Raw genomic sequence first — 55,517 nt, 5'->3', positions numbered from 1 at the left:
GGCTACCGAGCCTTGGAAGGGACATTCCTCGGCGGCTGTCTGTTCTCCGGTCGGCAGGCCGGACGCGCCGCCGCACGCTGATTCTGCTGGTCAGCCGGCTGAGGCACCCGTCGATCGCACTGCCGTCAGTCCGCTTGCGACCGGCCCACGCGACAGCACATGTCCACGGCGGAAGGCAAGGCGCGTCCAGCGCCCCGAGACCGTCACCGGCACCTGCTCCTCGCCCGAGATGAATCCGAAAGCGTGCGCGGCGAAGGCGATGCCCCGAGGAAGCTCGTCGAGCTCTTCGTCGGGCTCGCCCCAGATCGCTGCCCGCAGCACACGGACGGCTTCTTCGCCGGCTCCCGGTGTTGCGCCGCGCGCCACGGCAGAGATGCCCCATTGCGCGCGGTTGGCCACCGCAGCGGCTTCCAGGTCACTCTTCTGCGCCCAGCCGCCGCGCGGGGGCGCGACTCCTGCCCACGCCGGAGACCTCCCGGTCTCGGGAAGAATCAGCCGGCGATCATCGTCATGGTCGGCTGTGAGCTCATCGACGACGATGTCGCACTCCAGCTCGGGATCGGCATGGACGATGCGCATCGCCAAGATGGACGGCGTCTGATCGAAGAGCCCCTGCGGTGCGAGGGCGGCAGCGGTCATCGCCAGCACGCCTCCGAACGCTTGGATGCGGATGCCGTCATCCGAGATCTGGTTCGCACGACCGAGAAAGGTCAGTACGTCCTTCGCGGTGTCGGAGTCGGAGAGAACGAGGCGTGGCTGCACACGTTCTAAACTACCAAGGACGCAATCGGCGTCATGAAGGGAGCGCCATGAGCGCCGATGCGCGGGCTCGAGCAGCCGTCGACCACCTCCTCGACGTTCTCGATCTTGATGAGAGTCAGGCCAGGACCACGGAAGACATCTTCACTGGTCGCTCTCACGCCATGCCGACGGGACGGATCTACGGCGGACAGGTTCTCGGACAGTCGCTCCTGGCCGCGGAGCGCACTATGCCTGCCGATCGCGCCGCGCATTCGATGCACGGCTACTTTCTGCGTCCTGGGGACTCAGCTCAGGGCGTCACCATCGCGGTCGATCGCATTCACGACGGCCGGTCATTCTCCACGCGTCGCGCGCAGGCCTACCAGAACGGTGTGCCGATCTTCTCGATGATCGCGTCGTTCCAAGATGACGCACCTGGCCTCGAGCACGCCGCGCCCATGCCCACTGATATTCCTGCGCCGGAGGATCTCGTCTCAGACGACGAGCTCGTCCGCGGCGAAGCGCAATGGCTCAAAAGTCGTCCCGCGGACATTCGGCATGTCCAGTCGCCGATCTATCTCGCCGCCGATGGCGAGCTCAGCCCCCACCAGGCCATCTGGATGCGGCTGCGATCGCCCATGCCTGATGATGCACGGATGCACCGGGCGGCGTTGGCCTATCTCAGCGACATGACGATTCAGGAGTCGATCTTGCGCGCTCATGGCATCGCCTGGTCGACGCCGGGGCTGAAGGTCGCGAGCCTTGACCACGCGATGTGGTGGCACCGTCCCGCACGGGTCGACGAGTGGATGCTGTACGTGCAGAAATCAGCGAACGCGCGTGGTGGGCGAGGCCTGGCGACCGGCCGCATCTACACGCGTGAGGGTGTTCTCGCTGCGAGCGTGTCGCAGGAGATCATGATCCGTGTGCCTGACGCGCCGGGAGCTGCCGACTAACGTCGATGCGCGTAGGTGATGGGATCTCCGAGATACGGCGCCCATACCTGTCGCATCTCGTCTGCCACGCGGGTCGGCCGCCCCGTCTGCGCATCGACGAGCACGATGATGGCGGTTGAGCGCGCGTAGAGCACTCGCTCGGCGTTCGTGGGGTCGTTGAACACTTCATAGCAGACTTCGACGCTTGATCCACCGATCTTCGCGAACCACATCTGCACGTCGAGCGGACGACGCTGGTACGGCACGGGGGCGAGATACTCGATCTCCTGACGGGCGATGAGAGTGAGGGTTCCCTGGTCGATCCCGGAGTCCAGTACTGCGGTTGGGGGCGCTTCCTCCCCCGGTGCTGCTCTCCAGAAGGCGCGCACGCGAGCCTCTTCGAGAAGCTTGAGCATTGAGGTGTTGTTGACATGGTTGAACGCGTCCAGATCTCCCCATCGCAAATGGATGGGGAGATGCAGACGCATTCCCGTGCCTGCCGAGTCGTCAGTCACGCGTGAGCTTGCGGTGCGTGGAGCGGTGCGGGTTCGCAGCATCCGGTCCAAGACGCTCGATCTTGTTCTGCTCGTAGGACTCGAAGTTACCCTCGAACCAGTGCCACTTGGCAGGGTTCTCGTCCGTGCCCTCGTACGCGAGGATGTGAGTGGCGATGCGGTCGAGGAACCACCGGTCGTGCGTGATGACCACAGCGCAACCGGGGAACTCGAGCAGTGCATTCTCGAGCGAGCTCAAGGTCTCGATGTCGAGGTCGTTGGTGGGTTCGTCGAGAAGCAGAAGGTTGCCACCTTCTTTAAGCGTCAACGCGAGGTTCAGTCGGTTGCGCTCGCCACCGGAGAGGACACCGGCCTTCTTCTGCTGGTCCGGCCCCTTGAATCCGAACTTGGAGACGTACGCCCGAGAGGGGATCTCGGTCTTGCCGACCGTGATGAAGTCGAGCCCGTCGGAGACGACCTCCCACAGGTTCTTGTTCGGGTCGATGTTCGCACGCGACTGGTCGACGTAGCTGATCTTGACCGTCTCACCGATCTTGAGATCGCCGCTATCGAGCGGCTCAAGGCCGACGATGGTCTTGAACAGCGTGGTCTTTCCCACACCGTTGGCGCCGATGATTCCGACGATGCCGTTCGGCGGAAGGCTGAAGCTGAGGCCGTCGATCAGCACACGGTCGCCGAAGCCCTTCTTCAGGTTCTTGGCCTCGATCACGACGCTGCCCAGGCGGGGGCCGGCAGGAATCTGAATCTCTTCGAAGTCCAGCTTCCTGGTGCGCTCGGCCTCAGTGGCCATCTCTTCGTAACGGGCCAGACGAGCCTTCGACTTAGTCTGGCGTCCCTTGGCGCTGGAGCGAACCCACTCGAGCTCATCCTTCAGTCGCTTGGCGAGCTTGGCGTCCTTCTTGCCCTGGATGGCGAGACGCTCGCCCTTCTTCTCGAGGTAAGTGGAGTAGTTGCCCTCGTAACCGATCAGACGGCCACGGTCGACCTCGGCGATCCACTCTGCGACGTTGTCGAGGAAGTACCGGTCGTGCGTGATGGCGATGACGGCACCCTTGTACGCCTGCAGGTGCTGCTCGAGCCAGAGAACGCTCTCGGCATCGAGGTGGTTAGTGGGCTCATCGAGCAGAAGAAGATCCGGCTTCTGCAGCAGGAGCTTCGCCAGTGCGACACGGCGCTTCTCTCCACCGGAGAGCGGAGCGATCGCGGCATCGGCCGGCGGGGTGCGCAGTGCGTCCATCGCCTGCTCGAGCTGGGAGTCGAGGTCCCAACCGTCTGCGGCGTCGATCTCTTCCTGCAGCACGCCCATCTCGGCGAGCAGGGTGTCGAAGTCGGCATCCGGATCTGCCATCAGCGCAGAGATCTCGTTGAAGCGGTCGAGCTTCGCCTTGATCGCAACACCCTCCTGGATGTTCTCCAGCACATTCTTGGACTCGTCGAGCTCGGGCTCCTGCATGAGGATTCCGACGGTGAAGCCGGGCGTGAGCTTCGCCTCGCCGTTGGAAGGCTGATCAAGCCCGGCCATGATCTTGAGGATCGTCGACTTACCGGCACCGTTCGGGCCGACCATACCGATCTTCGCTCCGGGAAGGAACGACATGGTCACGTCGTCGAGGATGAGCTTCTCGCCCACCGCCTTGCGCGCACGAACCATCGAGTAGATATACTCAGCCACCGAAAAACGCTCCTTAGCTAGCCGTCGAGGATCGACACTCCAGCCTACCGGCTCGGGGTCACCAGTCGATCGGTCGGGTGTTTCCTACGAGGCATCGTCCTTCGGCGAGCTGATCCATCACCATCGTCACCGGATTGCCGGTCGACGGCCCGACCTGTCCGACCAGACATTGCGTGTCACCCCAGCGCACCGAGAACTGCATGCTCTCTGCCGCGTGCCCCACTGTCGTGAGGTCTTGAGTGACCTGCATCGCAGACTCATCGAATCCGGCGGCGACGAGCGCGTCGATGTACGCACGCCCAGAAGAGCTTCCTGATGCCGCCCACACCTGCGCGGTGACCGCCTCGAAAATGGGCAGGTTGTCTTCGGCGGTGCCATCCGGATGGAACACCGGCCCCTCCGGCGCAGGTTCCGCCGTCACGGGCGACACCGCTGTCACTGTCGGGGTCGGCGTCGGAGCCGGTTCAGGCGCACACGCTGTGAGTGCGAGCCCCAGAGAGATCAAGACTCCGGCGACGACGGCATAGGGACGTGAGTGAGCAGGTCGACGGGGCACGCTCCGATCCTACGGGCGCGCCCCATCGAACGCTGCCAGCTGCCTTTCATCTCCGCGTCGATGCAAGGCACACCTGCGGCCTCACGCCCGCACCGCCCAATCCTCTTGGGCTGCGAAGCTCTCCGTGTCCGCACCCTCGTCCGCACCCGCTGCGTCGTCACCAGGGGCCTCATCTTCAGGAGGTGTGGCATCGGCTTCTCGCCCCTCCGTTGGCGCGACGTAGACTGCGCCAGCCGGGCGGGCCTTGGCGAAAGCGCTCGCACCCCAGCGCAGATCGTGGCCGATCGTCTCGGCATCGATATCAGCGCTCATCCCCTTCTTTCCGCCGCTCTCCCATTCACGGAGCCGCAGCTTGCCGGTGATGATCACACCATCGCCCGTGCGCAGCGACGCTTTCGCGTGCTCGGCGAGCTGACGGAATGCCGAGACGTTGTACCAGTTGGTGCCGGTTTCGATCCAGCTCTGCGTTTTGGCGTCGTAGCGGCTCTGCGGACTTGCGACGCGAAAGTTCACCACGGGAACGCCGCCCGGGGTCTGGCTGCGATTCGGGTCGCCTCCTACACGGCCGAGAATCGTCACAGTGTCGTTCATCTTGTCTCCTTTTGATGCCGGGGCTCGCCCGGGTCCTCTCAGAGTGCACCTGGGGCACCAGGCGAAAGCGGCCCAGAACCACGTTCGGTGGAGAACTCGCACGAATGGCCGATCAGTGGAGAAAAGGAGACTCCTGCTGCCCTGCGTGCAATGTCAGTGGCCGGTCGTACTGTCGAGGCGAAAGGAGAATCTGATGTCACAGACCCAGCTCGCACAACTATCCGCACTCCCCTATGCCACGCCACGCCTCACCTCGAGTCGTGAACGGCTGATCCGGGCATCCGCCCATCTGTGGCGAGTGCAGAACGATGACGACCGCGTGCTCGGCCACCTGCGGATCGTCTCCGACCCGCTGGGGCTCAGATACCGTGCAGAGCGACTTCACCTCGCAACGGGCACGTTTCGCCTGGTGGGTGATTTCTGGTGCGCAGATGATGCGGTCTGCGCACTGCGCAATGGATGAAGTGCCCCCGGCAGGATTCGAACCTGCGACCGACGGATTAGAAGGCCGTTGCTCTTCCGCTGAGCTACGAAGGCGTATACCTCCACGATATCAGGGCGATGTCGGCACGCTCATTAGAATGAGGACATGGTATCTGCGTCTGAGAACGACCGACTCGTCTGGATCGACTGCGAGATGACGGGACTCGATCTTTCGATCGATGAGCTCGTAGAGATCGCCGTCGTGATAACCGACTTCGAGTTGCGACCGGTCGATCCCGGTTTCCAGATCGTCATCAAACCAAGCAACGAGGCACTCGCGAACATGGGCGAGTTCGTCACCGAGATGCACAAGACCTCCGGCCTGATCGAAGAGATTCCCGAGGGCGTTTCACTCGCGGATGCTGAGGCGCAGACGCTCGCGTACATCAAGCGCTTCGTTCCTCAAGAGCGCAAGGCGCCTCTCGCCGGCAACACGATCGGCACCGATCGCATGTTCCTCGCAAAGTACATGCCGCAGATCGACCAGTGGCTGCACTACCGAAACGTCGACGTCTCCAGCGTCAAAGAGCTCTCGCGCCGGTGGTACCCGCGCGTGTTCTTCCAGTCGCCCGAGAAGAACGGCGGTCACCGCGCTCTGGCAGACATCCTCGAGTCCATTCGAGAGATGCAGTATTACCGCGAGGCGGTCTTCGTCGACGCACCTGGGCCGTCGAGTGATGAGGCGCGTGCAATCTCCGAGCGCACGGTGTCATCGTTCGCTTCAGAGGTGTAATAGACTAGACGGGTTGTCTGCTCCGGCTGACACATGGTGGCTATAGCTCAGCTGGTAGAGCACCGCGTTGTGGTCGCGGGGGTCGCGGGTTCAAGCCCCGTTAGCCACCCCAAATACACGAGGTGTGAACCTTCGACTGTGTAACCAGTCAGGGTTCACACCTCGTTCTCGTTTCGGCGCTTCGCACTCATTCACCTCGCTCACCGTGAGACGATCCCACCCCTAGAATTGCCTGATGTCGCTGACTGTCTGGCTCTCCCTCCTCGCGGCATCCGTCGTCATCAGCTTCACCCCCGGCGCAGGCGCCATCAACACGATGTCCAATGCGATCGCGCAGGGATGGCGCCGCTCGGTATGGGGCGTGATCGGTCAGCAGCTCGCGCTGATCGTGCACGTCATCATCATTGCGGCGGGCGTGGGCCTACTGGTCTCCCGCTCACCGCTCCTGTTCGACATCGTCAGGTACACCGGTGCCGCATACCTCGCGTATCTCGGCATCCGCATGATCTTCGCCCGTGTGCCTGAGCCCGCAGCATCCGATGGCACCGCGCCCGATCGAGAGGGCCGCTTGTCGATGATGCGACGCGGCTTCTGGGTGAACGTGCTGAACCCGAAGGCGATCGTGTTCTTCCTCGCCTTCGTGCCGCAGTTCATCCGCCTCGACGAACCAGCACTCCCGCAGTACCTCATCTTGATCGGAACGGTCGTCACGGTCGATGTGATCGTCATGTGGGGCTTCTTCGCGACCGCCGCGAGACCCTTCCGAACCCTGACTCGATCGCGCCGCGGCATCCGGATTCTCAACATCATCTTCGGTGCGCTCTTCCTGCTCGTCGCAGCGCTCCTGCTGTTCATCCACTGACTGCGTGCGAGCCGTAGGCTTGTGAGCAATGGACATGGACGCTGCGGCCTTCGAAGAACTCGTCATCGACGAGCTCGACCGGCTGCCCGACGAGATGGTCGATGGTCTCGACAATGTCATCTTCGTCGTCGAAGATCGCCCAGAGGACGGCAGCCTGGATCTGCTCGGCCTTTATGACGGGCTGGCTCTGACCGAGCGCGGTCAGTACGGGATGGGCGAGCTTCCTGACCGGATCGCGGTCTACCGTGAGCCGCACCTCGCCCAGTGCGACAACGAGGATGAGCTCCGCGACGAAGTGCACACCACACTCGTTCACGAGATCGCGCACTTCTACGGGATCGACGACAGACAGTTACACGAGTTGGGGTGGGCATGAGCACGCCGATTGCAACCCCAGATCTTGACGAGCTGGTCGGTCTGAGCGCGGCGCCACTCGAACCATGGCAGGTCGTCGTGTGGAACGACCCCGTGAACCTCATGAGCTATGTCACCCGTGTCTTCCGCACCTACTTCGGGTACACGCACGAGCACGCCACCACCCTCATGCTGGCCGTCCACCACGAAGGGCACGCCATCGTCTCCACCGGTCCCCGCGAGACCATGGAGGTGCACGCTCAGGCCATGCACGACTATGGGCTGTGGGCGACGGTCCGGAAGGCTCCGCAATGACACCGGTCGAGATCCGGATGCCTCTGGCGATGATCGAGATCGTGAACCTCGCCGATCTCGTCGATCAGCTCACTGAGGTGATCACCGCGACACACAGCGACCGTGATCCGGCCGTCGCACGCTTGACCCCGAATCCGTACCCTGAGGATGCCGAGGCATCCGTCGAGTTCACGATGGCGACGCGCGATGACCTGCTCAACCGCCGCACCGCCGATGCTGCGCTCGTGCGCGGTGCCCTCGATCCTTTCCTCGACCCCGCTGATGAGCGAGACGAACGCTCCGAGGTCGAGCTTGTCGTCAGCGCTCACGAGATCGACGCCTGGTTGCGCACGCTGACGGCTCTGCGACTGATCATCGCGAGTCGCTTGCGCATCACCGATGATTCCGACCTCGAAGACGCAGACGACCCTCGATTCAACGTCTTCCACTGGCTCGGGTTCCGGCTGGACACCATGATCGCGCTCGCCGACGAACACGAAGAGTCGCCAGACGGCAGAGCCGCTACGGAAGAGTGACCGTCACGGTCGCCAGTTTCTGCGGCGCATCCCTCGTGATGTGCCGCTCTTCCTGCTTCGCCCACCGCTCCCAGTGCGGTCGGAAACCATCTCCGTCACGCTCGAGAGCTCTGTGCTTACGTGATGCCATCGGAGATTCGACCCACACGCGCACGTCGGCCAAGCGCGCGGATGCCGGAGTAAGTGCTCCGCAGCCCTCGAGGATGACACCGAGCGCAGGGGTGACGGCATGCGCCTCTGCCTCGACTTCGAGCTCCCAGTCCCACCGCCGCCAGGTGCTCAGCAGGCCTCGAGCATGAGGGCGCAGAATATCGTGCAGTGCCCGCTCTGCACCGGCGTCAAGGCCGTCCCAGCCTGGGTACAGCGAGTCGAGTGCGATCAGCTGAGGCCGTCCGGCCACAGGCCAGTTCGCGGCAATCATCCGCGACAGGGTCGTCTTTCCCGCACCCGCACGCCCGTCGATCACCACAACCGGGTTGGATGCCTCCACCGCCACCACCGCGTCGATGACGGATGCCGCACCGCGCTGCAGAGCCTGTGCGAGCGGATCGTTACTTCTTGAGTGCACGGATCACGCGCGAGAGCGCACGCCCGGCAACGCACACGAATGGGATCGCGACGGCGAGCAGAGCAACGATGTTGGGCTCGAACCTGAGGCCCTCTTCCCGCCGGACGTATACGCCGAGCGGAATAGACACCCCGCCGCCACCGCCGCCGCCGTTGTCGTCCTGGTCAGCACCGCCGCCGAAGCCGGCCCAGGTCAGCGCGACAGGAGTGATGCTCACACCGTCGACATCCTGTGGCTCGCCATAGGCGCTCTTCACGCCGAAGGAGGTGACTTGCTTTCCGATGTCCAGTGCAATGTTCGGCATGACTACACGCTAGCCGACGAAGGCTCTGCGTGGGCATTCAGTCGACTCCGTGATCCTTCGGGTGCCGTGCAGTCCCGCCCTCCCCACGGCCGACATGTCGGGCGCGAGTGATGGTGGCGCTGCCGAACCGGGCTCGCGCACTGTCTAGAGCGCCTTCGACCTTGCGCCAGTGCTCATCGTCGTCCCAGAGCGCGAACGCCGCTCCACCGGCCGGACGCAGCTTCTCGGCGCGCACCCCGACGAGCCGGACGGGATCGCGGCGATCGATCGACTCGTACAGCGTCTGCGCCGCCTCGCCGATTCGCTGACCGACGGAGGTGGGCTCGGCGAGGGTCTGGGACCTGCTCAACGTGGCGAAGTCGTCGAAGCGGATCTTGATGGCGACGGTCGCGCACTCCCACGACGCCTTCCGCAGCCGCACAGCGACGCGGTCGGCCAACCGGAGCAGCTCCGCTCGGAGGAACTCGCGGTCGGTCACATCGACGTCGAACGTCTCTTCATGTCCGACGCTCTTCTCGACCCGATCCGTTTCGACGGTCCTCGGGTCCTCTCCGCGCGCGAGCTGCGCGATGCGCGCCCCGAGCGCGGGCCCGACAGCACGGTCGAGCATGTCCTGCGGCGAGTCGCGGATGTCGCCGATCGTGCGGATGCCGCGTGCTTCCAAAGCATCCGAGGCCTTCGGCCCCACACCCCACATCGTGCGGACGGACCGCGGCGCCAGGAAGTCGAGCGTGTCGGATGCTGCCACGATCAGCATTCCGTCTGGCTTCGAGATGGTCGATGCCATCTTCGCCACGTGCTTGGTCGCAGCGACGCCGACGCTGCAGCTGATGCCCACCTCTGCCTGCACCCGCTCTCTGACCAGGCGTGCGATCTGCCCAGGACTCCCCCACAATCGCCGCACACCCTGAACATCGAGGAAGGCCTCGTCGACAGACAGCGGCTCCACCAGGGGCGTGATCGATTCGAACACCGCCATCACCTGACGTGAGACCGCCTGGTAACGGTCGAAGTGCGGCATGACGATCTTCGCTGTGGGACACAGCCTCATGGCCTGGCTCACGGGCATCGCGGCGCGCACGCCGTATCTGCGGGCCTCGTAGGAAGCGCTGGAGACGACCGATCGCCCATCCGGTGCGCCGATGATCAGCGGCAGTCCGCGCAGCGACGGATCGTCCATCACCTCGACGGCCGCGTAGAACGCGTCCATGTCGACGTGCAGGATGCGCGTGCCGGTGTCGTCCGCTCCGTCAGCAGAGACGAGCCTGCCTCGTCCGTCACCGCGCCCCATGATTCCATTCTCGCTGAAACCACCGACAAAAGCGGCTCCAGCGAGAACGCGAAACCTACTGGGCGGCGCGCTCCAGGATCAGCTCACGAACGCGAGCGGCATCCGCCTGGCCCTTCATCGCCTTCATGACCGCACCGATGACCGCGCCGGCTGCCTGCACCTTGCCGTCCTTGATCTTGGCCATCACGTCAGGCTGAGCGGAGAGAGCCTCATCGATCGCGGCGATCAGCGCTCCATCGTCGGAGACGACAGCCAGACCACGACCATCGACGACTTCCTGGGGCGTGCCCTCTCCGGCGATGACGCCTTCGAGCACCTGACGTGCGAGCTTGTCGGTCAGCGTGCCCTCATCGACGAGCTTCTGCAGCGCAGCGACGTTCTCGGGCGTGATGAGACCAGCGACGTCCTTATCCTGCGCGTTCGCGAGGCGGGAGATCTCACCCGTCCACCACTTGCGCGCGGCAGCCGGAGTGGCGCCCGCGGCGATCGTCGCCTCGACCTCGTCGATCAGATTGCCGTTGCGGACATCCTGGAACTCCAGGTCCGTGAAGTTCCACTCCGCCTTCAGACGGCGACGGCGCGCGACCGGCTGCTCCGGCAGCTGCGCTCGCAGTTCCTCGATCAGCGCGCTGGTCGGCTGCACCGGCAGCAGGTCCGGCTCGGGGAAGTAGCGGTAATCGTCAGCATCCGACTTCGGTCGACCGGGTGAGGTCGTGCCGGTGTCCTCATGCCAGTGACGCGTCTCCTGTGTGATGGTGCCGCCATCAGCGAGAATCTGCGCCTGACGCTGAATCTCGTGACGAACCGCGCGCTCGACAGAGCGCATCGAGTTGACGTTCTTGGTCTCGGTGCGGGTCCCGAGCGGCGCAGGCTCTTCGCCCTCGGCGACGCGAGGTCGCAGTGACACGTTCGCGTCGCAGCGCAGGTTGCCGCGTTCGAGGCGAGCCTCTGAGATACCGAGGCTGCGCACGATGTCGCGGATCGTGGAGACGTACGCCTTCGCGACCTCCGGGGCGCGGTGCTCCGCACCGAAGATGATGTCGGTGACGATCTCGACGAGCGGAACGCCCGCACGGTTGTAGTCGACCAGCGAGTACTCCGCACCCTGGATGCGGCCGGTCGCGCCGCCCATGTGGGTGAGCTTGCCGGCGTCTTCTTCCATGTGCGCGCGCTCGATCGGCACGGTCACGAGTGTGCCGTCTTCGAGCTCGACGACGACAGAGCCCTCGTACGCGATCGGCTCGTCGTACTGCGAGATCTGATAGTTCTTGCCGAGGTCGGGGTAGAAGTAGTTCTTCCGCGCGAAGCGGCTCGATTCTGCGATCGAGCAGTTCAGTGCGAGACCGAGGCTGATCGATGATCGGATCGCTGTCTCGTTCACCACCGGCATCGCGCCAGGAAGGCCCAGGTCAACCGGAGCGATGAGTGTGTTCGGCTCTGCCGCGTGGTACTTCTCGTTAGCGGGGTTCGGCGCCGCCGAGAACATCTTCGTGTTCGTGTTGAGCTCGACGTGCACTTCGAACCCGAGCACCGGCTCGAACAGTTCGAGGGCCTTGTCGTAGTCCATCAGCTTGGCTGCGGCGGCCATCAGCGGTTCCCTCCTGCGAGCTGCGGGGCGCGGGTGAGCAGCGGGGCTCCCCACGAGTCGACCAGTAGCGTCTCGAGAGCCGCGCCGACACGGTACAGACGAGCGTCCTCGCGTGCGGGGGCGAGGAACTGGATGCCGACGGGCAGTCCGTCGTCGTCCGCGAGCCCGGACGGGATCGAGATGCCGGGAACACCCGCAAGGTTCGCGGGAATCGTCGTGAGGTCGTTCAGGTACATCTGCAGCGGATCGTCGATCTTCTCGCCGATCTTGAACGCCGTCGTCGGTGCCGAAGGCGTCGCGATGACATCGACCTCGGCGAACGCGTTGTCGAAGTCCTGCTGAATGAGCGTTCGCACCTTCTGCGCGCTGCCGTAGTAGGCGTCGTAGTAGCCCGCCGAGAGCGCGTACGTTCCGAGGATGATGCGGCGCTTGACCTCGTCACCGAAGCCGGCCTCACGCGTCGCAGACATGACGTCTTCGACCGTTGCGCCGCCTTCCGGCGTGACGCGAAGACCGAACCGCACGGAGTCGAACTTCGCCAGGTTGCTGGATGCCTCAGCGGGGAGGATCAGGTAGTACGCGGCGACGCCGTACTCGAAGTGCGGCGTGGAGATCTCGACGATCTCGGCACCGTTCGCCTCGAGCAGGTCGAGCGATGCGCGGAAGGACGCCGCGACCCCTGGTTGGAAGCCGGAGTCAGGGAATTCTTTGACGACACCGACCTTGAGGCCCTTGAGCACGTCGCCACGTGCGCCCTCGCGGGCTGCATCGGCGAACGACGGCCATTCGTCGGAGAGCGACGTCGAATCCTGCGGGTCATGACCGCCGATGACGTCGTGCAGGAGCCCTGAATCGAGTACCGTGCGCGTCACAGGTCCGACCTGATCGAGACTCGATGCCAGAGCGATCGCGCCATAGCGGCTCACACCACCATAGGTGGGCTTCATGCCGACGGTTCCGGTGACGTGGGCGGGCTGGCGGATCGACCCTCCGGTGTCGGATCCCAGGGCGAGCGGAGCTTCGAACGCTGCGACGGCGGCAGCCGAACCGCCTCCGGACCCGCCGGGGATGCGGTCGAGGTCCCACGGGTTGCGCGTCGGTCCGTACGCCGAGAACTCCGTCGAAGAACCCATCGCGAACTCGTCCATGTTCGTCTTGCCGAGCGGCACGAGGCCCGCGGCGCGCGCACGAGCGACGACCGTCGCGTCGTACGGCGACATGTAGCCCTCGAGGATCTTGGACCCGCTGGTGGTCGGCTGGTCCTTCGTGACGAGGACATCCTTGATGGCGAGCGGAACGCCAGCGAGCGCGTGCAGCTGCTCCCCCGCGGCGCGGGCGCTGTCGACAGCGTCGGCTGCGGCGAGAGCCCCTTCGTTCACATGCAGGAAGGCGTGCACGTCACCGTCGACCGCGGCGATCCGATCGAGGTGCGCCTGGGTCGCCTCACGACTGGAGACTTCACCGGTGGAGAGCTTTTCGGCGAGCTCCACAGCGGTCCAGCGGATGATGTCGCTCACTGTTCTTCTCCCAAGATGGCGGTCACGCGGAAACGGCCATCCGCGGCATCCGGTGCGTTCTGCAGCACCTGCTCGTGGGTGAGCGTCTCACCGACCACGTCGGGACGGAAGACGTTCGCGAGCGGAATGGGGTGACTCGTGGCAGCGACGTCGGCGGTCGCCACCTCGGAGACCTTCGCGATGTTGTCGACGATGGCGTCGAGCTGGCCGGTGAGCCGCGTCACCTCGTCGTCGTTCAGCTGGATGCGCGCAAGCACGCCGAGATGGCGTACAAGTTCAGGGGTGATTTCAGACACCGTCTCAGTCTAGTTGGCGCCGCACAGACCTCCCGCCTGCATTGCGAATAGGGTGAAGACCATGACGACGCATCATCCCCCTCGTCCGTGGATCGCCAGCTATGCAGAGGGAGTTCCCGAAGATCTTCCTCCGGTTACGGGATCGCTCGTCGACATCGTCGAAGCCTCGGCGCGCGACTATCCGGATGCTCCGGCTCTGGAGTTCTTCGGTCGCGAAACGTCCTACGCGCAACTGCAGTCGGCGATCGATCGCGCCGCGGCTGGGCTCTACGCTCGCGGCATCCGCTCCGGTGACCCGGTGGCGATCGTGCTGCCGAACTGCCCGCAGCACATCATCGCCTTCTACGCGGTGCTCCGCCTCGGCGCTGTGGTCATCGAGCACAACCCGCTCTACACGCCGCGTGAGCTGCGCAAGCAGTTCGAAGATCACGGGGCGAAGCACGCGATCGTGTGGAACAAGGTCGTCGCGACCGTGCAGGAGTTCCCGGAAGATCTGGCAGTGCCATCGATCATCTCCGTCGACATCACCGCCGCAATGCCCCTCCGCACTCGTGCAGCTCTCCGGCTTCCCGTTGCCAAGGCTCGCGAATCGCGCGCTGCCCTGACGGAGAAGGTCCGCGGTACGACGCTGTGGGAACAGGTCGTCGGGTCCGAGCCGCTGCCGTCATCGCATCCGCGGCCCGCCACTGATGACCTCGCGATCATCCAGTACACCTCGGGCACGACCGGCACCCCGAAAGGGGCATCCCTCACCCACCGCAATCTGTTGGCCAACGCGGCGCAGTCGCGCGCCTGGGTGCCATCGATAAAGCGCGGCAACGGATGCGTCGTCTACGCCGTGCTGCCGATGTTCCACGCCTACGGGCTCACTCTCTGCCTCACCTTCGCGATGTCGATGGGCGCCCGTCTGGTGCTGTTCCCGAAGTTCGATCCCGACCTCGTGCTCGATGTCGTGAAGAAGCATCCGCCGACGTTCCTCCCGCTCGTGCCCCCGATCGCCGACCGTCTGCTGAAGTCAGCGAAAGCCAAGGGCATCTCACTGGCAGGGACCGAAGTGGCCATCTCGGGCGCGATGGCGCTGCCGCACGAACTGGTCGTGCCTTTCGAAGAAGCCAGCGGCGGCTACCTCGTCGAGGGGTATGGGCTGAGCGAATGCTCCCCCGTGCTCATGGCGAACCCCGTGGCCGGGAACCGCGTTGCCGGAACCATCGGCCTTCCGCTGCCCGGCACCGAGTGCCGAGTGGTCGACCCGGACAACCCGACACAGGACGTCGAACCCGGTGCACCAGGAGAGCTCGTCGTGCGTGGCCCGCAGGTCTTCTCCGGCTACTACGGCAACCCGGAGGCGACCGAACAGTCCTTCACCGAGGGCTGGTACCGCACCGGCGATATCGTCACGATCGACGACGCCGGGTTCGTGCGGATCATCGACCGGATCAAAGAGCTCATCATCACCGGCGGGTTCAACGTGTCCCCCACAGAGGTCGAGAACGCACTGCGTCAGCATCCGTCCGTCGATGACGTCGCTGTTGTGGGTCTGCCGAGCGATCATTCCGGAGAAGAGGTCGTCGCCGCCATCGTTCTGGAGGCCGGTGCGGAACTCGATGAGGAGTCCATCCGCGAGTTCACGCGAAGCATCCTCACCCCCTACAAGGTGCCGCGTCGGCTGTTCGTGGTGGATGAGCTCCCCAAATCACTCATCGGAAAAGTTCTGCGCCGACAGGTCAAAGACAAGATCCTCGCACTCACCGGCTCGGTCTGAAACTGCGTCTTCACAGGGAATGCGCCACCCGGGGCGCTAGCCTTAGTCAGTGACCCCTGAAGACGCATCTGTGAACGAGCCCACTGACGAATCCCCCACCCTTCCCGGATTCGAGGAGCTCGGCATCACCGGGCCAGTCCTGAAAGCCATCCGCGACCTCGGCTACGAGACACCCTCGCCGATCCAAGCGGCCACGATCCCGACGCTTCTGGGCGGACGGGATGTCGTCGGCATGGCCCAGACCGGAACGGGAAAGACCGCCGCGTTCGCACTGCCAGTGCTCGAACGCCTGGACGTCGCGCAGAAGACTCCGCAGGCACTCGTGCTCGCACCGACCCGTGAGCTCGCCCTTCAGGTGTGCGAAGCATTCGAGTCCTACTCCGCGAAGATGAAGGGCGTGCACGTCCTTCCCGTGTACGGCGGCCAGGGATACGGCGTCCAGCTGTCGGCCCTCCGCCGCGGAGTGCATGTCGTCGTCGGCACGCCCGGTCGCATCATGGACCACCTCGCCAAGGGCACCCTCGACCTCTCCGCGTTGAAGTACCTCGTGCTCGACGAGGCTGACGAGATGCTGAAGATGGGCTTCGCTGAAGACGTCGAGCAGATTCTCGCGCAGACACCGGCAGAGAAGCAGGTCGCACTGTTCTCGGCAACCATGCCCGCGCAGATCCGCAGGCTCGCACAGAAGTACCTGCACGACGCCGAAGAGATCACGGTCAAGTCGAAGACCGCGTCGAGCACCAACATCACCCAGCGCTACCTCGTCGTCTCGTACCAGCAGAAGGTCGACGCCCTCACCCGCATCCTCGAGGTCGAGAACTTCGACGGCATGATCGTCTTCGTCCGCACCAAGAACGAGACCGAGACGCTGGCCGAGAAGCTGCGTGCGCGCGGCTACTCCGCGGCAGCGATCAACGGCGACGTCGCACAGGTGCAGCGCGAGCGCAGCGTCAACCAGCTCAAGGACGGCAAGCTCGACATCCTCGTGGCCACCGATGTCGCCGCCCGCGGACTGGATGTGGAGCGCATCAGCCACGTCATCAACTACGACATCCCCACTGACACCGAGTCGTACACGCACCGCATCGGCCGCACCGGCCGTGCAGGCCGCACCGGCGACGCGATCAGCTTCATCACTCCGCGCGAGCGCTACCTGCTCAAGAGTATCGAGAAGGCGACCCGTCAGGCGCCGACCCAGATGACCCTGCCGAGCACCGATGACGTCAACACCACGCGTCTCGCACGCTTCGACGACGGCATCACCGCGGCTCTCGCCGAGACCGCGCGTATCGAGGCCTTCCGCGACATCGTCGCGCACTACGTACGCAATCACGATGTTCCCGAGGCTGACGTCGCCGCAGCCCTCGCCGTCGTGGCACAGGGCGCAACGCCGCTGCTGCTCGACGCCGAGAACGACCCGCTCACCGCGGCTGTCGCTCGCGACAACCGCCCGCGCAACGATCGTGACCGCGGCGACCGCACGGCCCGCGAGCCGCGCGAACGTCGTGGGCGCGGTGACTACGCCGCGTACCGGATCGAGATCGGCCGCCGCCACCGTGTGGAGCCGCGCCAGATCGTCGGTGCACTGGCGAACGAAGGTGGACTCGGCCGCGATGACTTCGGTGCGATCAACATCAAACCGGACTTCACCATCGTCGAGCTGCCCTCGAACATGGACCCCGCGGTCCTTGACAAGCTCAAGGACACGCGCATCTCGGGTCGTCTGATCGAGATCAAGGCTGACCGTGGTGCGCCCGGGCGCCGCGGCGCCAGCGACGGTGGATCCCGCGGTGGCTACGAGCGCCGCGACCGGCCCTCCTACGGCGACCGCCCCGCCCGCGATGACAAGCCGTACCGCAAGCCGCGCCACAAGGACTGACCCACTTCGCACAGTGAGAATCGCCCTGCCCGCTGAGAATTCGCGTGGCAGGGCGATTTTCGTCGCGGAGAGCAATTCTCGCGGAAGTCACCCCAGCGCGTCGGGCCCCTCGGTCACGAGAGTGTGGAACTGGGCAGCATCCAGAATGCGGATGCCGAGCTCCTCAGCCTTGGCGAGTTTCGAACCAGCACCAGGCCCCGCCGCAACGAAGTCGGTCTTCTTCGAGACGCTGGATGCCGCCTTGCCGCCGGCCGTGATGATCGCTTCTTGCGCCCCGTCTCTGGAGTAGCCATCGAGAGAACCGGTCGCGACGACCGTGAGACCATCGAGCACGCCGCCCTCGACGACAGCTGCGCCAGGACCGGGGTGCCCAGGAGTCGCCCACTGCACGCCTGCCGCGGCCCACTGCTCGACGATGTCGACATGCCAATCGACGTCGAACCACGCCAGCAGCGAATCGGCGATGATTCCGCCGACGCCGTCGACCGCTGCCAGCTCATCTCTTGAAGCAGCACGAATCGCGTCCAACGACCCGAACCACTGGGCCAGAGCGCGAGCCGCGACGGGCCCAACGTGGCGGATATTCAGCGACACGAGCAGGCGCCACAGTTCCTTGGTCTTCGCCTTCTCGAGCTCTGCGAGCAACTTCGTCGCCTGCGAGGAAGGCTGGGAAGAGTTCACTCCCCGCTTTCGCTCTGCCGCGGTCGGGTTGCGGCGGAACGGCGAACGAGTCTTGACGGAGCCGTCGTCGTCTTCTTTGGGGAGCCCGGTCTCGGCATCACGGACGACGACTTCGATCGGCACGATCTGCTCGAGAGTCAGCGTGAACAGTCCGGCTTCGGTGTCAAGTGGTGGCTGCGCTGGAACGCTCGGCTGGGTGAGTGCTGCTGCCGTGACTTCGCCGAGGGCTTCGATATCGAGCGCACCCCGTGAGCCGATGTGCTCTACGCGTCCGCGCACCTGCGCGGGGCACGACCTGGCGTTCGGGCACCGGAGGTCGATGTCACCCTCTTTCATGGCTCGCAGCGGCGTGCCGCATTCCGGGCAGTTCTCCGGCATCACGAACTCGCGCTCGGAGCCATTGCGACGCTCGACGACCGGCCCCAGCACCTCGGGGATGACATCGCCCGCCTTGCGGAGCACAACGGTGTCACCGATGAGGACGCCCTTGGCTTTGACGACGTCCTTGTTGTGCAGGGTCGCCTGACGGACGACTGACCCCGCGACGTGCGCGGGAGCCATCACCGCGAACGGCGTGGCCCGTCCGGTGCGCCCCACCGAGACGACGATATCGAGCAGCGTCGTCTGCACTTCTTCTGGCGGGTACTTGAAGGCGATCGCCCACCTGGGAGCCCGACTGGTCATTCCGAGCTCGTCGTGCAGTGCGAGCTCATCAACCTTCACCACGATGCCATCGAGTTCGTGCTCGATATCGTGACGGTGCTCTCCGTAGTAGGCCACGAAGTCGGTGACCTCGTCGATCGAGTGACACACCTTCGAATGCGGGCTGGTCGGCAGCCCCCATGAGGCGAGAAGTTCGTACACTTCGCTCTGTGCGGCTACCGGCGGGTTCTCCCACGCTCCGACGCCGTGCACGTACAGCGACAGTGATCCGATTCGCAGGAGGCCGGCTTCGAGTTCGAGGCCATCTTTCTTGTCGGTCTGCTGACGCAGCCCGCCGCTGGCGGCATTGCGCGGGTTCGCGAATGCGGGGAATCGGCGTGCCGCAGCACTTCGCGCCCTGTCTTCTTCGAACGGGCGCTTCGCACCTCCCCGCGCCTCCCACTTACCCAAGGCATCGGCATACGCACGCTCCCGGAACGCAGCCTGTGCCGCATTGAGCCCCTCGAACGCCGCAACGGGAATGAACACTTCTCCGCGCACTTCGACGATCTCGGGATGCCCCGCACCGCTGAGCTGCTTCGGGATATCGGCGAGGCGCAGCGCATTCTCGGTGACGATCTCACCGACCCGGCCGTCGCCGCGTGTGGCAGCCGAGGTGAGCACGCCGTTCTCGTACCGCAGGTTGATGGCGAGGCCGTCGATCTTCAGCTCGGTGAGCCACGCGACATCGCGACCAGCCGCCGCGCGAGTCTTCGCCGCCCATTCACGCAGTTCTTCGACGGAGAAGACGTTGTCGAGGCTCAGCATCCGCTCGGCATGCTCGATCGTCGCAAGGCCCGTGGCTTGAGCTGCGCCCACCATCTGCGTCGGCGAGTCCTGCCCGCGCAGTTCGGGGTGCAGCCGCTCGAGATCTTCGAGCCGGTGCATCCAGCCGTCGTAGGTCGCATCATCGACCAGCGAGGTGTCGCGCCCGTAGTACGCGTCTTTCGCTTCGAGGATGCGCGTCGTCAGCTCTTCAGCCTCGATGCGAGCGTCTTGCAGTGAGATGTTCTCCGGCACTCGATCAGTCTACGAGCGGGTACCGACATCACTCGGCTCTTCAGACGTCGACCGGTACCGCAGACACGGTCCGATCGATCGTGAACTGGCCGAGCACACGCGTGCCGACGTACAGCACAGCGGTCTGCCCGGGAGCGACACCGTCCAGCGGCACTGCGGGAACCACGGTGACGCCGTCTGCCGCCACGGTCGCACGCGCGGGAACGGGCTCTGAATGCGCACGGATCTGCACATCGCAGTCGAAATTGCTCGAGGTTGGTGCGGCGCCCGCCCATGAGTGCCGCTCCCCCGAGATCTCACCGATCGCGAGGGCTTCCTTGGGGCCTACGACGACGGTGTTCGAGACGGGACGCACTTCGAGCACGAATCGCGGCTTCCCATCCGGTGCGGGGACGCCGAGCTTGAGTCCGCGCCGCTGTCCCACGGTGAATGCGTGGGCGCCGTCGTGCGAGCCGACGACGTCACCGTTCCGGTCGAGGATCTCGCCCTGCTCCGCGCCGACCTTCTCGGCCAGCCAGCCGCGGGTGTCGCCGTCAGGGATGAAGCAGATGTCGTGACTGTCCGGCTTCTGCGCGACACTCAGCCCGCGCTCAGCGGCTTCAGCGCGCACCAGCGCCTTCGAGGGCGTCTCGCCGAGCGGAAAGTAGGTGTGCGCCAGCTGCTCTGCGGTGAGAACGCCGAGGACATACGACTGGTCCTTCGCGTTGTCCGAGGCGCGGTGCAGCTCGAGCCCGTTCTCGCCGTCTACAAGCGTCGCGTAGTGCCCGGTGCACACGGCGTCGAAGCCGAGCTCGATGGCGCGCTCGAGGAGGGCGGCGAACTTGATCTTCTCGTTGCAGCGCATGCACGGGTTCGGCGTGCGCCCAGCCTGATACTCCGAGATGAAGTCGTCGATCACGTCATCGCGGAAGCGCTCGGAGAAGTCCCACACGTAGAAGGGGATGCCGAGCATGTCGGATGCACGCCTGGCATCCATGGCGTCTTCGATCGTGCAGCAGCCGCGGCTGCCGGTGCGCAACGTTCCCCCCGCCCGTGAGAGCGCAAGGTGCACGCCGGTGACGTCGTGTCCGGCTTCGACGGCGCGGGCAGCCGCAACCGCAGAATCGACGCCGCCACTCATCGCCGCAAGAATCCGCATGACTCCAGTTTACGAGCCGCCGGCTGTACGGGCCCCGGATGCTCGTGAATACGCATCCCCGATCACCGCGAGGACCGCATCGACATCGGCATCCGTCGAGGTGCGCCCGAGGGTGAAGCGCAGCACGCTTCGCGCGTCGCGATCGCTGCCGCCCATGGCGATCACGACGTGCGATGGCTCGGCGACGCCGGCCTGGCACGCAGAGCCGGTGGATGCCGCGACTCCCGCCACATCGAGCAGGAAGAGCAGGCTCTCTCCCACAGCCCCGGGGAAGAGGAAGTGCGCGTTGCCCGGCAAGCGGTCGCGCGGATCGCCGAGCAGCCGAGCTGCCGGAACCGCCGAGCGGATACCGTCGACCAATCGTCGTTGCAGCACGCTGAGCCTGCTGTGCTCCGACTCGCGCTCTGCCTCTGCCGCAGCCAGCGCCGCGGCGAACGCCGCCGTCCCCGCAACATCCTGGGTGCCTGCACGCAGACCACGTTGCTGCGCCCCGCCGTGCAGCAGCGCAGAGATCTTCGCTGTGCGGGCGACGACGAGTGCTCCGATACCGACCGGGGCTCCGATCTTGTGCCCGGCGACGCTCATCGCCACCAGCCCCACCCCGGGCGCAGCATCCGCCCTCAATTCGCGGAACGAAAGCGGAACGTGGCCGAGGGCTGCGACCGCATCCAGGTGCAGTGGAACCAGTGCCGCTGCAGCCTCGCGCGCGAGCGCCGCGGCATCGTTGATCGTTCCGACCTCGTTGTTCGCGACCAGCGCGGTCGCGAGGGCCGCACCGGGAAGGCTCTCGCGGAAAGCATCCGGATCAATTCGTCCGGTGTCCGTGAGCGAAACCGCGCGCACGTGCGCGTCTTCTGCTGCGAGGGCTGCGACGGTGTCCATCGTGGCGTGGTGCTCGCCGTCCGGCAGCACGATGGCATCCGCGGTTGCCGATCGTGACGCCCACATCCCGTGCAGCGCGGTGTTGATCGATTCTGTTCCGCCAGAGGTCAGTACGATTTCGATCGGATCGCAGCCCAGGATTGCGGCGATGCGCTCTCGTGACTCTTCGAGCAGTCGCCTGGCGTCTTGACCTGCCCCGTGCGTCGAGGAGGCGTTGCCGACGATTTCCGACGCGGCAAGCCACGCATCGCGCGCCTGCGGGCGCAGCGGAGTGGTCGCCGCGTGGTCGAGATAGAACCGCATCCCTTAACTCTCCCGCATTTTCGCCTGGTCGGCGCACGACCTTCTGCCGCATACGCTGTAAGGCATGTCCGACTTCACCCTGCCAGGCGGTACGGCCTTCGATAACCTCGGCGTGCAGCTGCACGACGGCGTCGCGACTCTGCGCGTCTGGTCACAGAACGCCTCCTCCATCGAACTCGTCGTGTTCGATGAGGTCGACCTCGACTGGGTCACTGACACGGTGCCGTTGAAACAGCGCTCAGGCGGCGTGTGGGAAGCGACGACTGACCTCCTCTCGCCCGGCACGCGCTACGCGCTGAGAGTCGACGGCCCGCACGGTCCTGGCAATACGTTCAATCCTGCAACGCTCCTCCTCGATCCGTACGCGCGCGGACTCGCCCAGGGCGACGGGTACGGAGACTGGCGCTCCGTCGTCATCGCTGACGGTTTCGATTGGGGCGGCGTGGGAAAACCGCGCACTCCCCTGGATGCCACCGTCATCTACGAAGCGCACCTGAAGGGCACGACCAAGCGCCACCCCGAGATCCCACCGGCCCTGCACGGCACCTACGCGGGGCTCGCTCATCCGGCGATGATCGATCACCTCCACTCTCTCGGGGTCACCGCCGTCGAGCTGCTGCCCGTGCACAGCTTCGCTTCAGAGCCTCGACTTCTCGATCGCGGACTATCGAACTATTGGGGCTACAACACCCTGAACTTCTTCACCCCGCACGCCGCCTACGCGACCGAAGAGGCACGCAAGCAGGGCCCGGATGCCATCATCACCGAGTTCAAGGGCATGGTGCGGCTTCTGCATGAAGCGGGCCTGGAGGTCATCCTCGACGTGGTCTACAACCACACCGCGGAGGAAGGGATCGGAGGCCCGCGCACGAGCCTGCGCGGCCTCGACAATGCCGTGTACTACCGTCAGCAGCCCGATGGTGTCTATATCGACACCACGGGGTGTGGAAACACCCTGAACACCGCGACGGATGCCGGGGCCAGGCTGGTCCTGGACTCACTGCGCTACTGGGCGGAGGAGATGCAGGTCGATGGTTTCCGCTTCGACCTCGCCACAGCGCTCGGTCGGGATGCTGCGCATGAGTACTCGCGAGAGCATCCGCTGCTGAAAGCGATCAGCGCGGACCCAGTGCTCGCGGACGTCAAGATGATCGCGGAGCCATGGGATGTCGGTCTCGGAGGGTGGCAGACCGGGAATTTCCCCGACGGCTGGCACGAATGGAACGACCGCTACCGCGACCGCGTGCGCAACTTCTGGCTCAGCGACATCGACTACGCCCGGCGTGCTTCTGCGCCCGTCGGCATCGGCGGATTCGCCACGCGTCTGGCCGGCTCATCGAACACCTTCGGCAAGGAGCGCGGTCCGCTCGCCGGAATCAACTTCGTCACCGCGCATGATGGATTCACCCTCAACGATCTGGTGACCTACGCCGTCAAGCACAACGAGGCCAATGGCGAGCACAACCGCGACGGTGCGGACATGAACCGTGGGTTCAACCACGGTGTCGAGGGCCCTACCGATGACCCGACGATTCTCAGCGCTCGCCGCAAGGCGATGCGCAACCTGTTGGGAACGCTGCTGCTCTCGGCGGGCATCCCGATGCTCACCGCCGGAGATGAGACGGGGCGCACGCAGAACGGCAACAACAACGCGTACGCACATGATTCAGACCTCACCTGGCTCAGCTGGGATTTCGAACCATGGCAAGAGGATCTGCGGGCCCACGTCGCAACCCTCACCCGGCTTCGCAGGGAGAACGCAGCGCTTCGTCCCAGCCGCTACGCGCGGCGGGATGTCCATACGCCGAACGCCTCGAACATGGACTGGTTCAACCAGCATGGCGAGAGCATGGAAGAAGCCGAGTGGACGGATCCGGGTAGCCGTACACTGCAATACGTCGCCGAATCAACGCCCGTGCACGAGAAGACCAATCGCACTCTTCTGATCGTGCACGGCACCGAGCAGCCGATCGATGTGGTCCTGCCGACCGTGCTGTCCGGTGCGACGAAGTTCATCTCTCTGTGGTCGAGCGCAGACGAGCGGCCGACATCCGCAGCGGAAGAATTCGCTCCAGGACAGGTCGTGCCGACGCCTGGCACCTCGATGCGCCTCTTCCGCGTCGAGTAGAGCTGATTCTTCGCGGCCAGCCGGGTTCTCCAAGGGTGCGCGGCGCGGTACATTCAGGGTGTGGTCACACGTTCAGCAGATCGTTCGGCGGAGCTTCGAAGCCCCGCACAGATTCCACTGCGGCCGCGGGTCGCGCACTCGTCTGCTGTCACGCGGACCGGGCGCATCCCGATTTCCGACCCGACACCTGCTGTCCCCGGCGGATTCGCTGCCAAAGCGTTCGCCGGCGAGGTCGTGCCGTTCCGCGTCGTGGCTTTCCGCGAAGGCCATGACCGCATCGGCGTGCACGTGCGACTCACAAGTCCGATGGGGGTCGAGTCTCTGCACCGGATGACCGCACTCGCCGACGGCACTGATCGGTGGCAGGCCGATATCGCCCTCGATGCTCAAGGCACATGGCAGTACTGCTTCGAAGCGTTCGCCGACGATTTCGCTACCTGGGCGCATGCCGCCTCCGTGAAAATCGCAGCCGGTGTCGATGTCGAGGTGATGAGCGCCATCGGCGGCGAGCTCCTGACCAGAGCGGCAGCCGAGACCTCACGGCCCGCAAGGGAGCGCGCGCAGCTGAAGAAGCTGGCCGCCGTCCTCACTGGCGGCGATGCGGGTGCCGCCCTGGCCGTAGCCGGCGATCCTGTCCTTGCGTCCGTCTTCGCCGAGCAGCCGTTGTTCTCGCTCTCCTCGGTGAGCGCTGAGCAGTCGCTCACGGTCGAGCGCACCCGGGCAGGCGTGGGTGCATGGTACGAGTTCTTCCCTCGCTCCGAGGGCGCCAAGAAGCTCAGAGATGGCACCGTCAAGAGCGGAACCTTCCGCTCCGCGGTGAAGAGCCTCGCGAGGGTCGCAGAGCTCGGTTTCGATGTGCTGTATCTGCCGCCGATCCATCCGATCGGTCACGCGCACCGCAAGGGGCCCAACAACACCCTGGATACTGCTCCGACGGATCCCGGATCGCCCTGGGCGATCGGCGCGGCCTCTGGCGGGCACGATGCCGTTCACCCCGACCTCGGGACTCTGGCCGACTTCCGCTTCTTCGTGCGCGAAGCGCGCAAGGCGGGAATCGAAGTGGCGCTCGACCTCGCGTTGCAGGCCTCCCCTGACCATCCGTGGGTGACATCGCACCCGGAATGGTTCACCACGCTCCCCGATGGCACGATCGCCTACGCCGAGAACCCGCCGAAGAAGTACCAGGACATCTACCCGCTGAACTTCGATGATGATCCGACAGGCCTCGGCGCCGAGGTGCTGCGCATCGTCAGGCATTGGATCGCGCAGGGCGTGAAAATTTTCCGCGTGGACAACCCGCACACCAAGCCGCTGCAGTTCTGGGAGTGGCTGATCGCCGAAGTCACAGCCGGCGAACCCGACGCGGTGTTCCTCGCCGAAGCCTTCACCCGTCCCGCTCCGCTGCGCGCTCTCGCAGCGGCCGGCTTCCAGCAGAGCTACACCTACTTCACCTGGCGCAATACGAAGCCTGAGCTCGAAGAGTTCCTCACGGGGCTCGCCACGGAGACTGCCGACTATCTGCGACCGAACCTCTTCGTGAACACCCCCGACATCCTCACCGAGTATCTGCAGTACGGTGGTCGCGGCGCGTACCGGATTCGGGCAGCGATCGCTGCCACTGCCGCTCCGCTGTACGGGGTGTACGCCGGATATGAGCTGTTCGAGAACGTCGCTCGTCCCGGTTCTGAAGAGAACATCGATAACGAGAAGTACGAGTACAAGTTCAGGGACTTCGCTGCGGCCGAGATCGCGGGAGACTCGCTCGCGCCGTATCTGCGCAGGCTGAACGACATTCGCGCGAGTCACCCCGCGCTGCGCCAGCTGCGCAACCTCTCGGTGCACTGGAGCGACGATGACAGCGTCCTGGTGTATTCGAAGCATCTCGACGGCGCGTTCACCGCAGACGGTACCTCCGACACGATCATCGTCGTCGCCAACGTCGATCCGCACTCTGTGCGCGAGACGACCGTGCACCTCGACACGACGATCTGGGGCATCGCTCCCGGCGATCCGTACGAAGTGGAAGACCTCATCACCGGCGCGGTCTGGACCTGGTCTGATCACAACTACGTGCGTCTAGATGCGTTCAGCGAACCTGTGCACGTCCTCCACGTGACGAGCCGCGCATGAGCGGCTCTGTGCACGCACCGGGATCGGCAGGGTGGCAGGCCATCGCTGCAGGCGCCCACCACGCGCCGCACGACGTGCTCGGCCCTCATGCCATTGGTGGCGACGATGGTGTCGACCGCACCGTCATCCGCGCGCGGCGCCCGCTCGCGGACTCCGTTGTCGCAGTGCTCGACGATGGCACTCGCGTACCCCTTGCCCACATCTCTGACGGTATCTGGGAAGGCAACCACTCGGGTTCACCCGCGCCGTACCGTCTTGCGACGGCATACGACGGCGGGTCCGAAAGGCTCGCCGGCGACCCGTATCGTCACGCGCCGACGGTAGGCGAGCTCGACCTCCACCTGATCGCTGAGGGTCGCCATGAGCGGCTCTGGGAGGTGCTGGGGGCCAATGCGCACCTCATCGATGGCGAGATCGGCATCTCGTTCGCGGTCTGGGCGCCCCACGCACAGGCGGTCCGCGTTGTCGGGGAGTTCAACGATTGGAACGGTGAGGCCCACGCGCTGCGCTCGATGGGATCCAGCGGAGTCTGGGAGCTATTCATCCCCGGCATCTCGCCCGGGGCCGTGTACAAATACCAGATCCTCACTCCGGATGGAGCGTGGATCCTCAAGGCCGATCCCATGGCGCAGCGTTCGCAGGTGCCACCCGAGACAGCATCCGTCGTTCCCTTCTCTGCGTACAACTGGAAGGACGGCGCATGGATGACGCGGCGCGCAGCCACCCACGCGGTCGCGCAGCCGATGAGCATCTATGAGGTGCACCTCGGATCATGGCGCGGCGGACTCGGCTATCGCGAAGTCGCCGAGCCGCTGATCGCACACGTCACCGAGACGGGCTTCACGCACGTCGAGTTCATGCCGCTTGCGGAGCATCCTTTCGGTGGTTCGTGGGGTTACCAGGTCAGCGGCTACTACGCACCCACCGCGCGGTTCGGATCCCCCGATGATCTGCGGTATCTGATCGATCAGCTGCACCAGGCCGGCATCGGGGTGATCCTGGACTGGGTGCCGGGTCACTTCCCGAAGGACGAGTTCGCGCTCGCCCGCTTCGACGGACGTCCGGTCTACGAGCATCCCGACCCCCGTCGCGGCGAGCACCAGGACTGGGGCACGCTCATCTTCGACTACGGCCGCAACGAAGTGCGCGGCTTTTTGGTGGCCAATGCACTGTACTGGTTCGAGGAGTTCCACATCGACGGTCTGCGTGTGGACGCGGTCGCATCGATGCTCTATCTCGATTATTCGCGCCGGGATGGCGAGTGGGAACCCAACGTCCATGGCGGACGCGAGAACCTCGAAGCGATCCGCTTCCTGCAGGAAGTCAATGCGGCCGCGTACCGCACCCACCCCGGCATCGTCATGATCGCCGAAGAGTCCACCAGCTTCCCCGGCGTCACCGCCCGCACCGACCACGCAGGGCTCGGATTCGGTTTCAAATGGAACATGGGCTGGATGAACGACTCTCTGCAGTACATCTCCCGTGACCCCCTCCACCGTGCGCACCACGAGGGAGAGATGACCTTCTCCTTCGTCTACGCCTTCGGAGAGAACTATCTGCTTCCGATCAGCCACGACGAAGTCGTGCACGGCAAGGGCTCGCTGGTTTCGAAGATGCCGGGCGACCACGCGCACAAGCTCGCGAATGTTCGTGCCTATCTTGCCTATATGTGGGGCCACCCGGGCAAGAACCTGTTGTTCATGGGACAGGAGTTCGGCCAGATCGCCGAATGGTCAGAAAGCAGAACGCTCGACTGGTGGCTGCTGGATCAGCCGGCCCACGCCCAGCTGCAGGACTTCGTCGGAGCGATGAACCGCGCGTACCGGGCTACAGCACCGCTGTGGGAACGTGATGGTGACAGCACGCGCTTCCGACGACTCGGCGCGCCGCGCTGGGACCCGAATGTGATCGCATTCGAGCGCCGTGATGTGCACGGCGGACGGGTGATCGTCATCAGCAACTTCGCCGGCGTCGAGAAAGCCAATCACGAGTTGGACGTGCCCGTCGTCGGAGTGTGGGAGGAGATCCTCAACACCGACGCGCTCGAGTACGGCGGATCGGGAATTGGCAACTTGGGACGTGTCGCCGCACATGCCTCAGATGCACCCGCGACGCCGACGACGAAGATCACGCTGCCACCGCTCGCAACGCTCTGGCTGCGATACCGGCCGACGCTTTAACCCCGGCGCCTCAGAACAGCAGCGAGGAAAGCCTGTTGCGTGCCGCGGCCACCCGAGGGTCATCAGGTCCGATCAGGCCGAACAGCTCGACAAGGCGCTCACGAACGGGTGCGCGCTCGTCCGAGGGAAGAACGGCGAACAGGTCCAGAAGGCGAGCGAACGCATCGTCGACGTGGCCGCCGGAGATGTCGAGGTCGGCAACGGCGAACTGGGCCTGTACGTCATGGGGCGCCGCCGCAGCCGCCGCGCGTGCTTCTTGCAGGTCGAGCCCTTGGACGCGGTCGAGCAGCCGCACCTGGCCGAGGCCTGAACGCGCATCCTCATCGCGAGGGTTCTCTGCCAGAGCCTTCTCGTACGCGGTGATCGCTGCGCGGAAGTCACCGTTCTCAATTGCTGCGAATGCCTCAGCGTGCAGCGGCGGAAGCGGAGCAGCCTGCGGCTCTGCTTCTTCGTCCACAGCATCCTCAGACTGCGGTTCGTTGCCGACGCTGCCGGTCACTCCGTTCTGCGCAGCCACCTGCAGCAGCTGGTCGAACACCTGACGCACCTGCTCCTCCGGCACAGCGCCGGTGAACATCGGCACCGGCTGTCCGCCGATGAGGGCGACGACCATCGGGATCGACTGCGCGCGGAAGCTCTGGGCGAGCTGCGGATTGGCATCCACATCGACCTTTGCGAGCACAACCCGCCCTGCGAGCTCCGTGACGACCTTCTCGAGAATCGGGCTCAGCTGCTTGCACGGGCCGCACCACTCAGCCCAGAGGTCGACGACCACGGGCACAGTGCGCGACAGTTCAAGGATCTGCGCGAAAGTCGCGTCCGTGACATCGACGACGAACCCGGTATGCGCAGCAGCCGCACCGTCAGCCGATGCCGGTGCCGCTCCCGCAGATTCGGCCGGGCGGTTACGCAGGGACGAGAGGTCGACAGCGCCGCGAAGGGCTGCAGCAGAGATATCGCTCACTTGATCACTTCCACATTGAGAATGTCCTGGTGCACGGCGAGCAGTCGGATCTGCTGCGTCGAGCCCTGGCTGGGTACGGAGAAGAAGAGTTGCAGACCGTACGTCGTGACAACGCCCTTTGCGGACTCCTCGGCCCCGGTGAGAGTCTTCGCTTCGGCGTTCTCTCCGAACCTGATGACGGCGTCGGCAGAAGTCGGCGTGATGGTCTCGCTGTCCACAAGGGAGACGGCAACGATTGCGCCGCTGTCGAGCGTTGCGAGTGCGACCGGCGGCTCGGCGCTCGGCGCGATGTCGAATGCCGCAGAAGAGGTCTCGGCCGCGCCGTTGTCGATGAGGGCCTGTGTCACGGCACCACGGCTGGCTGCGATCGACTCAGCCAACTCGATGGTGGCCGGATCGAAGTCCGCACGATACTCGCTGGCGTCTCCGGCGTCGACGAGGTCGGCGAACGCACCGGCGAGCTCATCCGGCGACAGGGTGAGGAACGCCTCAGCGCTCTCTGTGATCAGGCTGGTGCCCAACCACGCGGGTGCAAGCTGCGGCACCTCAGTGGAAGCCTGCATCTCAGCGATGTTCGACACCTTGTACGTCGCCCACGGATCGGCTTGTGTCATCGTGAGAATAACCGGCGGGACGGTGTCGTCGCTCTTGTCCTTGCTCAGCGCGAGGACAGTGCGCGGCCACGAATCGGTGGCCTGCGGCAGCAGCACTTCGATCGTCTCGGTAGGGATCTTCGCGGGGAGTGCGCGATCCGGAAGTGCGGCGCGGAGCGTGTACTCGGTCTCGCGCGCGGCGAGAGCGGGGCCCTCGAGCCGGGTGCCGGCCAGTTCGATGTCACCGGCGGCGTCGGCTTCTTCCAGCGTCGTGGAGATCTCCTGAAGAATGCGGGATGCCTGTGACTCGGTGACCGCCGGCGGCTTCTGGTTTTCGGGCGTGATGACCGTCTCGGTCGGTGAGGGGCTGGGCGTGGCCTCACTGATCTGCGGCCACGAGTCGCTCGAGCATCCGGCGAGCATCAGTGCCGTGACGCCGAGCGCAGGAAGGACGAGACGGGTTCGCCGCCGCGTGAGCACGCGACGTTCGTTCTTCTGCGGCGCCGAGTCTTTTTCGACCGGCGGCTCTGATGGTTCGGACGGTTCTGGCGCAGCATCCGTCTGGACCGCTTCGATCTGCTCTCGTTCAGCTGCGGGCATAACGCTGATCGGCTCCGTGGCAGGAAGGGGACCCGGACCTTTGCGCCGAGGACCGCGTCCGCGACGCTGATGGCGAATCGCCAATACGTACATGACGAGCCCGAACAGCAAGACCGCGCCGCCGGCAGCGATGAGCGGCCCCACCCACGGCGTGGATGCGTCGAGCGGCCAGGATACGACGATGTCGGTGGGAGCATCCTCGTTGCCGTCCTTGGCGATGAGCACGCTCATCCCCTCTGGAAGCTGCATGTCCGTGATCAGCTGATCCTGCTCGCTGAATGAGTCGAGCCAGAGATCGGAACCGACGGGGCTGCGGCCGGGCTCCGCAGCAGCGGGCTCCTCGGTGCTGGCATCGCCGGTCGGTGCCGGAGTCGGCGTCGCGTCCGATTCGCTCGGCGCATCCGGCTCGACGAGAGCGCTCTTGGCTGCGCCCTTCTTGTCGAGAGTGATCGAAGTGTACGTGGCGTCAGCGAGCCACGCCTCGAGGTCAGCCGTCCGACCGTAGGCGGCGAACAGATCGCCGTCACCGCGGATCAGCAGCGTCTGCTGTCCGGGGTTCTCACGCAGCACTGCCCCATCGACCAGCACGAACGGGGACGGCTGTTCGACGTTCAGCTCCGTCTGCTGCGCTGTGGGACCCATGAACACGGTTCGCTGAGCGATGCCCGCTCCGATGAGAAGCGTGGCCAAGACGAAGGCCACGACGGCCCATACGAAACGCACGAAAAGACTCCTTACGTAACCCGAACGCCGCGTTCGGGTTCCCGCTCGACATTTCAGACTAGCGAAACAGGCTGTGTGTTCACCACGAGGAGCACCCCTGACGCGGCACGTCGCCGAAACCCACAGTCTCTCGACGAGTAACCTGAGAGCAGTCTTCTGGAGGAGAGCAGATGAAACTCCACAACCCGTTCCGCACCGCGCTCGTAGCCACCCTCGGCGTGGGCTTGGGCATCCTGCTGATCGGCAGCATCGAGTCGCTGTCGACGGTCCTGCTGTACGTCGGCACCGCGCTCTTCCTCAGCCTCGGCCTCGAGCCGGTGATCGCCTTCCTCGAGCGTCGCAGACTCCCCCGCTGGCTCGCCGTTGTCATCACCCTGGTCTTGGTTCTCGGCATTTTCGCCGGAATCGTGCTGATCGTGCTCCCCGTGATCATCGCCCAGGTCAGCCAGCTCATCGAGCAGATCCTTCAGCTGGTGACCAGACCGACCTTCGCCTCCGACGTCGAAGCATGGATCACGGGCATCTTCCCCAATCTCGACGTCGAGCGCGTGCTCACAGAGTCGCAGGACTGGCTGATCAACAACCTCGGAGACATCACCGGTGGCGTGATCAACGCGAGCGTCTCGATCGTGACCGGACTCTTCGGCGCCTTCATCGTGCTGATCCTCACCATCTATCTCACCGCTTCGACACCGTCGCTCAAGCGTGCGGTGTACCAGCTGGTGCCTGCGTCCAAGCGACCGAGGTTCATCGACCTCGCCGAGCAGATCACAGACTCCGTCGGGTATTACGTCATGGGACAGGTGAGCATGGGCGTGATCAACGGCGTTCTGAGTGCCATCTACCTGAACATCATCGATGCCCCGTTCGCCGCCGTGCTTGCGGTGATCGCGTTCTTCTTCTCGTTGATTCCGCTCGTGGGTACGCTGACCGGCTCGACCATCATCGTGCTCGCCTGCCTCATCCCCGGCCTCGGCTCGCCCGGCACTGCCCTGGCAGCGGCGATCTACTACCTGATCTACATGCAGATCGAGGCATATGTGATCTCACCGCGCATCATGAGTCGCGCGGTGTCGGTGCCAGGTGCTGTTGTCGTTGTCGCAGCGCTCGCTGGTGGCTCGCTTCTCGGGCTGCTCGGGGCACTGATCGCGATCCCGGTCGCTGCCAGCATCCTGATCATCTATCGGCAGGTACTCATCCCCCGTATGAACGAGCGATGACTACATGCGGGCGACGCGCCAGCAGTGCGTGTGCCAGTGCCGTCTCGCTGCGAGGTCTGCAGCATCCCCGAGTACTCCGTCGGCCCGCCAGACCACCTGGTGGGCGGTGCCAGGGGTGATCACTCCGCGGCAACCAGGACAGGTATATTCCTTGGTCGACTGCTGCGCCGAGATCGGCTGCACTGTCCACTCACGTCCGTGACGTACTTCACTGCGTTTCCAGCCCGCTACGAGGCGCTGGAATGAATCATCAGCGTCCGGGTTCTCGCGGCGCCTGCGGTTCGAGCGTGGCATAGCGCAGCATTACCACCAGTTGTTGCTGATCCAGAAGTCGTAGGCGCCGGCCCAGCTGCCATAGCGGCCCGTGGCGTAGCCGTTGGCCCAACGAAGGTTGTCGACGGGGTCGTACCCGTTGCCGGGGACCTTGCTGCAGGGCAGTGCCTGTACGAGGCCGCACGCCCCGGAGGAGCTGTTGGTGGCGTTCGGGTTCCAGCCGCTCTCCTTGGAGACGATGTAGTCGACGTAGCCCCAGTCGCCCGCGGCGATTCCGGCTGCCGCCATCCACTCGGCCGGAGCGCCACCACCTGTGTAGTACACCGGTCCTCCACCGCCGCCTGAGGAACCACGATCGCGTTCCTCGGTCGATGCGACCTCGGGCTCTGGGGTCGGTGTGGGCGTAGGTGTGACGTACACCTCGAAGACGCCGCGCGTCACGGGTGCGATGGCGGCACCCTCGACAGTCACAGTCAGATCCTGTGTGTCCTGCATGGCGAGCGAGAACGGCGTCTCAACGTCGACATCGGGCTGTTCGGCCAATGCCATGCCGGTCGGTGCGACGACGGCCGCGGCAAGGGCGACGACGCCGAATGCCGCCAGAGCCCCGAGGATTCCGCGCCGGTGCGTCCGCTGCCGCGGAGCAGGGACCCGCTTCGATGAACCCGACGCAATCGGGTCAGCGGAAGCGACCTGCGCGACATCTGCGCTACGGGGGTCGATCTCGGTACCGGAAGTCACAATAGGCCCCATTCTAACCAGCAGGACCTGAGTTCACCATGAGAGCCTCAGCGAACGGCGAGTATGACGTCGATCGTGGCGTCCAGAAGCGCATCGACCTGTTCTTCGCGGTAGCCGTGGCGCTGCATCCGAAATGCAGCCGAACGCAGTTGCTCCACGCTCAGCTCGTCACCGTCGCGCAGAAAGCGAACGATTCGCGCTGCGACGTGGTCCACTTCGTCAACTCGATAGCCGAATGAGAGAACCCCCGTGCGTGCGAACTTCTTGCGACGACCTCGTGCGAGGTGGTCGAGGATGACCTGCGCCTCTTCGCGGGCTTGAACGACCCACTCCTCGGCACCGCCTTCGCGGACGACCCGTTCGCGTTGCCGGGCTGCGAACGCGTCTTCGATGCGTCCGAGCGCCGCATCCACGTCGGCGATCACGTAACCGCCCTTGACGAGAGGGAACGACGCCACGCGGATATCGGACGCGGTGAGCTCGCCCCCGCCCATCTCGAAGCTCTCGCGTGCGGCGCTCAGGAACTGGTCGACAGCTGCCGGGTGGTAGCCGCGACCGCGGCCCACGGTCCGGAACGATCCGGACTGCTCATTCTGCGTCACGTTCTCGATCGTATCCGAAGTCAAATGAGCACCGCCCAGGGAGAGAAGAGGAAGTAGAGGATCAGCGCCGGCACCGTCGAGGGCAGGATGCTGTCGACACGATCGAGCAGTCCGCCGTGGCCGGGAAGCCAGGAGCTCATGTCTTTGATGCCGATATCGCGCTTGATCATCGACTCACCGAGATCTCCCAGCGTTGCCGACAGCAGGATCGCGCCGCCGAAGATCGCACCGGCCCACCACGGGATATCGAGCAAGTACAGCGCCAGCAGCACACCCGCAGCGATCGCGGCGATCACCGCACCGCCGAAGCCCTCCCAGGTCTTCTTCGGGCTGATGCGCGGCGCCATGGGATGTTTACCGATCGCGACGCCCGCCGCGTACGCACCGGTGTCAGATGCAACCGCGATGGCGATGAACGCCAGCACCCACCACTGGCCGCCTTCCTGGCGCAGCAGCATGAGGGCCAGAGCCGCGAGGAAGGGAACATAGATCTGCACGAAACTGCCGACCACGGCATCCGTGAGGACATCCCCGTAGGTGCGACCGTCCTTGACCATCATCTGGGTGAACAGGCGCCACACGATCACCAGCACCACCGCAAAAAGCAGCGTGACCCAGGTGAGCCACACCGGGGCGAAGTAGCCGGCCAGCACGACCAAGACGCCCGCGGCAACCTGAGGGATGATATCGATCCGACGTCCGGCACCGCGCAGCGCACGAGTGATCTCGAAGATTCCGAGCACCGCGATCGCAAGAGCGATCGGGATGAAGAGCTCCTTGATGAACAGCAACGACGCGAGAAGAACGGCGCCGAATGCCAAGCCGACGAGAGTCGCGAGGATCAGATCACGGCCAGTGCGTGCCTTGATGCGTTCGTTGGCCTGGTCGAGGTGCTCACGTGCCTGGTTGACATGCGCTCCGAAGTCACCGCGGGCGTGGCGCAATTGCTCACGCATCGCCGCGGCGGGGTCGATGGCGCGCTCTGCTGCCTCCCGCCGCGTCAGCGGCTGGCCCTCGTCAGCGTCTCCGATCGACTCCTTCATGCCTGATCAGACCTCGAGCAGCTCGGTCTCTTTGCGCTTGAGCGCATCGTCGATGAGGTCGACGTGCTGGCGGGTCAGGGCGTCAAGCTCCTTCTCCCCGCGAGCGACCTCGTCTTCGCCGACCTCGTCCTTGAGCGCGTCGAGCTCGTCCTTCGCCTTGCGACGGACGCCGCGGACACGCACCTTCGCGTCTTCACCCTTGGAACGGACGAGCTTGACGTACTCCTTGCGACGTTCCTCGGTGAGCTCAGGCATGGTGACGCGCACGATGTTGCCGTCGTTGGTGGGGTTCGCGCCGAGGTTCGGCATGTCACGGATCGCCTGCTCGATCGCCTTGAGCGCCGACTTGTCGTACGGGGTGACGATCAGCGATCGTGCCTCTGGGTTGGCCAGCGATGCGAGCTGCGCGAGAGGCGTGGGCGAACCGTAGTAGTCGACCATCAGCTTCTGGAAGAGCTGCGGGTTCGCGCGCCCCGTGCGCACGGTGGCGAAGTCGTCCTTCGCGGCCTCGACGGCACGCGTCATACGAGAGGTGGTTTCAGCGAGGACATCCGCGATCACGGTGACTCCTAATCATCAGGGTTCTTGCAATTCTATCCGGGTGCACGCTCGTGTCCCGGTAACAGCGGTGCGGACGATACCTATGCGGTGACCAGCGTGCCGATCGGATCTCCGAGGAGTGCGCGGGTGACATTGCCTGCCGGCTCCATGCCGAACACGCGCATGTCCATCTTGTTGTCCATGCAGAGGCTGAAGGCAGTCGAATCGACGACCTTCAATCCACGCTGAAGAGCATCGAGATACGTCACCTGCTCGATGCGCGTCGCGGTGGCGTCCTTGTTCGGGTCGGCGGTGTAGATCCCATCGACGCCGTTCTTCGCCACGAGCACCTCCTCGGCCCCGATCTCGAGAGCACGCTGTGCGGCCACCGTGTCGGTGGAGAAGTAGGGCAGGCCTGCACCGGCACCGAAGATGACGACGCGGCCCTTCTCCATGTGGCGCTCGGCACGCAACGGGATGTACGGCTCTGCCACCTGGGTCATCGAGATCGCAGACTGCACGCGGGTCGGCGCTCCGGCCTGCTCGAGGAAGTCCTGCAGCGCGAGAGCGTTCATCACAGTGCCGAGCATTCCCATGTAGTCAGCACGACCGCGGTCCATGCCGCGCTGGCTGAGTTCTGCACCGCGGAAGAAGTTGCCTCCACCGACGACGATCGCGATCTCGACTTCGGAGACCGCCGCGGCGATCTCCCGTGCGATCTGACCGACCACGTCAGGGTTGACCCCGAGCTGCCCTCCGCCGAAGGCTTCCCCGGAGAGCTTGAGAAGGACGCGACGGCGTCCGGTGCGTTCAGTCATGGGTGGGTGATCCTCTCGTCCCGATTCAAGATAGTGCCTTTTGGGCATGAAGAAGGGGTTCGGATCTTGATGATCCGAACCCCTTCGACAATGCTACGCGCCGACCTTGAAGCGCGCGAAGTCCGTCACGGTGATACCGGCGTCCTTCGCCACCTGGGCGACAGAGAGCTTGTTGTCCTTGGCGTAGTCCTGCTCGAGCAGTGCGACCTGCTTGATGAATGCAGAGACGCGGCCCTCAACGATCTTCGGCAGAGCAGCCTCGGGCTTGCCCTCGTTGCGGGAGATCTCGGTAACGATCTCGCGCTCCTTCTCGACTGCGTCGGACGGGACGTCTTCACGGCTGAGATAGGACGGGTTAGCGAACGAGATGTGCTGAGCGATGCTGCGAGCGGTCTCGGCGTCGTCACCCGTGTAGGCGACGACGACACCGATCTGCGGTGGCAGATCCTTGCTCGTACGGTGCATGTAGACCTCGACCGAGTCGCCGGTGATGGTGCGAACCTGACGCAGTTCGACCTTCTCACCGATGATCGCGGCCTCGTCGGAGACGAGGTCAGCGACGGTCTGGCTGCCAGCGCTTGCCGCGAGGGCTGCCTCGACAGTGTCTGCCTTGGCAGCAGCCGCGGCATCCACGATCTTGTCGGCCAGCGCAATGAAACGCTCGTTCTTCGCGACGAAGTCGGTCTCGCAGGCGAGCTCGACGAGCGTCACAGCGCCGTCCAGCTCACGCGAGACGACAAGACCCTCGCTCGTGGAGCGGTCCGCACGCTTAGCGTTACCCTTGGCGCCCTTCAGACGAAGGATCTCAACCGCCTTCTCGCGGTCTCCCTCAGCCTCTTCGAGTGCCTTTTTGGTGTCGACCATTCCGGTGCCGAGCTGCTCACGCAGAGCCTTGATGTCAGCGATGGTGAAGTTGGCCATGTGTGGTGGCTCCTTGCTTCGTTAGGTGTGTGTACGCGAAATTACTTGGCGTCTGCCGCGGCTGCGCCAGCTGCATCAGCAGCGGACTCGTCGACGACGAGCTCCTGCTCAGCGGCCTGCTCTGCAGCTTCAGCCTTGTCAGCTGCTGCATCCGAGGGTGCCTCAGCGGACTCTTCCACGTTGGTGGATTCCTCAGCGGGCGCCTGAAGGAGCTCAGCTTCCCACTCGGCCAGCGGCTCAGCGTCGCCGGACTCAGGGTTGTGCTTCTGCTGCAGGCCCTCGGCCGCAGCGTCAGCAATGATGCGGGTCAGCAGCGAGACGGAGCGGATCGCGTCGTCGTTGCCGGGGATCGGGTACTGGAAGTCGTCCGGGTCAGCGTTCGTGTCGAGGATGCCGATCACGGGGATGCCGAGCTTCTTGGCCTCATCGATCGCGAGGTGCTCGCGCTTGGCGTCGACGACCCAGAGAGCCGAAGGCGTCTTGGTGAGGTTTCGGATGCCGCCGAGCGACTTGTGCAGCTTGTCGAGCTCGCGCTTCTTGAGCAGCAGTTCCTTCTTGGTGAAGCCGGAAGCAGCCGGGTTCTCGTAGTCGAGCTCCTCGAGCTCCTTCATACGGGACAGACGCTTTGCGATCGTCTGGAAGTTGGTGAGGAGGCCACCGAGCCAGCGCTGGTTCACGAAGGGCTGGCCGACGCGGGTCGCCTGCTCTGCGAGGATCTCCTGCGCCTGCTTCTTGGTGCCGACGAAGAGGATGGTGCCGCCGCGGGCGACGGTCTCCTTGACGAAGTCGTAAGCAGAGTCGATGTAACCGAGCGACTGCTGAAGGTCGATGATGTGGATGCCGCTGCGCTCGGTGAGGATGAAGCGCTTGACCTTCGGGTTCCACCGACGGGTCTGGTGTCCGAAGTGAACGCCGCTGTCGAGCAACTGGCGAATGGTGACCACAGCCATGGTCGTCTCCTGTTTCTGGCGCCTTGCGCCGTTGAGGTTCTTCGCCGATCGGGTGATCGGCAGTCCTGGTGCCCGGCACATTCCCACCCGCTCGCGAGAGCAGGACCTGAGGGAATGGATGCCACGATCTGTGTCGTTGCAGACGTCGATCGCTCTGGGCACGCGTAGTCACCCCGAATTCGAGGTGCGACCTCAAGTGTACAGGATGCTGACGTATTCACTGCGTCTGCACGAGCAGCGCTGTTCTCGGATTTTCCACCGTTCGCGGGTACGGGAAGACGTGTGGTCAGGCGGAGGACGAACATGGTGGGATGCCCCGTATCCACCCGTCTCGTCTCGCGCCGCACATTGCGGTGATGATGGTCCTGCTCTTGGTGCTCACTGGCGCCGCTCTTCCCGATCAAGGCGGGGATTGGAGCTGGCCGGTCGAAGGTCCGCGCGATGTCATCTCGCCTTTTCGCGCGCCAGCACACGACTACGGACCAGGTCACCGCGGAATCGATCTATCGGCCGCGACGGGTGATGCCGTGCGCGCCCCCGCCGACGGCGTCGTGGCGTTCCGCGGCGTCGTGGTGGACCGTCCGCTGCTGACGATCGATCATGGCGATGGCCTCGTCTCGACGTTCGAGCCTCTGGAGTCCGCTCTCACCCCTGGCACGGTGGTCCGCGCGGGCGACGAGATAGGCGCAGTGGCAGCGGGCGGTCACGCGACAGCGGGCAGCATGCATCTCGGCGTTCGCCTGAACGGCGTCTACATCAATCCGATGCTCTTGTTCGATGCAGTGCCGCGCGCCGTTCTGCTGCCCTGCTGCGATGCGGTCATGCGCGGGGGTGCGCGAGCCGGTACGTCGCGGTGAGTCGCTCCGAGGAGACATGCGTGTAGATCTGCGTGGTGCCGAGGCTGGCGTGCCCGAGGATCTCCTGCACCGCGCGCAGGTCTGCTCCCCCGTCGAGGAGATGCGTGGCGGCTGAGTGACGCAGGGCGTGCGGACCTACGGCATCCGCGCCGATGATCGGTCCGAGCGCATCGGCGACCAGGGTATAGACAGCACGTGGCCCGATCCGCGCACCGCGAACGCCGAGGAACACTGCCGGGCTCGGCTTTGCCGCACGGGCGAGCAGCACCGGGCGTCCGCGGATGAGATATGCAGCGATCGCGTCTCGGGCTGGACGCCCGAACGGCACGACGCGCTCCTTGGAGCCCTTGCCCAGCACTCTGGCGGTCGAACGGTCTTGATCGATGTCATCGATATCGAGACCGCACAGTTCTGAGACACGCATCGCCGACCCGTAGAGCAGCTCGAGAAGCGCATGGTCGCGCAATGCCACCGGATCGCCCTCGCTCGCCGCGGCAGCACGGGCATCGAGCAGCTCGCGCATTCCTTCCTGCGATGCGACGGCGGGAAGTGTGCGGCCCCGCTTTGGGGCGATCAGCCGCAGGCTGGGATCGACGCCGATGAATTCCTCTTCTTTCGCCCAGGCGAAGAACGATCGCGCAGCGGCTGCCCGGCGGGCGAGCGTCGACCGCGCATCTCCGCGCTGCGTGGCACGCCACAGCCAGTCCCGCAGCATTTCGAGGTCCACGTCACGCAATGCCGATTCGCCGATCGATTCGGAAAGATCCCGCAGGTCCGAGCGATAGGCGCGCACCGTTGCAGAAGACAGCCGCCGCACCTGTTCGAGGTGCACGACGAATCTCTCCGCTGCGGCCATGAGTTCCATACTGCTCAGCTTGCCGCCCACGCATCCCCGCGAACGCATGCCTCGCCGGACTCGGGGCCCATCGCAATGCGGATCACCCCGAGGCCCGGAGCCAGCCGCCCTCGCGTTGGGTCACAGCCCCCTCCAGCGCCAGCAGACCGAGGAGCGATCTGGTGCGATCGTCCGGCAGGCCTGCACTGCGCGCGATCTCGACTGACGTATGAGAGGTCCGCGTGCTCAGCGCATCAAGCAGGCGGGTTCGGTCTGGGTCGCGCGTGGCGCCCTCCGTCTGCCCAGCTGCGGAGGCGACCCCGATCAGTTCGCGCACCTCTTCTGCGTTCGTGACGCACTGGGCGTCGTACTCGCGCAGCAGCCGATGACACCCAGCGGATGCCGCGCTGGTGACAGGCCCCGGGACCGCACCAAGAGGTCGTCCCAGCGCAGAAGCATGCCCAGCAGTATTCAGGGATCCGCTTCGCCAGCCGGCTTCGACGACGACCGTAGCGTGTCCGAGTGCGGCAATGAGCCGATTCCGCGCCAGGAACCTCCATTTGGTCGGCGCGGCCCCGCACGGCAGCTCGCTCGCGACAGCACCAGAGGCGCGGATGTGGTCGAAAAGCTGCTGATGCCCCACCGGATACGCCCGGTCCACTCCGCCAGCAAGAAACGCCACGGTGCCGCCTCCGGCCCCCAGAGCAGCGCGATGTGCGGCACCGTCGATTCCGTACGCTCCCCCTGAGACGATCACCGTTCCGGTCGCTGCCAGATCGCCCGCCAGCTCCCTGGCGACGGAATCTCCATATGCGGTGGCCGCTCGCGCACCGACAATCGATGCCCGGCTGGGTGACGCCAATCGTGCTGCGTCTCCCCTGACCCACAGCAGGATCGGCGCGTGATCTTCGAGATCGTCGAGTTCGTCCGGCCACGCGGCGTCCCCCGGCAGGAGCAGACGGGCTCCCACCTCTGCCGCGCTCGTGAACGCATCGAGGATCGTACGAGGATTCGCACGCGGCATCCATCTCTTCCGCCCCTCCGCGATCGCCTTCTCCGACAGGTCGAATCCGTTCTCTCCCAGGCCGATCCTCATCGCCTCACTCGCGCCGAGCTGCGCGATCAGCGCACCGGCGACACCGTCGCCGGGTTCTGCCACCACACCCCAGCCCACGCGAGCAAGGGTGGTTTCTGGATCATCGTCCGGTCGTGCGGCCACCGCCGCGTTTCGGAGATTTGCATCGGCGAGCAGTGCGTCGATCATGCGATCAGTCCTCTCTTCAGGAAAAGCGCGCGACCGAGCTCATCACTGCCGGGAGCACCTACACCGGCGAGATCGGCCATGGTCCAGGCGAGCCGCAGAACCCTGTCGTATCCACGCAAGGTCAGCTGCCCGCGCTCGAGAGCCCGATCGAGCGGAGCCCTCACCTCAGAGGGCAGCCTTCTTTCACCGCCGCGCAACCAGGAACCAGCGACCTCTGCGTTCAGCGACCAGGGCGTGTCGGCGAGTCGCTGTGCCGCATGCGCCCGCGCAGCGCGCACCCGTGCTGCCGCTTCCGCTGTCGTGAGCCCCGTCCGTTCGGGCGAAGTCGCCCGTGAGGCGGCTACTCGCGCGACCTGCAGATCGATGTCGATCCGATCCCGCAACGGGCCGGACAGGCGTGCCGAGTATCGGCGAATCGCCACCGGTGGGCAGATGCACTCCGCGCCGCGCACACCATAGTTTCCGCAGGGGCAGGGATTCATCGCCAGGAGGAGCTGGAAGCGCGCCGGAAAGCGCGCCCGGAAACCAGCGCGATCGATCTCGATGATCCCCGACTCCAACGGCTGTCGCAGCGCATCCAGCGCCACTCGCGAGAACTCTGCTGCCTCGTCCAGAAAAAGTACTCCGCGATGTGCACGAACGATTGCTCCGGGCCGAGCACTGCGCGATCCACCGCCGACCAGAGCAGCCACAGAGGCGCTGTGGTGGGGTGCTTCAAGCGGCGCAACATCATCGAGCGCATCGACTGCTGCACCGGAGAGCGACTTGACTGCCGCGACTTCGAGCGCCTCGGCGTCGGTCAACGGCGGGAGAATACCCGGCAACCTGCGGGCGAGCATCGTCTTGCCCGCACCCGGCGGTCCGCTCATGAGCATGTGATGCCCACCGGCAGCCGCCACCAGCAGCGCCTCGACAGCTTCTTCCTGACCGACCACATCCGAGAGATCCAGCGGTGTGGGCGGTTCCACTGCGCGTGATGCCGTGGCAACCGGCGCGACGTCAGGGACGGCAATATCAGCACCGTGCCACAAAGCGACCTCGGCGAGGGTGGTCGCGCCGCGCACCTGCATCCCCGGCACCAGACGTGCTTCGGCTTCATTCGCGTGCGGCACGATCACCCGATCGAAACCGGCCCGCGACGCGGCGAAGACGGCAGGGAGGACTCCTGGAACCGGACGCACCCGGCCGTCGAGACCGAGTTCTCCGATGTGCACCGTGCGAGCGATCGAGTCGGCGTCGAGCACTCCCCCTGTCGCGACAGCGGAGATCGCGATGCCGAGGTCGAACCCGCTGCCATGCTTGGGAAGACTTGCCGGCGACAGATTGACGGTCAGCCGGCGTCTGGTGAGTTCGAGCTCTGCATTCGTGACGGCGTTGTGCACCCGCTGAGCGGCCTCGCCCAGAGCTTTGTCCGGCAGCCCTACGATCTTGAACCCGGGTGTCTGGTTCGATACATCGGCCTCGATCTCCACGAGGTGCCCATCAACGCCGCTCAGAGCGACCGCCCACGTGCGTGCGGTCCTCATCGCAGGTCCACCAGGTGCTCCAGCGCACCCGCTCGCGGGTCCGCACCGACGATGCCGATCACATCAACGCGCAGCACCCGGTTCTTCGCCAGTTCGGCGTGGTCTCGGCACCAGGCGTAGCCGAGCCGCCAGAGCCGCTCGCGTTTGCGATCGTCGACGGCGTCGAACGGATGCCCGAAATTCAGGCTCGTGCGCGTCTTCACCTCGACGACGCAGATCACGCCCGCACGCTCGGCGATGATGTCGATCTCGCCCTGGGAACAACGCCAATTGCGCGCGAGTATCTGGTAATCGTGCTCGTTCAGGTGCTCGGCGGCGCGGTCCTCGCCTGCGCGTCCGAAGATGTCTTTCGCTGCCATGCAGACAGCTTGGACTTCCCGCCACGGCTGTGATCACCGTGAACCCACGAACCGTGGATACGAGCGCTAAAGCTCGATCCGTGCAGAAGAAGTCACTTGCCGTCGAGCGACAGGTCTTCAGGGATCTCGAACTCTCGACGCTGCAGTTCTTCGACGTTGACATCCTTGAAGGTGAGCACGCGCACCGCCTTCACAAAACGATCAGCACGGTAGATGTCCCAGACCCACACATCGACCATCGAGATCTCGAAGTAGAAATCGTGCTCGGTGTCGCGACGGACGACGTTCACCTCGTTAGCGAGATAGAACCGACGCTCGGTTTCGACAACGTACTGGAACTGACCCACCACGTCGCGATACTCGCGGAACAGCGCGAGCTCGAGTTCGCGGTCGTAGTCGTCGAATGCCTCTTCATCCATGATGAGTCCATCCTATGAGTTCAGAACAGTGTCGGGGCATCGGCGATGGCCCATGAGGAACGGTGCAGCGGCGAAAGGCCGCAGTCGCGGATCGCCGCACGATGCTCCGCACTCGCGTAACCCTTGTTGCGGTTCCACTGATACATCGGATGCTCGTCGTGCCGCTGTGTCATATACGAGTCGCGCGCGACCTTCGCGATGACAGAGGCCGCCGATACCGACGCACAATCGCGGTCGCCCTTGATGACCGTTCGCACCTCGATGGGCGCCGCATGCACGCGCGAGAGGTAATCGTGATTACCGTCGAGGATGACCAAGGCCCGTCCGGTCATCCCCCCCTGCGCTGCAACCGCATCGATTGCCCTCGATGCGGCAAGCCCCAGCGCGCGCATGATGCCGACCTCGTCGACTTCCGCCGCGTTTGCCCACCCAGTTCCGGATGCCTGCACCCATGCCGCTGCACGGGCCGCGACATCGGGTCTGCGCTTCTCCGTCACGAGCTTCGAGTCGCGGAGTCCTTCCGGCACGCGACGACGTGCTCCGGAAGCATCCATCATCGCGGCCCCAACGACGACGGGGCCCGCCAACGCGCCTCGCCCCACCTCGTCAAGCGAGATGATGAGGTCGTACTCTGTCAGCAGCTTGCGCTCAAGAGTGAGCCGTGGCGCGATAACCGTCATCATTCAGGTTCCGGGACGCCGTTGAAGATGTCGTGGTGTCCATCGATCGTGCCGATGCGCGAGAGTGGCCAGGTGGTGAGGAACGCCTTGCCGACGACATCGTCCAGCGGCACAAAGCCACCGCTGGGCAGTTCCTGATGGGCACGCGCATCCTGCGAGCGATCACGGTTGTCTCCGAGCACCCAGATCGAGCGCTCTGGAACGGTCACATCGAACGGCTCGTTCGATGCCGCCGTGTCGCCCTCAGGAAGGTTCAGATACGACAGTTCATCGATGGGCGCGCCATTGATCGTGATCTGCCCCAGCGAGTTGCAGCACACGACGTGGTCGCCTGGGAGACCGATGAGGCGTTTGACGAGGTGGTCCTCACTGTCAGAGGACGAGAGACCGATCAGGGTCAGCAGCCCGTCGACCCACTCGATGATCAGTGGGCGAGGCGGTGCCTTCTGCTTCACGGGAAGCCACCCGCCCGGATCGGTGAACACGACGACATCGCCGCGTTCGTAGCCCGTCCAACGCGGGGTGAGCTCGTCGACGAGAATCCGGTCGTTCACCAGCAGCGTCTTCTCCATCGAAGCCGACGGAATGTAGAAGGACCGCACGACGAAACTCTTCACCACGAACGACACCAGCGCCGCGATGACGATGATCACCACGACGTCGCGAAGGAAGATCCAGAACCCACGCCGTCGTTTCACCGGTGCGTCCGGGACGGGTTCAGAGGTCATCGCATTCCTTCACAGAGGTTGTTCGCACCGCGGACGACGGCACCTCCAAGGTTCGCACATCCCGCACAGAACACAGCACCCCGAGACGCTGTGTCTCGGGGTGCTGTGAACGAAAAGCGGCGATCAGTTGTCGCGCTTCTCCTTGATCTTGGCCTTCTTGCCGCGCAGGTTGCGGAGGTAGTAGAGCTTCGCGCGACGCACGTCACCACGAGTCACGACCTCAATGTGGTCGATCGCCGGGGAGTGCACCGGGAAGGTACGCTCGACGCCCACCTGGAAGCTGATCTTGCGGACCGTGAAGGTCTCGCGCACGCCGTCACCCTGGCGACCGAGGACAACGCCCTGGAAGACCTGGATACGGGAGCGGGAGCCCTCAGTGATGTTGACGTGCACCTTGACGGTGTCGCCGGGACGGAACTCGGGAATGTCGGAACGGAGCGAAGCCGCGTCGACGGCGTCCAGGATCTGCATGATCGTCTCTCTCTGCACTCGCCACAGGTCGGATGCATGAATATGGAAGGAATACGTGAAGTGTGTGCTGAACGGCGCATGAAGCGCACGCGGACTCCCCTGAGGCAGAGTCGGTCACGGCACAAACAATCATTCTGCCACGGATCGGGGATCCGACAAAACCGCGTCAGTTCTCGGAAGCAGGCTTCTCTCGGATGACGAAGACCTCGCCATCGGCGGGAGCGTGTTGCCCGGGATCGAAACTGGCGTCGATCGTGGGCGATGCCATGAATCGGATGCTGGAGCCCGCTGTCCGCGCTTCGCCCCACAGCTGCCACAGCATCAGCCAGAAAAGCGCGAGAGCCACGACGATCGCTGCGGTCAGCAGAAGCGGGAACCAGGATTGCGGATAGCAGCCGACGGCGATGGTCAGCAGATGCCAGACGCCGATTCCGAGCACATCCCACCACGACGCCATGCGCGTCTCACGTGCAGAGGGACGCGCACGCTGCAGGAGTGTCAGAACGAGCTGACCGATGAAGACCGACGGGATCGCGATGAACAGCACCCAGAGGAAGGCCCACCCTCCGGCGTTGAAGATCCCCCAGCCGATCAGCAGCCACAGCGGCAGAATGACGGCCGCCGGGAACATCCAGCGATAGAGAGCGCGTCGCAACCACATGTTCTGATCGTACTGGCGTGAGGATCAACGGGTTCGTGTGTTCGCTGTGAGCGGGTGCACCTGTCAATCAGGGAGAATGGAGAAGACGAGAGGAACACCATGATCGAACTGCGCACCCCGGCCGAGATCGAAGAGATGAAGGCTGCGGGACGTTTCGTCGCCGAAACCCTGGCGACGCTGCGCGACGAGACGAAGATCGGCACGAATCTGCTGTCGATCGATCGCAGGGCCCACGAACTGATCCTCAAGGCCGGAGCAGAATCCTGCTATATCGACTACGCGCCTTCATTCGGCAACGGCCCGTTCGGCAAAGTCATCTGCACGTCGATCAACGACGCCGTGCTGCACGGACTCCCCCACGACTACACGCTGCGCGACGGCGATCTCGTCTCGCTGGACTTCGCCGTCGCGGTCGATGGATGGGTCGCCGACTCGGCCGTCTCGTTCGTCGTCGGCACCGCACGCGAAGAGGATCTGCGCCTGATCGATACGACCGAGCGCGCGCTGGATGCGGCGATCGCCGCCGCCACGGTCGGCAACCGCATCGGCGATATCTCTGCGGCTGTCGCCGCCATCGCACATGGCGAGGGCTACTCGATCAACACCGACTTCGGTGGACACGGCGTCGGCCGAACCATGCACGGTGACCCGCACGTGGCTAACGACGGCCGTGCAGGACGGGGCTTCCCGCTGCGCGATGGTCTCGTGCTCGCGCTCGAGCCGTGGTTCCTGCAGACCACTGACGAGCTGCGCACGGATGCCGACGGGTGGACCCTCCGTAGCGCGGATGGCTCACGCGGCGCGCACTCCGAGCACACGGTGGCGATCACCGCTGACGGCCCGATCGTGCTGACAGACCGCAGCTTCCTCGGCGTCAAGTAGCGCCGTCGCCCCGCACGCTCCCAGCGCGTGAGTAGACGAACACCTCGGTCACCATCGGGAGTGTGAACTCTGCCCTCCCTGCAGTCGCCGGGTCGGCGTCGAGAATGCGGTCGAGTTCGGCGACCATCGCGGTGCGCGTCGCTTCATCAGCCGCGAGAAAGCTGCTGACCGTGAGCCAGCGCCGCAGGTAGTCCTTCCGGGTGATGCGCTCTGACCAGGTGATCTCGGTGCGGTGATCGAACACGAACCCGGGCAGTTCGTCGGCAGCTGTTGCTGTCGTCGAGTCAGCTTCCGTGCTGACCGCCGGATGCGCGACGCGGTGACAGGCTCGATCCCAGGTGCAGTCCGGGTCGGAATGGTTCCACAGCAGTCCCAGCATCCCGCCCGGCACAAGCACGCGCCGGATCTCGGCGCATGCGGCATCCCGATCGAACCAGTGGAACGCCTGCGCGACGGTGACGGCGTCCACGCACTGATCCGGAAGCGGGATGCTTTCGGCACCACCGCTCAGCGACTCCGCCGACGGGAGCTTCGCACGCAGCACATCGAGCATCGCGACCGAAGGCTCGACGGCGATCACCCGATCAGCGCGCTCGATGAGCAGCTCGGTGAACTTGCCCGTGCCGGCCCCCAGGTCGAGCACGGCATCCACTCGCTTCCGCAGGATGTCCTCCGCCGCCGCATCGGGAAAACCAGGCCGATAGCGGTCGTACTCCTCGCCGATGCTCTCGAACGACTTCGCCAGCTGCTGATCCACCATGCTTCGACGCTATCGTGCTGCACCTACGCCGGTCTCACGCGAAAAGAGCGCGTCAAGCGAGCTCGATGAGGTCCTGGTACTCCTGGTTCCAGATATCCTCGACGCCGTCGGGCAGGATCAACACGCGCTCGGGGTTCAACGACTGCACAGCCCCCGGGTCGTGCGAGACGAGCACGACAGCGCCTTCGTAGTGCGCGAGTGCATCGAGGATCTCTTCGCGGGATGCCGGGTCGAGGTTGTTCGTCGGCTCATCGAGCAGCAGCAGGTTCGCAGACGACACGACCAGGGTCGCCAGCGACAGTCGCGTCTTCTCGCCGCCGGAGAGGACCCCGGCGGGCTTGAGCACATCGTCGCCAGTGAACAGGAACGAACCAAGTACGCGCCGCGCCTCCATCTCGGTGATGTGGGGAGCCGCCGAGATCATGTTCTGCAGCACGGATCGTTCGACGTCGAGGTTCTCGTGCTCCTGCGCGTAGTAGCCGATCTTCACGCCGAATCCCGGCTGCAACTCTCCCGTGTCGGGCTCGTCGACGCCCGCCAGCATCCGCAACAGCGTGGTCTTGCCGGCACCGTTGAGGCCGAGCACAACGACCTTGGATCCGCGGTCGATCGCGAGGTCGACATCGGTGAAAATCTCCAAAGAGCCGTACGACTTCGAAAGTCCGGTTGCCATCATTGGCGTCTTGCCGCAGGGCGCTGGCTTCGGGAACCGGAGCTTCGCGACCCGATCCACCTCGCGCACGTCGTCCAGCCCCGCGAGCAGCTTCTCGGCACGCGCCACCATCTGGTGCGCAGCCGCAGCCTTCGACGCCTTCGCCCCGAAGCGGGCGGCCTGCTGCTGCAGCGAAGTCGCCTTCTTCTCGGCGTTCGCGCGCTCCTTCTTGCGGCGCTCCTCGTCAGCCACCCGCTGGCGCAGGTAGTTCTTCCAGTTCATGTTGTAGATGTCGATGCTCTGACGGTTGGCGTCGAGGTAGAACACCCGGTTCACCGTCTCGCCGACGATCTCGATATCGTGGCTGATCACGATCAGCCCGCCCTTGTAGTTCTTCAGGAATTCGCGCAGCCACACGACACTGTCGGCGTCGAGGTGGTTGGTCGGCTCGTCGAGGATCATCGTCTCGGCATCGGAGAACAGGATGCGCGCGAGCTCGATGCGGCGCCGCTGCCCACCGGAGAGCGACTTCAGCGGCTGATCGAGGATGCGATCGGGCAGCGAGAGGTTGTTCGCGATGGATGCGGCCTCAGCCTCGGCCGCGTAGCCGCCGAGTCCCTCGAACTGCTCGGTGAGGTTGCCGAAGCGACGCATCGCCTTCTCGGCGACGGCCGGGTCGGCGGATGCCATGTCTTCGGCAGCTTTGCTCAGACCCAGCTGAATGGTGCCGAGACCTCGTGCATCCAGGATACGGGTGCGCGCGAGCATCTCCGGATCGCCCGAGCGGGGATCCTGCGGGAGGTAACCCAGCTCTCCGGACTTCGTCACCTTGCCATCCGAAGGCAGCAGGTCACCTGCGAGCACCTTCGTCAGAGTGGTCTTGCCGGCGCCGTTGCGTCCGACCAGTCCGATCTTGTCGCCGTCGGAGACGCGGAACGACACGCCATCCATAAGGAGGCGGGCGCCAACGCGAATCTCGAGGTCGTGCACGGCAAGCACAGCAATTGTCCGTTTCGTCAGGGAGGGGTGGAGCGGCCCGTGAAATGTGAAGACACCGGGCCAGCCTCTCAGTATACGTCGCGCCGCCTGCGCAGATCCCCGGCACCGAAGACCCCTCTGAAGTATGACGCGATCGATACCTCGGGGTGATGTGGTGTTCTGAACCTCAATCGTAAGTTCTCCTCGTGGACATCATCAACGAGCTCATCATGCAGGCGGTCGCCTCTCCGTGGCTGTATCTGGTCATCTTCGCGACAGCAGTGATCGACGGCTTCTTCCCGCCGATTCCGAGCGAGACGGTGCTCGTTGCCGCGGCTGCGGTCGCGGCATCCACCGGTGGTACCGATCTCGTGATGCTGGTCGCGTTCGCAGCCCTCGGCGCCATGATCGGCGACAACATCGCGTATGCCATCGGGCGCTCTGTGGGCACGACCCGCTTTTCCTGGATGCGGCGCCCTCGCGTTGCCGCGGTCTTCGCGCGTGCGCAGAGCAGGCTGACTCGCAGCGGCGCTCCCCTCATCCTCGGCGCCCGATACGTCCCGGTCGGCCGCGTCGCGGTGAACATGTCTGCCGGCGCACTCGGATACCCGTGGCGGCGCTTCCTGCCGATCAGCGTGGTTGCGGCAGCCTCATGGGCGATCTACAGCGTCGGCATCGGTCTCCTGGCGGGGAAATGGCTCGTGGACCAGCCATTGCTCAGCGCCGTGATCGGAATCGCTGCGGCGCTGATCATCGGCATCGTGATCGACCGGGTGACAACGATTCGCCGTCGCAGGCGTGACCAGCACGCGACACAGCGCGCTGCCGCGGAGAGCGAGCTGTCCGAGCGCGCGACCGCTGAGGTGGCAGGATGACTCCCATGAAGGCGACGAAGAGCGAGCACAGGAGACAGCGGAACGCTCTGCCGCGCGACCGGACCTTCGTGCTCACCGTGATCCTGTCGGTGATCGCTGTGATCCTCTATACCGTGCTCGTGCCCGTGCACGCTGCCATCTATGGCGCACCGGTCGCGGTCACCATGGCTCTCGCCCTCGCCGCGGTCGGCGCGCCACTGATCTCGCTCTGGTATCCGAATCTCGCGCTGCTTCTGTTCACGGTGTCTGCAGTGCTCTTCCCGTTGATGGTTTCGCGCGAGGCTTCGGTGAGCGCGCCATGGCCGTGGTCTGTGCCGATGCTGATCGCCTTCGTCGTCGTCGTCGCGACCGTGACCTTCCGGCGGGGTTGGCGACCAGGTCTCATCCAGTTCGCTCTCGGGAGTGCCGCCGGTGTCATCGCGGCGATCATGCAGCCGTCCATTCCGAGCGGCACCTCTCTGATCGTCACGACCTCGATCGTCGCCGGCATCTACCTGATCGCACTCCTGCTCGCCGGACGGCTTCGCCTCGGCGAGGAACTCACCCGCGAGCGGGCCAATACTGCACAGGAGCAGTCCAGGCGTGAACTCGTCGAAGAGCGCACCCGCATCGCACGCGAACTGCATGACGTCGTGGCGCACAGTATGTCGCTCATCCAGGTCCAGGCCTCCACCGCCCGGTACCGAGTCCCCGATCTCGCACCGGATGCCGCGTCCGAGTTCGATGACATCGCGGCATCCGCTCGCGGGGCGCTCACTGAGATGCGCCGCATACTCGGTGTGCTGCGCACGGAAGATCAAGCGGCAGAACTCGCACCGCAGTTCGGCATCGACGAGATCCCCACACTCGTGGAGGCGACCCGCCGCGCGGGGGCCGCAGTATCGCTGAGCCATGCCGTCAGCGGCGACATCTCCACCGCCACGCAGCTCGCCATCTACCGGATCACGCAGGAAGCGCTGAGCAATGCGCTCCGGCACTCCCCCGGGGCCCCGATCTCGGTATCGTTGTCAGCGGATGATACAGATGTGACACTCGTTGTGCGCAACCCCTATGACGCCGAAACTCCCGGGACTCCGGGCGGTCATGGACTGCGTGGCATGCACGAACGCGCGACCCTCCTCGGTGGCAGTTGCGTTGCCGCCGGTTCCGATATCGACCGCTTCTGGACCGTGACAGCGCGGATGCCGCGGCATCCGAACGTATCGTTGGAAGGAACACCATGACGGCAGGATGCCCGTGACGATCGAAGTCCTCATCGCCGATGACCAGGCCATGGTCAGAGCGGGCTTCGCCGCGCTCCTGGACGCGCACGACGGCATCACCGTGACAGGGCAGGCCTCCGACGGCCTCGAAGCGGTGTCTCTGGCAGCACGCGTCGATCCCGACGTGATCCTGATGGACGTGCGGATGCCGCAGCTGGACGGCATAGAGGCGACGCGTCGAATCCTCGGCCCCGGCTACCCCGCCGCTAAGGTGCCCCGCATCCTCATGCTCACGACGTTCGACATCGACGACTACGTCTACGATGCGCTGCAGGCCGGCGCCAGCGGATTTCTGCTGAAAGATGCGCTGCCCGAAGAACTTGTGCACGCTGTGCGGGTGATCGCCGCCGGCGATGCCCTGCTGGCCCCGAGCGTGACCCGCCGCATGATCGCGCAGTTCGCCACGCAGAAGCCTCGGGCGACAGCTCCCACGAACCTGCTCGCCGATCTCACCGATCGCGAGCGCGAGGTGCTCGTGCTGATCGGTCAAGGACGCTCCAACGGCGAGATCGCCTCTGCCCTGTTCATCGCAGAGCAGACCGTGAAGACGCACGTCGGAAAGGTGCTTGCGAAGATCGGTGCACGCGACCGCGTGCACGCCGTGATCTTCGCATACGACACTGGCCCGGCTGAACCCGCCTGAGACCCCGTACGACGGTATGGGGCAGGTCGGCACCATCGTGTGATGCGGCCACCGGCACCAGGTTCATAACCTCCTCGGACACCTACTGAGGAGGAACCACATGGCCATCGCGGATCTGCGTCCGACCATCACTCGCACGCCTGTGCCGGCCGCCTCAACGTCCGGTGGCGCCAGAGATACCGGCATCGACCTGGTCCGCGCACTCTGCGTGGTCGGAGTCGTCCTGATCCACTCGCTCATGGTCGGCGTCACAGTGACCGATGCCGGTCCTCTGTTCGCCAACGCGAGCGACGGGTCAGCGTGGATCGCACCGCTGAGCTGGCTGCTGCAGGTCATGCCGCTGTTCTTCGTGATCGCCGGATTCGCCGGTTACACGTCGTTCGTCCGCTCACGCAATCGCGGCGGCACCGCATCGACCTTCGTCGCCGCGCGCATTCATCGCCTTCTCCTGCCAGCCGTGTGGACTGTCGGATTCGTCGCCATCGGTCTCACCGCGCTCCTCGCGTACGGCGTACCCGGGGACCTCGTGGGTATCGCAGGGTTCCGATTCGGACAGCCACTCTGGTTCCTCGGGGTGTTCCTGCTCTGCCAGGTACTGCTGCCCGCACTCGTCCGCGCTCATGAGCGCGCTCCGTGGCGTACGATCGCCCTTCTCGTCACCGCCGCCGCGGTCGTCGATGCCGTGCGGATCTTCACCGGAGTGGACGCACTGGGCTTCCTGAACCTCGCCTTCGTGTGGCTCGCACTGCAGCAGGTGGGGTTCTTCCTCGCCGACGGGCGAATCGGATCGGTATCTCGCCGGATGCGCGCGATCATCGCGCTCGCCGCGCTGGGCGGCCTCATCCTCAGCGTCGCTGCGGGCATCTACTCCCCCGATCTCATCGAGAACATCAACCCACCGACGACAGCGCTCCTGTTCGTCGGGGTTGCGCACACCATGCTGATGTCGCTCCTGCGCGAGCGGCTGAACACCTGGAGCATGATGCCTCTGGGTACGCGGTTGCGCACGTTCGTCACGCCGCGCGCGATGACGATCTATCTCTGGCACATGCCCGTGCTGCTCGTGATGGCTGGCGCGAGCGCCGTGTTCGCGATGAGCACTGGCATCCCTTTGCCGCAGCCGAGCAGTCTCGAGTGGTGGATGACACGCCCGCTGTGGCTTGCCGTCGTCTTCACCTTGACGGCGCTGGTGGCTTGGGCGCTGGCACGGATCGAGGCGCGTCCCGCTCCCCGGGCGACACGATCTACCGTGCGCCTCACCGCAGCATCTGCACTCGGCATCGCCGCGATCTCAGGACTTCTGGTTCTCGGCGCGACGCCGCTCACAGCACTGCTGGCCGTAGTCGTGATGATCGCCGCGCTGCGGCTCGCACGGTCACCTCAGCCCAGTTCAGCTCCGTGACCGAGCCGGAATCCGGGAAGCATCGCCACCAGCAGCACGATGGCCGAGAAGACGAACACGAGTGGAAATGCCGCCGGGCCTCCGCCCAGCGTTGCCACACCGAGCCCGACGAGAGCGACGGCAACCGACGAGCCTGTGGCGTCGGAGATCGAGAGTGCCGAAGAGTTGAATCCGGCATTCCCCGGTGCGGAGTACGCCAGCGTCAACACGGTGAGCCTGGGGTATAGCAGCCCCATGCCACCACCGGCAAGCCCCCAGCCGATCACGACGATGAGCGGGCTCGCCATGGTCAGAGCAGTGACCAGCACACTCATGACAGCGACGAGGAGCAGCACCAGACTGATGAGAGCAATGCGACGGTTGCCGAGTTCTTCACCGAATCGCCCCTGGATCGCGGATCCCCCGGCCCAGGCGAAGGCCGCGAACATCAGCGCGATTCCCGCCCACGTCGGAGTGAACCCGAACTCCGCCATCAGCAGATACGGGATATACGCCTCGGTGGCGAAGAATGCACCAGCGACGAGACCTCGCACGAGCACCACGCTCGGCAGTCCTCGGGCTGCGCGAAGTGTTCCCGTGGGCAGCAACGGCACGACGGCGAAGCCGATCACAACCAGCGCCACGAGTGCGATCGGCCACCCCACCGTCGGCGGAGCGTCGGCAGTCAGGCCCACGGCGACAGCTGCCGCTGCCACGACGACCGCGAGCAGGAGCCGACGGCCGAGACCCTTGACGCTGGAGGCGTCACCGCCGCCGAGCTCCAGTGCGCGGAGCCTGACCGCGATCATGACGAAGGCGATCGCCGTGAGCACCGCGACGCCGAGGAACGCCCACCGCCAGTCGAGGAACTCGGCAACGGCACCGGCCAGGAAGGGTCCGATCATCGCGGGGACAACCCACGCAGCGGCGAATGCCGCGAAGATCCGTCCGTGCAGCTGCGACGGGTACAGCCGTGCGACCACGACGTAGAGTGCGACGGTCTCGCCACCTGCGCCGAGACCCTGCACGAGGCGGCCTACGAGGAACTGCTCCATCGAGAACGCGAACCCAGAGATCAGCAGACCTGCGATGAACAGCGACACGGCGACGTACAGCGGACCACGAGGACCGCGAGCATCCGACCACGCGCCGCATATGACCATGCCGATGACGCTGGTCGCCAATGTGCCCGCGAACGCGACCGCGTAGAGGGCTTCACCGTCCAGAGCCGCGCTGACCACCGGCATGACAGTGGTGACGGCAAGCGATTCGATCGCCGCGAGGAAGATCAGTGCGATCGCACCGATCGTGACCCAGATGCGCTCCCTATCCCAGATCGATGGGACAGCCTGCAGGCTCATGCGCGGGGCGAAGACTCAACGGGCCCGAGAGCGGCGATGCGGGTGATCGCTTCGGTGATGATCTCAGGGCTCGTGCCGAAGTTCAGCCGGACATGGCCTGCGCCTTCGGTGCCGAACGCCGGCCCGAAGTGCAGTGCGACCTTGGCCTCGCGGAGGATGCGTTTAGAAGGGTTCGCGCCCCAGCCGAGATCTGTGAGGTCGATCCAGGCGAGGTAGCCCGCATCCGGCATCCGATAGTGTGCGCCAGGAATGTGCTGAGCGAGAAGATCTGCGATGAGACGACGATTCTCGTCG

At 65.1% G+C, this 55,517-nt stretch carries 57 protein-coding genes and 2 tRNA genes (2 of these 59 cut by a window edge); 21 read left to right on the top strand and 38 right to left on the bottom strand.

Translation table 11 applies throughout. From position 1 onward, the window contains the following. Positions 1-81: the end of an FAD-binding dehydrogenase gene (locus tag ACN0RC_RS11035; protein ID WP_417511636.1), read on the top strand. It extends 1,578 nt beyond the left edge of the window; only the last 81 of its 1,659 coding nucleotides appear in the window; the start codon falls outside the window, past its left edge; it ends in the stop codon at positions 79-81. A gap of 9 nt (positions 82-90) precedes the next feature. On the opposite strand, the gene ACN0RC_RS11030 is transcribed toward ACN0RC_RS11035, so the two are convergent. Next, complete coding sequence (locus tag ACN0RC_RS11030; protein ID WP_417511634.1) at positions 91-762, bottom strand: hypothetical protein; 672 nt, start codon at positions 760-762, stop codon at positions 91-93. Between the two features lie 47 nt (positions 763-809). Between ACN0RC_RS11030 and ACN0RC_RS11025 the strand changes: the two genes are divergently transcribed. Next, positions 810-1,697: an acyl-CoA thioesterase gene (locus tag ACN0RC_RS11025; protein WP_417511632.1), complete on the top strand. Its 888-nt coding sequence runs from the start codon at positions 810-812 to the stop codon at positions 1,695-1,697. Here ACN0RC_RS11025 and ACN0RC_RS11020 read toward each other — a convergent pair. From ACN0RC_RS11020 to ACN0RC_RS11005, 4 genes are all read right to left on the bottom strand, one after another. After that, positions 1,694-2,164, bottom strand: coding sequence for an acyl-CoA thioesterase (locus ACN0RC_RS11020; RefSeq protein ID WP_417511706.1), 471 nt, complete (start codon positions 2,162-2,164; stop codon positions 1,694-1,696). The two genes, ACN0RC_RS11025 and ACN0RC_RS11020, sit on opposite strands and share 4 nt — an antisense overlap. A gap of 19 nt (positions 2,165-2,183) precedes the next feature. Continuing rightward, complete coding sequence (gene ettA, locus ACN0RC_RS11015; RefSeq protein ID WP_417511630.1) at positions 2,184-3,863, bottom strand: energy-dependent translational throttle protein EttA; 1,680 nt, start codon at positions 3,861-3,863, stop codon at positions 2,184-2,186. A gap of 58 nt (positions 3,864-3,921) precedes the next feature. Next, positions 3,922-4,419, bottom strand: a complete 498-nt coding sequence (locus ACN0RC_RS11010; protein WP_417511628.1) for a DUF6993 domain-containing protein — start codon at positions 4,417-4,419, stop codon at positions 3,922-3,924. A gap of 81 nt (positions 4,420-4,500) precedes the next feature. Further along, positions 4,501-5,010, bottom strand: a complete 510-nt coding sequence (locus ACN0RC_RS11005; RefSeq protein WP_417511626.1) for a single-stranded DNA-binding protein — start codon at positions 5,008-5,010, stop codon at positions 4,501-4,503. Between the two features lie 193 nt (positions 5,011-5,203). Here ACN0RC_RS11005 and ACN0RC_RS11000 point away from each other — a divergent pair, with 193 nt between their 5' ends. Continuing rightward, positions 5,204-5,473 carry a hypothetical protein gene (locus ACN0RC_RS11000; RefSeq protein WP_417511624.1) on the top strand — a complete coding sequence of 90 codons (270 nt, stop codon included), beginning with the start codon at positions 5,204-5,206 and terminating at the stop codon, positions 5,471-5,473. A gap of 2 nt (positions 5,474-5,475) precedes the next feature. On the opposite strand, the gene ACN0RC_RS10995 is transcribed toward ACN0RC_RS11000, so the two are convergent. Continuing rightward, positions 5,476-5,547 (bottom strand) — tRNA-Arg (locus tag ACN0RC_RS10995). 52 nt (positions 5,548-5,599) lie between these two features. Here ACN0RC_RS10995 and orn point away from each other — a divergent pair. From orn to ACN0RC_RS10965, 6 genes are all read left to right on the top strand, one after another. Beyond that, positions 5,600-6,226, top strand: a complete 627-nt coding sequence (orn, locus tag ACN0RC_RS10990; protein WP_417511622.1) for an oligoribonuclease — start codon at positions 5,600-5,602, stop codon at positions 6,224-6,226. 36 nt (positions 6,227-6,262) lie between these two features. Further along, positions 6,263-6,338 (top strand) — tRNA-His (locus ACN0RC_RS10985). 123 nt (positions 6,339-6,461) lie between these two features. Continuing rightward, positions 6,462-7,088: a LysE family translocator gene (locus tag ACN0RC_RS10980; protein ID WP_417511620.1), complete on the top strand. Its 627-nt coding sequence runs from the start codon at positions 6,462-6,464 to the stop codon at positions 7,086-7,088. Positions 7,089-7,116: 28 nt separating this feature from the next. Continuing rightward, complete coding sequence (locus ACN0RC_RS10975) at positions 7,117-7,464, top strand: metallopeptidase family protein (RefSeq protein ID WP_417511618.1); 348 nt, start codon at positions 7,117-7,119, stop codon at positions 7,462-7,464. Beyond that, entirely contained in the window at positions 7,461-7,757 is a 297-nt protein-coding gene (clpS, locus tag ACN0RC_RS10970) for an ATP-dependent Clp protease adapter ClpS (RefSeq protein WP_417511616.1), read from the top strand. Before ACN0RC_RS10975 ends, clpS begins: the two co-directional genes overlap by 4 nt. Further along, the gene (locus ACN0RC_RS10965) at positions 7,754-8,272 is read left to right on the top strand and encodes a DUF2017 family protein (RefSeq protein ID WP_417511614.1); all 519 of its coding nucleotides are present in this window, start codon (positions 7,754-7,756) and stop codon (positions 8,270-8,272) included. Before clpS ends, ACN0RC_RS10965 begins: the two co-directional genes overlap by 4 nt. On the opposite strand, the gene ACN0RC_RS10960 is transcribed toward ACN0RC_RS10965, so the two are convergent. From ACN0RC_RS10960 to gatC, 6 genes are read right to left on the bottom strand one after another with little or no spacing between them, the layout of a single operon-like run. Beyond that, the gene (locus ACN0RC_RS10960) at positions 8,259-8,840 is read right to left on the bottom strand and encodes a hypothetical protein (RefSeq protein ID WP_417511613.1); all 582 of its coding nucleotides are present in this window, start codon (positions 8,838-8,840) and stop codon (positions 8,259-8,261) included. The two genes, ACN0RC_RS10965 and ACN0RC_RS10960, sit on opposite strands and share 14 nt — an antisense overlap. Further along, complete coding sequence (locus ACN0RC_RS10955) at positions 8,824-9,144, bottom strand: hypothetical protein (RefSeq protein ID WP_417511611.1); 321 nt, start codon at positions 9,142-9,144, stop codon at positions 8,824-8,826. The genes ACN0RC_RS10960 and ACN0RC_RS10955 overlap by 17 nt, the downstream gene beginning before the upstream one ends. A 37-nt stretch (positions 9,145-9,181) precedes the next feature. Beyond that, entirely contained in the window at positions 9,182-10,435 is a 1,254-nt protein-coding gene (gene dinB, locus ACN0RC_RS10950; RefSeq protein ID WP_417511610.1) for a DNA polymerase IV, read from the bottom strand. 55 nt (positions 10,436-10,490) lie between these two features. After that, the gene (gatB, locus tag ACN0RC_RS10945) at positions 10,491-12,023 is read right to left on the bottom strand and encodes an Asp-tRNA(Asn)/Glu-tRNA(Gln) amidotransferase subunit GatB (protein WP_417511608.1); all 1,533 of its coding nucleotides are present in this window, start codon (positions 12,021-12,023) and stop codon (positions 10,491-10,493) included. Further along, positions 12,023-13,540, bottom strand: coding sequence for an Asp-tRNA(Asn)/Glu-tRNA(Gln) amidotransferase subunit GatA (gene gatA / locus ACN0RC_RS10940; RefSeq protein ID WP_417511606.1), 1,518 nt, complete (start codon positions 13,538-13,540; stop codon positions 12,023-12,025). The genes gatB and gatA overlap by 1 nt, the downstream gene beginning before the upstream one ends. After that, a complete protein-coding gene (gene gatC, locus ACN0RC_RS10935; protein ID WP_417511604.1) occupies positions 13,537-13,836 on the bottom strand; it encodes an Asp-tRNA(Asn)/Glu-tRNA(Gln) amidotransferase subunit GatC in 300 nt (99 codons plus the stop codon). The genes gatA and gatC overlap by 4 nt, the downstream gene beginning before the upstream one ends. A gap of 61 nt (positions 13,837-13,897) precedes the next feature. On the opposite strand from gatC, the gene ACN0RC_RS10930 reads away from it, so the two are divergent. Then, entirely contained in the window at positions 13,898-15,598 is a 1,701-nt protein-coding gene (locus tag ACN0RC_RS10930; protein WP_417511602.1) for a long-chain-fatty-acid--CoA ligase, read from the top strand. A gap of 49 nt (positions 15,599-15,647) precedes the next feature. Then, complete coding sequence (locus ACN0RC_RS10925) at positions 15,648-17,477, top strand: DEAD/DEAH box helicase (RefSeq protein WP_417511600.1); 1,830 nt, start codon at positions 15,648-15,650, stop codon at positions 17,475-17,477. 87 nt (positions 17,478-17,564) lie between these two features. On the opposite strand, the gene ligA is transcribed toward ACN0RC_RS10925, so the two are convergent. From ligA to ACN0RC_RS10910, 3 genes are read right to left on the bottom strand one after another with little or no spacing between them, the layout of a single operon-like run. After that, complete coding sequence (gene ligA, locus ACN0RC_RS10920; RefSeq protein WP_417511598.1) at positions 17,565-19,880, bottom strand: NAD-dependent DNA ligase LigA; 2,316 nt, start codon at positions 19,878-19,880, stop codon at positions 17,565-17,567. A gap of 40 nt (positions 19,881-19,920) precedes the next feature. Continuing rightward, positions 19,921-21,018: a tRNA 2-thiouridine(34) synthase MnmA gene (gene mnmA / locus ACN0RC_RS10915; RefSeq protein WP_417511596.1), complete on the bottom strand. Its 1,098-nt coding sequence runs from the start codon at positions 21,016-21,018 to the stop codon at positions 19,921-19,923. 9 nt (positions 21,019-21,027) lie between these two features. Beyond that, complete coding sequence (locus tag ACN0RC_RS10910) at positions 21,028-22,203, bottom strand: cysteine desulfurase family protein (RefSeq protein ID WP_417511594.1); 1,176 nt, start codon at positions 22,201-22,203, stop codon at positions 21,028-21,030. A gap of 64 nt (positions 22,204-22,267) precedes the next feature. Here ACN0RC_RS10910 and glgX point away from each other — a divergent pair, with 64 nt between their 5' ends. The 3 genes from glgX to glgB are packed head-to-tail and all read left to right on the top strand — an operon-like array spanning position 22,268 to position 28,641. Continuing rightward, positions 22,268-24,331 (top strand): glycogen debranching protein GlgX, encoded by a 2,064-nt coding sequence (glgX, locus tag ACN0RC_RS10905; protein ID WP_417511592.1) that lies wholly within the window; start codon positions 22,268-22,270, stop codon positions 24,329-24,331. Positions 24,332-24,391: 60 nt separating this feature from the next. Next, the gene (locus ACN0RC_RS10900) at positions 24,392-26,461 is read left to right on the top strand and encodes a maltotransferase domain-containing protein (protein WP_417511590.1); all 2,070 of its coding nucleotides are present in this window, start codon (positions 24,392-24,394) and stop codon (positions 26,459-26,461) included. Next, on the top strand, positions 26,458-28,641 hold the full coding sequence (gene glgB, locus ACN0RC_RS10895) for a 1,4-alpha-glucan branching protein GlgB (protein ID WP_417511588.1): 2,184 nt from the start codon (positions 26,458-26,460) through the stop codon (positions 28,639-28,641). The genes ACN0RC_RS10900 and glgB overlap by 4 nt, the downstream gene beginning before the upstream one ends. 10 nt (positions 28,642-28,651) lie before the next feature. Here the strand turns inward: glgB and ACN0RC_RS10890 are convergent, their stop codons facing one another. Together ACN0RC_RS10890 and ACN0RC_RS10885 are read right to left on the bottom strand one after the other, a co-directional pair. Continuing rightward, positions 28,652-29,605 (bottom strand): tetratricopeptide repeat protein, encoded by a 954-nt coding sequence (locus ACN0RC_RS10890; RefSeq protein WP_417511586.1) that lies wholly within the window; start codon positions 29,603-29,605, stop codon positions 28,652-28,654. Beyond that, positions 29,602-31,521, bottom strand: coding sequence for a glycosyl transferase (locus ACN0RC_RS10885; protein ID WP_417511584.1), 1,920 nt, complete (start codon positions 31,519-31,521; stop codon positions 29,602-29,604). Before ACN0RC_RS10885 ends, ACN0RC_RS10890 begins: the two co-directional genes overlap by 4 nt. A gap of 170 nt (positions 31,522-31,691) precedes the next feature. On the opposite strand from ACN0RC_RS10885, the gene ACN0RC_RS10880 reads away from it, so the two are divergent. Then, complete coding sequence (locus ACN0RC_RS10880; protein ID WP_417511582.1) at positions 31,692-32,741, top strand: AI-2E family transporter; 1,050 nt, start codon at positions 31,692-31,694, stop codon at positions 32,739-32,741. Here the strand turns inward: ACN0RC_RS10880 and ACN0RC_RS10875 are convergent, their stop codons facing one another. The 8 genes from ACN0RC_RS10875 to rpsB form a co-directional block, all read right to left on the bottom strand. Further along, positions 32,742-33,035 (bottom strand): hypothetical protein, encoded by a 294-nt coding sequence (locus ACN0RC_RS10875; protein WP_417511580.1) that lies wholly within the window; start codon positions 33,033-33,035, stop codon positions 32,742-32,744. A gap of 9 nt (positions 33,036-33,044) precedes the next feature. Further along, positions 33,045-33,755: a transglycosylase SLT domain-containing protein gene (locus ACN0RC_RS10870; RefSeq protein WP_417511578.1), complete on the bottom strand. Its 711-nt coding sequence runs from the start codon at positions 33,753-33,755 to the stop codon at positions 33,045-33,047. Positions 33,756-33,802: 47 nt separating this feature from the next. Continuing rightward, positions 33,803-34,357 carry a DivIVA domain-containing protein gene (locus ACN0RC_RS10865; RefSeq protein WP_417511576.1) on the bottom strand — a complete coding sequence of 185 codons (555 nt, stop codon included), beginning with the start codon at positions 34,355-34,357 and terminating at the stop codon, positions 33,803-33,805. A gap of 20 nt (positions 34,358-34,377) precedes the next feature. Further along, entirely contained in the window at positions 34,378-35,400 is a 1,023-nt protein-coding gene (locus ACN0RC_RS10860; protein ID WP_417511574.1) for a phosphatidate cytidylyltransferase, read from the bottom strand. A 6-nt stretch (positions 35,401-35,406) separates the two neighbouring features. Further along, positions 35,407-35,961, bottom strand: a complete 555-nt coding sequence (frr, locus tag ACN0RC_RS10855; protein WP_417511572.1) for a ribosome recycling factor — start codon at positions 35,959-35,961, stop codon at positions 35,407-35,409. Positions 35,962-36,041: 80 nt separating this feature from the next. Beyond that, positions 36,042-36,758 carry a UMP kinase gene (pyrH, locus tag ACN0RC_RS10850; RefSeq protein WP_417511570.1) on the bottom strand — a complete coding sequence of 239 codons (717 nt, stop codon included), beginning with the start codon at positions 36,756-36,758 and terminating at the stop codon, positions 36,042-36,044. A gap of 93 nt (positions 36,759-36,851) precedes the next feature. Beyond that, a complete protein-coding gene (tsf, locus tag ACN0RC_RS10845) occupies positions 36,852-37,679 on the bottom strand; it encodes a translation elongation factor Ts (protein ID WP_417511568.1) in 828 nt (275 codons plus the stop codon). Between the two features lie 41 nt (positions 37,680-37,720). Further along, on the bottom strand, positions 37,721-38,629 hold the full coding sequence (rpsB, locus tag ACN0RC_RS10840; RefSeq protein ID WP_417511566.1) for a 30S ribosomal protein S2: 909 nt from the start codon (positions 38,627-38,629) through the stop codon (positions 37,721-37,723). A 311-nt stretch (positions 38,630-38,940) separates the two neighbouring features. Here rpsB and ACN0RC_RS10835 point away from each other — a divergent pair, with 311 nt between their 5' ends. Beyond that, positions 38,941-39,486 carry a murein hydrolase activator EnvC family protein gene (locus ACN0RC_RS10835; RefSeq protein WP_417511564.1) on the top strand — a complete coding sequence of 182 codons (546 nt, stop codon included), beginning with the start codon at positions 38,941-38,943 and terminating at the stop codon, positions 39,484-39,486. On the opposite strand, the gene ACN0RC_RS10830 is transcribed toward ACN0RC_RS10835, so the two are convergent. From ACN0RC_RS10830 to ACN0RC_RS10790, 9 genes are all read right to left on the bottom strand, one after another. Further along, positions 39,449-40,351 carry a tyrosine-type recombinase/integrase gene (locus ACN0RC_RS10830; protein WP_417511562.1) on the bottom strand — a complete coding sequence of 301 codons (903 nt, stop codon included), beginning with the start codon at positions 40,349-40,351 and terminating at the stop codon, positions 39,449-39,451. The two genes, ACN0RC_RS10835 and ACN0RC_RS10830, sit on opposite strands and share 38 nt — an antisense overlap. A 73-nt stretch (positions 40,352-40,424) precedes the next feature. After that, positions 40,425-41,585, bottom strand: coding sequence for a DNA-processing protein DprA (gene dprA, locus ACN0RC_RS10825; RefSeq protein ID WP_417511560.1), 1,161 nt, complete (start codon positions 41,583-41,585; stop codon positions 40,425-40,427). Then, on the bottom strand, positions 41,582-43,111 hold the full coding sequence (locus tag ACN0RC_RS10820; RefSeq protein WP_417511559.1) for a YifB family Mg chelatase-like AAA ATPase: 1,530 nt from the start codon (positions 43,109-43,111) through the stop codon (positions 41,582-41,584). The genes dprA and ACN0RC_RS10820 overlap by 4 nt, the downstream gene beginning before the upstream one ends. After that, the gene (locus ACN0RC_RS10815) at positions 43,108-43,470 is read right to left on the bottom strand and encodes a YraN family protein (RefSeq protein ID WP_417511557.1); all 363 of its coding nucleotides are present in this window, start codon (positions 43,468-43,470) and stop codon (positions 43,108-43,110) included. The genes ACN0RC_RS10820 and ACN0RC_RS10815 overlap by 4 nt, the downstream gene beginning before the upstream one ends. A gap of 92 nt (positions 43,471-43,562) precedes the next feature. Next, entirely contained in the window at positions 43,563-43,889 is a 327-nt protein-coding gene (locus ACN0RC_RS10810; RefSeq protein WP_417511555.1) for a DUF2469 family protein, read from the bottom strand. A gap of 20 nt (positions 43,890-43,909) precedes the next feature. Next, positions 43,910-44,569, bottom strand: a complete 660-nt coding sequence (locus tag ACN0RC_RS10805; protein ID WP_417511704.1) for a ribonuclease HII — start codon at positions 44,567-44,569, stop codon at positions 43,910-43,912. Next, the gene (lepB, locus tag ACN0RC_RS10800) at positions 44,569-45,297 is read right to left on the bottom strand and encodes a signal peptidase I (RefSeq protein ID WP_417511553.1); all 729 of its coding nucleotides are present in this window, start codon (positions 45,295-45,297) and stop codon (positions 44,569-44,571) included. The genes ACN0RC_RS10805 and lepB overlap by 1 nt, the downstream gene beginning before the upstream one ends. Positions 45,298-45,420: 123 nt before the next feature. After that, positions 45,421-45,768, bottom strand: a complete 348-nt coding sequence (gene rplS, locus ACN0RC_RS10795) for a 50S ribosomal protein L19 (protein ID WP_417511551.1) — start codon at positions 45,766-45,768, stop codon at positions 45,421-45,423. Between the two features lie 166 nt (positions 45,769-45,934). Further along, positions 45,935-46,429 (bottom strand): MFS transporter permease, encoded by a 495-nt coding sequence (locus tag ACN0RC_RS10790; RefSeq protein WP_417511549.1) that lies wholly within the window; start codon positions 46,427-46,429, stop codon positions 45,935-45,937. A 99-nt stretch (positions 46,430-46,528) separates the two neighbouring features. On the opposite strand from ACN0RC_RS10790, the gene map reads away from it, so the two are divergent. Next, entirely contained in the window at positions 46,529-47,311 is a 783-nt protein-coding gene (gene map, locus ACN0RC_RS10785; RefSeq protein WP_417511547.1) for a type I methionyl aminopeptidase, read from the top strand. Here map and ACN0RC_RS10780 read toward each other — a convergent pair. Further along, positions 47,304-48,071, bottom strand: coding sequence for a class I SAM-dependent methyltransferase (locus ACN0RC_RS10780; RefSeq protein ID WP_417511545.1), 768 nt, complete (start codon positions 48,069-48,071; stop codon positions 47,304-47,306). The two genes, map and ACN0RC_RS10780, sit on opposite strands and share 8 nt — an antisense overlap. Before the next feature lie 52 nt (positions 48,072-48,123). Then, positions 48,124-49,722: an ABC-F family ATP-binding cassette domain-containing protein gene (locus tag ACN0RC_RS10775; protein ID WP_417511541.1), complete on the bottom strand. Its 1,599-nt coding sequence runs from the start codon at positions 49,720-49,722 to the stop codon at positions 48,124-48,126. Positions 49,723-49,907: 185 nt separating this feature from the next. On the opposite strand from ACN0RC_RS10775, the gene ACN0RC_RS10770 reads away from it, so the two are divergent. The 4 genes from ACN0RC_RS10770 (at position 49,908) to ACN0RC_RS10755 (ending at position 53,883) form a co-directional block, all read left to right on the top strand. Then, on the top strand, positions 49,908-50,576 hold the full coding sequence (locus ACN0RC_RS10770) for a DedA family protein (RefSeq protein ID WP_417511539.1): 669 nt from the start codon (positions 49,908-49,910) through the stop codon (positions 50,574-50,576). Next, positions 50,573-51,799: a sensor histidine kinase gene (locus ACN0RC_RS10765; protein WP_417511538.1), complete on the top strand. Its 1,227-nt coding sequence runs from the start codon at positions 50,573-50,575 to the stop codon at positions 51,797-51,799. The genes ACN0RC_RS10770 and ACN0RC_RS10765 overlap by 4 nt, the downstream gene beginning before the upstream one ends. Positions 51,800-51,812: 13 nt before the next feature. Further along, complete coding sequence (locus ACN0RC_RS10760; protein WP_417511536.1) at positions 51,813-52,481, top strand: response regulator; 669 nt, start codon at positions 51,813-51,815, stop codon at positions 52,479-52,481. Between the two features lie 100 nt (positions 52,482-52,581). Next, positions 52,582-53,883 (top strand): acyltransferase family protein, encoded by a 1,302-nt coding sequence (locus ACN0RC_RS10755; RefSeq protein ID WP_417511534.1) that lies wholly within the window; start codon positions 52,582-52,584, stop codon positions 53,881-53,883. Here ACN0RC_RS10755 and ACN0RC_RS10750 read toward each other — a convergent pair. Both ACN0RC_RS10750 and ACN0RC_RS10745 read right to left on the bottom strand, forming a co-directional pair. Then, entirely contained in the window at positions 53,862-55,223 is a 1,362-nt protein-coding gene (locus ACN0RC_RS10750) for an MFS transporter (RefSeq protein WP_417511532.1), read from the bottom strand. The two genes, ACN0RC_RS10755 and ACN0RC_RS10750, sit on opposite strands and share 22 nt — an antisense overlap. Next, on the bottom strand, positions 55,220-55,517 hold the final stretch of the coding sequence (locus ACN0RC_RS10745) for a MalY/PatB family protein (RefSeq protein ID WP_417511702.1). 875 nt of this gene lie beyond the right edge of the window; only the last 298 of its 1,173 coding nucleotides appear in the window; its start codon lies off the right edge, out of view; its stop codon occupies positions 55,220-55,222. Before ACN0RC_RS10745 ends, ACN0RC_RS10750 begins: the two co-directional genes overlap by 4 nt.

It is taken from the genome of Microbacterium sp., assembly GCF_048259935.1.
Classification (GTDB): Bacteria; Actinomycetota; Actinomycetes; order Actinomycetales; family Microbacteriaceae; genus Microbacterium.
Note: the sequence above shows the minus strand (reverse complement) of the source record. Positions and strands in the feature narration are given on the sequence as shown.

What these genes read in the sequence shown, in the direction of transcription:
- ACN0RC_RS11025 (WP_417511632.1), top strand. Translation starts at nt 810, where the DNA reads ATGAGCGCCGATGCGCGGGCTCGAGCAGCCGTCGACCACCTCCTCGAC.
- ACN0RC_RS11020 (WP_417511706.1), bottom strand. Translation starts at nt 2,164, where the DNA reads ATGCGTCTGCATCTCCCCATCCATTTGCGATGGGGAGATCTGGACGCG.
- ACN0RC_RS11005 (WP_417511626.1), bottom strand. Translation starts at nt 5,010, where the DNA reads ATGAACGACACTGTGACGATTCTCGGCCGTGTAGGAGGCGACCCGAAT.
- ACN0RC_RS11000 (WP_417511624.1), top strand. Translation starts at nt 5,204, where the DNA reads ATGTCACAGACCCAGCTCGCACAACTATCCGCACTCCCCTATGCCACG.
- orn (WP_417511622.1), top strand. Translation starts at nt 5,600, where the DNA reads ATGGTATCTGCGTCTGAGAACGACCGACTCGTCTGGATCGACTGCGAG.
- ACN0RC_RS10980 (WP_417511620.1), top strand. Translation starts at nt 6,462, where the DNA reads ATGTCGCTGACTGTCTGGCTCTCCCTCCTCGCGGCATCCGTCGTCATC.
- ACN0RC_RS10975 (WP_417511618.1), top strand. Translation starts at nt 7,117, where the DNA reads ATGGACATGGACGCTGCGGCCTTCGAAGAACTCGTCATCGACGAGCTC.
- clpS (WP_417511616.1), top strand. Translation starts at nt 7,461, where the DNA reads ATGAGCACGCCGATTGCAACCCCAGATCTTGACGAGCTGGTCGGTCTG.
- ACN0RC_RS10965 (WP_417511614.1), top strand. Translation starts at nt 7,754, where the DNA reads ATGACACCGGTCGAGATCCGGATGCCTCTGGCGATGATCGAGATCGTG.
- ACN0RC_RS10955 (WP_417511611.1), bottom strand. Translation starts at nt 9,144, where the DNA reads ATGCCGAACATTGCACTGGACATCGGAAAGCAAGTCACCTCCTTCGGC.
- dinB (WP_417511610.1), bottom strand. Translation starts at nt 10,435, where the DNA reads ATGGGGCGCGGTGACGGACGAGGCAGGCTCGTCTCTGCTGACGGAGCG.
- gatB (WP_417511608.1), bottom strand. Translation starts at nt 12,023, where the DNA reads ATGGCCGCCGCAGCCAAGCTGATGGACTACGACAAGGCCCTCGAACTG.
- ACN0RC_RS10930 (WP_417511602.1), top strand. Translation starts at nt 13,898, where the DNA reads ATGACGACGCATCATCCCCCTCGTCCGTGGATCGCCAGCTATGCAGAG.
- mnmA (WP_417511596.1), bottom strand. Translation starts at nt 21,018, where the DNA reads ATGCGGATTCTTGCGGCGATGAGTGGCGGCGTCGATTCTGCGGTTGCG.
- ACN0RC_RS10910 (WP_417511594.1), bottom strand. Translation starts at nt 22,203, where the DNA reads ATGCGGTTCTATCTCGACCACGCGGCGACCACTCCGCTGCGCCCGCAG.
- glgX (WP_417511592.1), top strand. Translation starts at nt 22,268, where the DNA reads ATGTCCGACTTCACCCTGCCAGGCGGTACGGCCTTCGATAACCTCGGC.
- glgB (WP_417511588.1), top strand. Translation starts at nt 26,458, where the DNA reads ATGAGCGGCTCTGTGCACGCACCGGGATCGGCAGGGTGGCAGGCCATC.
- ACN0RC_RS10880 (WP_417511582.1), top strand. Translation starts at nt 31,692, where the DNA reads ATGAAACTCCACAACCCGTTCCGCACCGCGCTCGTAGCCACCCTCGGC.
- ACN0RC_RS10875 (WP_417511580.1), bottom strand. Translation starts at nt 33,035, where the DNA reads ATGCCACGCTCGAACCGCAGGCGCCGCGAGAACCCGGACGCTGATGAT.
- ACN0RC_RS10860 (WP_417511574.1), bottom strand. Translation starts at nt 35,400, where the DNA reads ATGAAGGAGTCGATCGGAGACGCTGACGAGGGCCAGCCGCTGACGCGG.
- pyrH (WP_417511570.1), bottom strand. Translation starts at nt 36,758, where the DNA reads ATGACTGAACGCACCGGACGCCGTCGCGTCCTTCTCAAGCTCTCCGGG.
- tsf (WP_417511568.1), bottom strand. Translation starts at nt 37,679, where the DNA reads ATGGCCAACTTCACCATCGCTGACATCAAGGCTCTGCGTGAGCAGCTC.
- rpsB (WP_417511566.1), bottom strand. Translation starts at nt 38,629, where the DNA reads ATGGCTGTGGTCACCATTCGCCAGTTGCTCGACAGCGGCGTTCACTTC.
- ACN0RC_RS10835 (WP_417511564.1), top strand. Translation starts at nt 38,941, where the DNA reads ATGCCCCGTATCCACCCGTCTCGTCTCGCGCCGCACATTGCGGTGATG.
- ACN0RC_RS10830 (WP_417511562.1), bottom strand. Translation starts at nt 40,351, where the DNA reads ATGGAACTCATGGCCGCAGCGGAGAGATTCGTCGTGCACCTCGAACAG.
- dprA (WP_417511560.1), bottom strand. Translation starts at nt 41,585, where the DNA reads ATGATCGACGCACTGCTCGCCGATGCAAATCTCCGAAACGCGGCGGTG.
- ACN0RC_RS10820 (WP_417511559.1), bottom strand. Translation starts at nt 43,111, where the DNA reads ATGAGGACCGCACGCACGTGGGCGGTCGCTCTGAGCGGCGTTGATGGG.
- ACN0RC_RS10815 (WP_417511557.1), bottom strand. Translation starts at nt 43,470, where the DNA reads ATGGCAGCGAAAGACATCTTCGGACGCGCAGGCGAGGACCGCGCCGCC.
- ACN0RC_RS10810 (WP_417511555.1), bottom strand. Translation starts at nt 43,889, where the DNA reads ATGGATGAAGAGGCATTCGACGACTACGACCGCGAACTCGAGCTCGCG.
- ACN0RC_RS10805 (WP_417511704.1), bottom strand. Translation starts at nt 44,569, where the DNA reads ATGACGGTTATCGCGCCACGGCTCACTCTTGAGCGCAAGCTGCTGACA.
- lepB (WP_417511553.1), bottom strand. Translation starts at nt 45,297, where the DNA reads ATGACCTCTGAACCCGTCCCGGACGCACCGGTGAAACGACGGCGTGGG.
- rplS (WP_417511551.1), bottom strand. Translation starts at nt 45,768, where the DNA reads ATGCAGATCCTGGACGCCGTCGACGCGGCTTCGCTCCGTTCCGACATT.
- ACN0RC_RS10790 (WP_417511549.1), bottom strand. Translation starts at nt 46,429, where the DNA reads ATGTGGTTGCGACGCGCTCTCTATCGCTGGATGTTCCCGGCGGCCGTC.
- map (WP_417511547.1), top strand. Translation starts at nt 46,529, where the DNA reads ATGATCGAACTGCGCACCCCGGCCGAGATCGAAGAGATGAAGGCTGCG.
- ACN0RC_RS10780 (WP_417511545.1), bottom strand. Translation starts at nt 48,071, where the DNA reads ATGGTGGATCAGCAGCTGGCGAAGTCGTTCGAGAGCATCGGCGAGGAG.
- ACN0RC_RS10765 (WP_417511538.1), top strand. Translation starts at nt 50,573, where the DNA reads ATGACTCCCATGAAGGCGACGAAGAGCGAGCACAGGAGACAGCGGAAC.
- ACN0RC_RS10755 (WP_417511534.1), top strand. Translation starts at nt 52,582, where the DNA reads ATGGCCATCGCGGATCTGCGTCCGACCATCACTCGCACGCCTGTGCCG.
- ACN0RC_RS10750 (WP_417511532.1), bottom strand. Translation starts at nt 55,223, where the DNA reads ATGAGCCTGCAGGCTGTCCCATCGATCTGGGATAGGGAGCGCATCTGG.